Below are 56,834 nucleotides of genomic sequence, written 5' to 3'. Positions count from 1 at the left end.
GGGGATGACGATGATGGTCGTCACCCACGAGATGAGCTTCGCCCGGGAGGTCGCGGACCGGGTCGTGTTCATGGACGGCGGGGTGATCGTGGAGCAGGGCCCTGCGGAGGAGGTCGTCACCCGTCCGCGGCACGAACGCACCCGCAACTTCCTCAACCGCGTCCTGGACCCGGCCGCGGTCGAGGCACCGGCCGACGACGAGACCCCGCCGCCGGCCTGACCCGGATCACCTGCGCGCCCCGCGCAGCAGGTAGGCCCCGGCGGCCGCGACCAGGACCGCCATACAGGCGATGAACACCAGCCCCGCGCCCTCCAGCCCCATCGGTTCCACCAGCACCCCCACCCCGATCACCGGAACCGAGATGCCCGTGTACGCCACCACGAACAGCGTCGAGATCACCGCGGCACGCCGGTCGGCCGGTGACGCCTGCGCCACCACGGACAACGCCCCGCGGAAGGCCAGCCCCTGACCGACCCCGCCGACGAGCGCGCTCAGCACCACCAGCACCAGCAGGTCCCAGTACAGCGCGCCCGCGAGCAGCGCGAGACCGGCGAGCAGGCCCGCGCAGCCCAGCGGCAGCGACCGCCGCGCGCCGGCCCGGCCCACCATCAGCTGCCCGGCGGTGGACGCGAAGAAGGCCAGGGCGACGACGAGCCCGCTCACGGCCCGGTCGTGCACGCCCAGTGACTCGGAGAGGAACGCCGGGCTGACCGAGGTGAACACCCCGAACAGCGCGAACCCCACGAACGCCGCGATCGCCGCCGGCCCGAACACCGGCCGCACCGGCGGCGGCAGTCCCGGCCGCTGCGGCCGTACGGTGGACAGCGGCCGCCGGCCGCGTACGGTCTCCCCGAGCCCCAGCATGACGGCGGCCGACACGGCCACCAGGGCCAGGTGCACGGCGAAGGGCAGGAACAGCGGCCGGGGCGCGTACTGCGACAGCAGCCCCGCCAGCAGCGGGCCGCAGCCCAGGCCGCCCATGTTCGCGGCCGTCGCCACGAACGTCGCCCGGCCGCCCCCGCCCGGCGGCGCCGACTCGATCACGTACGCCGTGGCCGCCCCCGTGAACAGGCCGGCCGACAACCCCGACAGCAGCCGCCCCGCGTACAGCCAGCCCAGCCCGGTGGCGCACAGGAAGCAGACGGCGCTCGCCGCCGCGAAGCCCAGCCCCGCCAGCAGCACCGGCCGCCTGCCCACCGCGTCCGAGGCGTTCCCCGCGAGCAGCAGGACCCCGATGACCCCGAAGGCGTACACGGCGTACACCACGGTCACGATCAGCTCGGAGAAGCCGAACTTCTGCTGGTAGAGGCCGTAGAGGGGGGTGGGCAGGGTGGTGCCCGCCATGCACACGGCGAACACCGCCCCGCCGAGCACGCACTGCCGCCAGCCCCGGCGCATCCGGTCCATGGCGCCGACGGTAACCGGCATCACCCGACGGGGAACCGACCGCCGCGCCGACCGCTGCTCCACCCGGCCGGGGCACCGCCGGGCAGCGCCCCGGGCGCGCCGCCGGCGGCTCGGCGGCCGGTCCCGTCACCCGGAGGGCGGGCCGGGGGCGGGGTGCGGCTCCCGCGGTCCCGACGCCGTGGACGGTACGGCCGGCAGGAGGGGGAGGCAGGCCAGGAGGAGCAGGCCGGCCAGTGCCCAGGGCGCGTCGAGCCCGGTGTGCTGGGCCAGGGCCCCGCCCGCCGCCGCGCCGACCGGCATGGCCCCCCAGGCGGCGAGGCGGTAGCCGCTGGTGACGCGGCCCAGCATCCGCGGCGGCGCGAGGCGTTGGCGCAGGGAGACGGTGCACACGTTCCACAGCACCACCGCGGCACTGTTGAGGGCCAGCATGAGCGCGACCAGCGGCCACCAGGGCAGTACGGCGACGACCAGGTAGCTCAGCGCCGACACCGCCACCGACACCGAAAGGCTCCGCCCGGGCCCCAGCCACCGCGCGGTCCGCGCCGCCGCGCCCGCTCCGGCGAGACTGCCGACCGCGGCCGCCGCCAGCATCAGGCCGTAGCCGTAGGCCGGCAGCCCGAGCCTGCGCTCCACGTACACGACGAGCACCGCGTAGACCGCCTGCTGGCCCACGCCCAGCACCGCGACCACCACCATGAGCCGGCGCAGGACCCCGTCCCGCCCCAGGAACCGCAGTCCGGCCCAGGTGGCGCGCAGCAGGCTGCGCGGGCCCCGCTCACCGGCCCCCTCCCCGCCGGGCGCGGCCCGCGCCGGCAGGCCCGTCAGCAGCATGGCCGACGCCAGGAACGTCAGGCCGTCCAGCAGGAACGCCAACGGGTGCCACACCGCCCACAGCGCGGCCCCGAGCGGCGGCCCGACGAAGCCGGTTCCGGTGATCTGCGCGGCGATGACCCGGGCGTTCGTCCGCTCCAGCTCGTGGTCCGCGGCCAGTGCCGGAACGACGGCCTGCGCGGCGCAGTCGAAGAACACCTCGGCCACGCCCGAGGCGAACGCCAGCAGCACCAGCGCCGCCACCGGCGTCCGCCCCGCCGCCACGAGGGCGAACAGCAGGAGCAGCAGCGCGCAGCGCGCCAGGTCCGCGCCGACCATCGAACGGCGCCCGGGCATCCGGTCCACCAGGGCCCCGATGACGGGTGCGAGCAGCCAGGCCGCCCGCCCCGCCGCGGCGACGACCGCCACCCAGACCACCTCGCCGGTGCTCCAGGCCGCCAGCAGGGGAAGCGCTGCGAACCGCGCGCCGTCCCCCACCGCGCTGAGCGCGTTGGCGGTGACGAGCCGGCGCAGGGCCGGCGTTCGGGCCCCGTCGGCCTGACGGGAAGGGGAGCCGGCGAATGCCATGGGCAGCGGTTTCCTTCGTCGGTGGGACGGCGCGGCGCGCACCCGGACCCACCCGGAGGAGCGGGTGCGCCACAGGGGCTGGAGCAACCACACTTCCACCGCCGCCTGCCCCGTGCACGGCGGACCATTCGCGCCCTGCCGGAAAATTGCCAACTCCTTTTGTCAGCCGCCCTATTGCTTGGAATCGGCTGCCTGTGGCGGTTGACGCGCCTTCCCGATCCGTGGCACGGTCGACGAGTCGCTGAAACGCCGGTTGCGAATTCGGCGCCCACGACTTTGCCGACAGTCTTGTTGACACCATCCCGTCCGCCGCGCCCCCGAACGACGCAATGGGCTCGTACCGCGAACTGAGCTCGCCTCGCGAACCGAGCCGGAATTGCCCACCGAGCGACGGATGTTCCTCGACAGGGACCACTGTATGCAAGAGCCTGCCCTCGTGACCCTCGCCCGCCATCCCGTTTTCGCCGTATCGGACGACATCATCGGCCGCTTATACGAGACCTATGATTTCCTCCTCGACTGCATTGCTCCCGATGAATGGCCGACCGGCCCGGACGAACGCAGGATCCCCGCGGAAACCGCTCTGGAACCCACCGTCCGGCACGGCCTCGACCGGGCGCTGCGCACCCTGCGTGATACACCCGCCTGTAAAGCGGAATTGGCCGCGCTCGCGCAGAGGAGACGCGCCGGCCCGTCGCTCGCGGCGGAGGAGGAGGAAGCCGGAATCGGGCAGGCGGTCGAACTGCCCGGCCATCGGGTGCACCTCCTGACGGACCCCGCCCTTCCCGCCCCCGCCCACCGGGAGTTCGACGGGCTCTTCCGCCGCCACCTCAGCGCGGGCGAAGGCGCCGACACCCTGGCCGGCTGCACCGCCGAAACCGCCGGGACGGTGCGGGCGGCCGTGGACCTGATGCTCGCCACCGCCCCGGACCTCTGCAACGGACTGCTGCGGCACGGCCGTTACATCGTCGCGGTCGACGGCCCGGACGCCTTCGACAGCGCGTCCACCCGGGAGATCCCCGGCGCGGCGTTCGTCGCCGTCCGCTGCATGCGCACCCCCGAGCGGCTGGCCGAGGCACTGGTCCACGAGTTCACGCACCTGCGCCTCTACGACCTCCAGGCCACCCGGTCGATCTTCGCTCCCGACTACGACACGGACACGGCGCCCACCGTGGCGCCGGAGTGGCACAAGGACTCCGCGGTCCCACGGTGGCCCGTCGACCGGGCACTCGCGGCCGCCCACGTCTACGTCCACCTCACCGCGTGGTTCGAGCAGCGCGCCCTCGACTCCGGCGGCCCGCAGGTCCGGGAATCCGCCGTGACGTCCGCGCTGCGCGCCACCAGCCTCCTCGACAAGGTCGCCCGGCACGCCGGGGAATGCCTCGGCCCGGCCGGCAGGACCTTCCTGCGGTGGCTGACCCAGGTGCACCACGACCGGCCCGGCCGGACCCCCCACGCCCACCCCTGACGCCGTCGCGTCGGGCCGCAACCCCCAGCGCAGGTGCCGCACGGTGCCGATCAGGACGGAGACCCATGGACCTGGTACTCAACGAGCCCCTCAAGAGCTGGCTGCAGGTCACGCAGTCGTGCAACCTGAAATGCCGCCAGTGCTACGGCGACTGCGAAGACCGGCCCCGCAGCACCGAGATGCAGCGGAGCGAGTACGCGTCGCTCATCCGGGAGATGGCCGAGTCCGGGGTCATCGAAGTGTTCGTGGAAGGGGGCGAACCCCTCAACCGGCCGGACGCCCTCGACCTCCTCGCGGACCTCACCCCGCACGTGATGACGCGTCTGCGCACCAACGCGACGCTCCTGACCCCCGAGACGGCGGCCCGGCTGAAGGAGATCGGGATCGGCGAGGTCTACGTGGACGTCCTCGGAGCCACCGCGCCCACCCACGACTGGCACGTCCGGGTACCCGGCAGTTTCGACAGGACCCTCCAGGGGCTGGAGAACGCCCGGGCGGCCGGACTTCCCGTCTCCCTGCTGATCATCATGACGCGGCGCAACGTGCACGAACTCCAGGACGTACTGGAGCTGGCCGCCCGGCTCGGCGTCCCCCGCGTCGGCGTCCTGCGCCTGTACCCGCTGGGCCGGGCCCGTACCCAGTGGAAGGACCTGGCACTGCGGCTGGACGAGCAGACGGCGGCACTGGACGCGCTGCGGGTGCCCGACACCGTGCACCTGATGACCTCCTGGCATCCCAAGGACGGCAACTGCTGCTGGCAGAACGCCGGAGTGGACGCCACCGGCCGTTCCGTCGGCTGCGCCTACCTGCGGGACTACGCCGACTACGGCAACGTCCGCGAGGTGGGCTGGCTGGACACCTGGAACGACCCCGCCTACGTGCGCAACCGCGCCGGCCACGTGGACGGAGGCTGCGGATCCTGCGAGGAGACGCAGGGCTCGTCCGGCGGATGCAGGTCGACCGCCTTCGCCTTCACCGGCCGCTGGGACGCCCCCGACCCGTTCTGCACCACGACCAACGGAGGGATCGATGTCTCTCAGCTCCCCGACGACCTCGAAGACCGGCGTGTCCGACCCGCCGTACCGGCAACGAGCCGACTGCTATGAGCAGAGCCCTACCGCCCGGTTCCGGCCCGTCCCCGAGTGGAACTGCATGCTCGCCTACACCCCGTACAAGCCCGCGATCCACTACCTGAACCCCGTGGCATGGGTGGTCGTCGAGCTGTGCGACGGATCGTCCGGTCCACAGATCTACGCCTCGTTCAAGGAGCTCAACAAGGGCCGGATCGGTGAACCGGAACTCCAGGAGGCGTTCGAGTCGGCGATGGGACAGCTCCTCGAAGGGGGACTGGTCTCCACCGCGTAGCCGACCCGTCGCCCCCACGAAGGGAGGTGAAGTGATGACGAAGAAGAAGACGGACCTGGAGCACCTCATGGCAGCGGCCGGCGCGACCGGCGAAGGCCCCGCCGTCGAGGTCGTGCAGCCCGAAGTACGCACGGGTGCGCAGTACGCCCTGCTGCCTTCGATGAAGGCCAAGCGCCCGGACGTGTCCGAGGCGGCGCCGGAGCCGGAGGCGGACGAGCAGCACTGACGCGGGAACGACCCGTGCCGGCCCGACCGGCACCCGGACGGCGGTCCGGGTGCCGGTCCCACCCGAGAGGACCGATGGGGAACACGATGGGCACCAAGACCGTCCTGGTCAATCCGCCGCTGTGGAACGCCTACGCCCCGCACCTGGCGGTGCCCCTGCTCCTGGGCGACCTCCGGGCCCGCGGCCACGAGGCCGCCGGCTACGACCTGAGCATCGAATGCGTCGACCGGATGCTGTCGGCGCCGGCGCTGGAAGAACTGGCGCGCAAGGCGGCCGCCCGCGCGGCCGTCGACCTGGAGGACCAGTGGGCCCGCCAGCGGGCCCTCCTGGCCGCCCCCGCCGCCATCCGCGGCATCGAGGGGGCCAAGGCGCGCCTGAGGTCCCTGGACACGCTGCACGACCCCGACGCCTTCCACCAGGCCCGCCGCACCCTGCGCGACGCGCTGTGGCTGGTCTCCGGAGCGTTCCCCTCCTGCACCTTCGACCTCGTCTCCAACGCCTGCGCCTACTCGGCGGACTCGACCGCCCAGGTCCTGGCCGCCGCCGAAGACCCGGACGGCAACCCCTACCGCTGGGCCTTCGACCGCATGCTCGACCGCGACCTCTTCCTCGACCCCTCCGTCGGGGTCGTCGGCCTGAGCATGTCCGCGGACACCCAGCTGATCGCCGGGGTGACCTTCCTGCACATGCTCCGGGAGATGCGCCCCGACGTCCACGTCGTCCTCGGCGGCAACTACGCGACCCGCCTGGTCGACCGCTGGCAGCGGCGGCACCCCCTGTTCGACTACGTCGACACCGTGGTGACCGGGGAGGGCGAGGGGGCCCTGGCCGCCGTGGTCGACGGACTCGACGCGGGCGGGCGCGCCGGCACCGACTTCCGGGAGGGGATCCCGGGTGCCGTATGGGACGACGGCGGCATCCTGCTGCGCACCCCGCGGCAGAGCGTCGACATCTCGGCGGCGGCCTGCCCCGCCTACGACGCCCTGCCCCTGGACAAGTACCTCGCCCCGGGCCCCATCCTGCCCGTCTTCGCCTCGCGCAGCTGCCCGTGGGAGTGCGCCTTCTGCTCGATCCCCTTCGCGAGCAACTCCTTCCGCCAGCGCCCCGCCGCCGCCGTGGCGCAGGAGGTGGGACGGCTGCGGGCCGAGCACGGAACGGCGTACTTCATGTTCGTGGACGAGATCATGAGCCTGCGGACGCTGCGCAACGTCGGCGAGGCGCTGCTGACGGCCTCCGCCGACGTGCACTGGTACGGCGAGACCCGGTTCGCCGCCGGCCTCGACGGCGAACTCGCCCAGCTGCTGCACGCCTCCGGCTGCCGCCGGATGAACTTCGGCCTGGAATCGGCCAGCCAACGGGTCCTCGACCTCATGCGCAAGGGCACGCGCATCGAAGACGCCTGCGAGAACATCACGGCGATGCTCGGGGCCGGCGTGCCGATCCACCTGTTCGTGATCCACGGCTTCCCCGGCGAGACCCCGGAGGAGGCCGCGCGCACCGTCGCGTTCGCGGAGGCCGTACGGCGCCTCTCCACGCACCGGTACGGCGTCCCCCACACGACCTGGGGCGGTTCGCCCTTCGTGCTGGACGTGCACTCTCCCGTCGGCACGCGGCCCGAGGCCTTCGGCGTCCGCATCGAACCCCCGGCGCCCGAGGACGACCTCAGCCTGAGCCGCGACTACCGCACCGACACCGGGCTGTCCCAGCAGGACAGCCTGCGGGTCGCCGAGGACGCCGCGGGATCGGCGGCCGACACCACCGTCTGGTTCCGCGCGGCGGCCGACCCCATGGCCCGGGAGATCGAGGAGTTCACCTTCCTGCGCGCCTGCGCCGGGGCACCGCAGCCCGAACCGCGCCCCGTCCCGCTGTACGACTGGCCCCCGCCCGAGGAGGACGCGCAGGTCGCGCTCGGCCCCGGGGTGACCTCCACCAGGGTCCCCTGGCCGGCGACGGAGGCAGACACCGGACGGGCCATGGCGCTGTACAACCCCGCCGCGGACCGGTTCCTCCAGCTCAACTGGACGGGCGGCGGGGACCTGCGGCAACTGGACGGCCTGTCCTGGCGCGACCTGGAGGCGTGGCTGGCCGACCGGGACTGCCACTACCTCGGCTCCGCCCCCGGCGCCACCGCCGCGCTGCTGCTCAGGCACGGCTTCCTGGTGCCCTCGCGGCGGCAGGCCCGGCCGCCCGCGGCCCGGTACCGCGCCGAGATCGGCACGGGGACGGAGAACCGCAACGGAACCCGGTACGTGTCCAACCCGGTCACGGGCGTGACCATCCGCCTGCACGGGCCGGCCGCCGCCACCTGGCAGGACTGGCAGGACCGGCAGGACGGCGCGGCGCCCCCGCCGCAGGACGACGCCGTCACCGAGGCGCTCGTCCGCTACGGATTCCTGTACCGCGAACCGGCCGGCGCCGGGCGGGCGCGGCCGGAGCACCTCACCCGACGACAGGCGGTGTAGAGCAGTGGAGCAGTTCCGCGACCCCGACGGGCCCACGCCCACGGTGCGCCCCATGAGGCCGGAGGACGAACCCGACGTGTCCCGGGTGCTGGCGGCGTGCGACGACTACCTCCTCGCGGCCACCGGCTCCCCCGCCCTGCCCGCGGACGTACAGAGCCTGTACTACTCCCTGCCGGACGGCGCGGACTTCGAGCAGAAACACCTGCTGGTGCTGTGCGACGGACCCGCCGTGGTGGGAGTGGTCGACGCCGTGGTGGGGTATCCCGACCCCCTCGGCTGCTCGGTGGGCCTCTTCCTCCTCGACCCGAAGGCGCGCCGCTCGGGCCTCGGCGCGCGGGCGGCCCGCCGGCTGCTGCGGGAGGCCGCGAGGCGCGGAATGCGGTACGCGACCGCCACCTGCCCCCGGGACTGGGCCCCCGGCCTGGCCTTCCTGGAGGCGATGGGCTTCGAGGTGGGCGAACCCGCGAAGGACAGCGGGCCGACGGTCGGCAACCGGCTCCGGTTCCCCGCCGAGCAGGGCCTGTGCACCGCCGTGCGCCGGCTCGACGGGCCACCCGAGGACGCGGGCCACCCGGGTGGGGGCGCGGCATGACGGCGCGGGCCGCGCTGCTGGACGCGGGCCCGGCCGCCGTCGAGCAGGACATCGCGGAGGCGTACGCGCTGGTCCGCGCCTACGACGACCACGTGCTCGCGGCGGGCGGCGATCCGCACGCCGAGTTCGCGGCCCTGCGCCGGCAGGGCGCCGTACACCCGTCGACGCCCGTCCGGATCCTGACCGGAGCCGACGACGCCGGGGAACCGGCCGCTCCCGCCTGGCACGTCGTGTCGTTCGCGGCGGCCGAACAGGTCCTGCGCGACGAGGACGCCTTCTCCTCGTCGGCCTACGACGACAACATGGGCCGGCTGATCGGCAGGTCCTTCCTCCAGATGGACCACCGGGAGCACAGGAGTTGGAGGAACGTCCTCCAGGGCTGCTTCAGCCGGCAGGCGGTCCTCGCCCACGCCGAAGGCGTCCGCTCGACCGCGGCGTCCCGGCTCGCCGCCCTCACCGCCCGGGGCGGCGGCGACCTGGTCGCGGAGGTGGCCTTCCCGGTGGCCCTGACGACGATCGCCCGCGTGACCGGCCTCCCGCCCGGAACCCGGATCGGCACCCTGTACACCTGGGCGGTCGGGCTGCGCGAGGACCCGGACGGCAGGATCGCCGACGCGGCGGGGGAGTTGCTCGACACGTCCGAGGCATGGGCGCCGGGCAGTTTCGTGGACCTGCTCCACCGCGCGGAGGACCCGGCCATCGGCACCGGACGGCACCTGCTGCCCGCCCTCCGGCTGTTGCTGTCCACCGGCACCGAACCGCCGTTCCGCTCCCTCGCCACCTCGATGTACGCGACCCTCACCCACCCCGCCGCCGCAGCCCTGCTGCGCACCGACCCGTCCGCCGTCCTCCAGGAGTGCCGGCGCTGGGAACCACCGCTGACCTGGGCGCTGCGCCGCTGCACGACCGACACCACCCTGTCCGGCCGCACGATCCGGCGCGGAGAAGCGGTCTTCGTCAACCTCGCGTCGGCCAACCGGGACGAAACCCGCTGGAGCCACCCGCACCGGCTCGACGTCACACGGGAGCCGCTGGCGGACCTGGCCATGGGCACGGGCCCCCACACCTGCCTGGGCCGGCACCTGGCCGCCGTGGAAGCACGCGAAGCACTGTCGGAACTCCTCGACGCGGCGGCTTCCGCCTGGCCGCCGGGGTGGACCCTGCACACCGACGGCCCGGCCGGCCGCGGCTTCCGCTCACCCGCCTGCCTCGACGTGCGCCTGGCCGGCCACGGGAGCGGCGGGGTGTCCGCGATCCCGCGCACCACCGGGTACCGCATGTGAGCGCCGTCACTCGGAGCGGTCCGCCGGGCGCCTGCGGGCGGATAGCGCGCAATCGGGTCAGGTGCAGCCGAAAGGGCCGACGGCCCCACGGGTGTGGCGGATCGTCACTTTACCGTCCGGAACAACGCGCTTACCGCGTGTGGCAGTTGACTGAGGCAACATCCGGTTTCAGTAACCGAGACAAACTGCAGAGTAATCAAACCGGACCTGCACTTCTCGTATAGCTTCACCTCGTCGCCGCCGCACCCGGGACACGGGGTCCGCGCGGGGAATCGCGGCGACAGGGATGCGACCACTCCCATGACAACAGCCACTCGAACCAGTGCCTTCCGTGTCGATCCGTACACCTCGCACTGCCAGGTCATCGCCTCTGAAGGGGACCACGCCGTCATAGGCATATCTCCCGGTAACTCCTATTTCTCAGCCCGCCGTGTGCACGAGCTCGCCGAGTGGGCGCTCGACAACTTCGCACAGGCCGACCTTGTCTACACGGACCTGCACGTGGCCGAGATGTACGAGGCGATGGGCTATCCGCCTGATGAAGCCCGTCGCAAGACCGTCAAGAACCTCCGCGGCGTACGCGCCAAGGTGACCAACGCCGTTGCCGACATCGACCCCACCGGTACCCGGCTCCGCGGCCGCCCCATGTCCGCGCTCCAGGGCATCCCCGCTTACGACCGCATGCACGCCGACCTGCTGGACCGGCTGAAGACCGACGCGGCGTTCGCCCAGACCTGCAACGAACTCGTCGACATCTTCCTGTCGTCCAAGGTGCTCGGCGGCCAGCAGCCCACCGAACACCAGCGGGCCGTATGCCTTGACTACGTGTGCGCCGAGGCGCCGCTCTTCCTGGACACCCCCGCGATCCTCGGCGTCCCCTCGTCGCTGAACTGCTACCACCAGGCGCTGCCGATGGCGGACCTGCTCTACTCGCGCGGCGCCGGACTGCGGGCCTCCCGCAACCAGGGCCACGCCATCGTCACCCCCGCCACCGAAGGAGACCAGCTGTGACCACCCACGCGGAGCCGATACTCGAATTCCCCTTCACGTGGGACGGAACGCACCTGCCGACCCAGGTCGACGAACTGCCCCCCGTGGTGAAGGTCCGCACCATCGCCGGGGCCGAGGCCTGGCTCGTCTCCTCGTACGAGCTCGTCAAGCAGGTCCTGGAGGACGACCGCTTCAGCCTGAAGAACACCTCCGACCCGGGTGTGCCCCGCCAGTACGCGCTGACGATCCCCCCGGAGGTCGTCAACAACATGGGCAACATCACCGGCGCCGGTCTGCGCAAGGCCGTGATGAAGGCGATCAACCCCAAGTCCCCCGGCCTGCAGGAGTGGATGGACCGGCACGCCGCCGACCTGGTCGAGCGCATGCTCCAGCACGGCGCCCCGGTGGACGTCCGCGCCATGTTCACCGACCCGTTCTCCGAGGCGATGCACTGCCGGATCCTCGGCATCCCGCAGGAAGCGGCCCCGCTCCTGTCGGAATCGCTGCCGATCGCCTTCATGAACAGCCCCCGCGAGATCCCGGCCGCCCGCCTCAACTGGGACCGCGACATCGCCTACATGAAGGACCGCCTCGACGACACCGAACACGGCCTCATCGGCGACCTCGCCAAGCTGCGCGGCACCGAGGGCTACGAGCACGTCACCGACGAGATGTTCGCGACGGTCGGCGTGACCCTGTTCGGCGCGGGCGTCATCTCCACCGCCGGGTTCCTCGCCATGGCGCTGGTCACCCTGCTCACCCACCCGGCCGAGGCGGACCACCTCGCCGACCACCCCGAGCTGATGCCGCAGGCCGTGGACGAGCTGCTGCGGATCAACCTGTCCATCGGCGACGGCCTGCCCCGCCTGGTCATGGAGGACATGACCCTGGGCGACGTCGAGGTCAAGGCGGGCGAGCTGGTGCTCGTCCTGCCCGAGGGCGCGAACTTCGACCCGTCGGTCTTCCCGGACCCGCACCGCCTCGACTTCACCCGTGCCAACTCCTCCGCGCACTTCTCCTTCGGCGGCGGCTCGCACTACTGCCCGGCCACCGCCCTCGGCAAGAAGCACGCCGAGACCGCGCTGCTCGCCCTCCTCAAGGCCATGCCCCGCATGCGGCTGGCGGTGCCGGTCGAGCAGCTGGTGTGGCGCACCGGCTTCATGAAGCGCCTGCCCGAGCGTCTGCCCGTGATGTGGTGACCGGAGCCTGACCCCGCGCACGCCGGCCCGGTCCTGCCCGGGGACGTCGCCGAAGCTCCGTCGGCGGGCGGAGCTTCGGCGACGGACGGGCCGGCGGGTGCGGCGGCCCCCCCCGCCAGGGGCGTGGGGGCCCTCATACCGGGCAGGGCCGGTATTCCAGGCTCAGTTCGCGGTCGACGGCGTAACTCGTCCGCATCGACGCCGCGGTGACCTTCTGCCAGGAGCCGTACTTGGCGTAGAGCTGGTCGGCGGTCGGGCCGAGCGGGTTGCCGTACTTGGCCGTGTTCCGCTCCTCCAGGATGCGGACCTCCTCCGGGGTCATGCCCGCGCGGGTGATCTCCTTGGCCTGGTTGCGCATGTCGACCAGTTCCCGGGCGATCTCCTCGTCGGAGGCTCCCGACTCCCGCATGGCCGCCTCGGTGCGGTGCATGGCCTCCAGGAGGTCGTGGTAGCGGATCCGGGTCCGCTGGGCCTCGACCTTCTGGTCCATCGGCAGGACGCGGATGCGGCACACCACGGGATCGGCGCTGGGGCAGGGGTCATCGGCGGCCACGGGACGGGTCAGCGGAGCCGTGATGACCGAGCCGCACGCCTCCCCGGCGGTGGCGGCGGACGCGGCGGCCGTGGTGAGGAGCGCGGCCGAGGCGAGGAACGGCAGGACGGCGCGGCGCAGGAACACGGAGGAAGGACGCATGGCCGCCATCCTGGGCGCGCCCGCCACGCCGGTTCACGCAGGCGCACCGTCGGTCACCCCTACGGGGACGCCCGGCGTTCCGGGGCGCGCGGTTCCCCGTGCGGGGGACGGTCCCGGGGCGGCTGCCCGGTCTCGCCGGTGATCCGCTCGAGGTCCGTCAGCAGGGAGTCCAGCCAGAGCACGGCCGCGTAGTACAGCCGCGGCGCGTCCGGCGGTTCGGCGGCGAAGCCGTCGAAGGCCGGGTCCCGCAGCGCGACCGGCGTGTGCGGGGTGTCGCCGCCCGGGTCGAGCCACGCCGACACCAGGAGCATCCGCCCCGCCACCCGGTCCCCGAGCCGGGTCACCGCCGCCGCCGGTTCCCGCTCCAGGGGCGGTACGAGGACCGGCGCGGGCACCGCAAGCAGCCGGTCCGCACCCCACAGGACGTGGTGTCCCGCCAGCAGGGTGGCCTGCCAGTCCTGCCCGTCGGAGTTCCCGTGCCCGCTGCGGCCGCCGGGCGCCGACGGCGGCCCGTGCGGCTCGCTCTGGTACTGCGCGTACGCCGACTCCGCCAGGATCAGCGCGTGCTGCAACGACCGGTGCCCCGGCGCGCCGAGGACCGGTTCCCGGAGCCCGCCCGCCGCGATGCGGGCGGTCGTGGCCACCACGATCTCCGCCGCGCCGCGCAGCAGCACCGCCGCCGACCGCCGCAGCTCGTCCTGCGCCCCCCGGGGCCAGGCCAGCAGCCCGAACACCGCGCCGACGGCGCTGCCGGCCAGCACGTCCAGCAGCCGGAACTCGGCGAGCTGCCAGGTGGCGGGCGCCAGCTGGGCGAACACCATGGCGACGAGCACCGTGAACAGCGCCTGCGCCCACCCCACCCCCTTGACCGGCCCCAGCGTGAACGCGGCCAGCATCAACGGCGGCAGCGCCGCCGCGTACACGGCCGTGTCCGGCCCCGCCAGCGTCAGCAGCCCCGCCGCGACCAAGGCCCCGACCAGGGTCCCGGTCAGCGCGACCCGTACCGTGGCGCGGGTCTCGCGCACCGTCGTCCGGGTCAGCGTCAGCGTCGCCAGCAGGACCCAGAACCCGTGCGGCAGCGAGTCCTCCCCGGCGATCAACCGGGCCGCCGCCAGCGCCAGGGCGAGCCGCGCCGCGTTCTGGAAGAACACCGACCTCCGCTCGGCGTGCCCCGCCAGCCGGTGCCACCACAGCCGCGGCGCGCTCATCCGCGCGTACCAGAACCGCCCGGGCGCCGCCCGCTCCGCACCCGCCCGGCCCCGTACGGCGATCCCGGCGGCCGTCGACATCGCCAGCGCCGCGTCCGCCACCTCCAGCACCGCCGCGTGCCGCCGCAGCACCCCCGGCCGCGCCCCGTCGCCCGCGGCCCCCACCAAGGCGGTGCGGGCCCGCACCAGCGCCGCGTGCGCGTCCCCGTCGGGCGCCCGGCCCCGCAGCAGGCCGGCCGTCTCGTGGGCGCAGTCCCGTACCGCGTCCAGCACCTCCAGCCCCGCCCGCCCCGGCCCGCCGGCGGCCGGCGGCAGCCCCGCCAGCCGGGCCAGCAGGGTGCGGGCCGCCAGACCGGTGTGGGCCAGGGCGCGGTCCCGCAGGCCCGGCCCCGCAGGCCGCTCCGCCTCCGGGACCCGGGAGGGCCGCAGCCCCGTCGCCGCTTCCGCCGCCCGCCGCTCCCGCGCCCGCGACAGCGCGTACGGCGGCACGGCCAGCTCGTCCGCGCACCCCTGCACGCACTCCGCGGCCCGCGCGGCCAGCTCCCGGTAGGGGACGGCCGGCGGGTCGGGCAGCAGGAACGCCTCCGCGAGCACCAGCAGCGCGAGGCCCACCGTCGCACCGGCCAGCCGCTCCCCGAGCGAGCCGGGATCGTAGGGCGGGAAGGACGGCAGGATGTACATCAGCTGCAGCCCGGGCCCCGCCCCCGCCGCCCGCGGCCCACCCACCGCCACGAAGGCCAGCGCGAACCCGGCCGCCAGCATCCCCGCCACCGCGCTCCAGGTCCGCACCGACAGGTAGGTGCCGATCGTGATCAGCACCCAGCAGGCCGGCACCAGCCGCATCAGTACCGCCGCGCGCTGCCGGCCGGTGCCGGGGATGTGCGACAGGCCCGCCAGGGCGACGGCGGCGAACAGCGCGTACGTCGCGGCGACGGTCGAGCCGAACCCGTACAGGAACAGGTAGAACCCCGCGCCGCCCGCCAGCGTGACCCGCATCGAGCGCCGCCCCGCCGCCGCGTAGCCGGCCGGCAGCCGCACCGCGCGAACGCCACCCATGCCACCAGCATCACCCGCGACCACCGGCCCGGCACGCCGCGGCCGAGACTGGAGCGGCCCTCCGCCGGGGCACGAGCCGCAGTCGAGCACCGCATCGGTGTGGGCTGAGACGGTTACGTCCAGGACGCGGGCCGGACCGTCCCGCTCGACGCACCCCGGTGCCCCGGCCGGCACGCCCCGAGGCCCGCGCGGCGGACGGGCAGCGCCCCGGGGGCCCGGAACGCAGGCGTGCGGCTCGACCAGTCGGAGGCCTGCCGACCGGAAGGCTGAGGAGAAGGAGTTCCACCAGTGAAGATCGTTCTGATTTCCGGCAGCACCCGCGGGGACTCGGTGAACACCGCCGTCCTGGCCACCGTGCGCCACATCCTCGACAACCTGCCCGGCGGGCACGAGAGCGTGCTGCTCCCCGTCGGCGGACTGCCCTTCTACGAGGCCGCGCTGGAGCGCGCCGGCGGCTCGGCGGCCGTCCGGGCGGCCAAGGAGCTGGTCACCGGCGCGGACGCGCTGGTCATCAGCACGCCTTCCTACAACGGCGAGATGCCCGGCGCCCTGAAGAACGCGCTGGACTGGCTGTCCCGGGCGCAGGGCGAGGACCCCAGCCCGCTGACCGGCAAGGTGGTCGCGGTGGCCAGCGCCTCTCCCGGAGCGCGCGGCGCCCTCGACGCCCAGGCCGGCCTGATCGGCGTACTCGGCCGCTGCGGCGCGCGCGTCGTGCGGCACGACCCGGTCGCCGTCGCCCGCGCGGGCACGCTCGCCACCGCGGACGGCCGCTACACCGACCCGGAGCTCGTGGGCCGGCTGGAGAGCCTGACCCGGGCCCTGGTCGCCGAGCTCACCCCGATCCAGGACCGGGCGGAGGTGCTGGTCTGATGGCGGCGGCGCAGCCGGGCCTGTTCCGGATCATGAAGGAGGACCTGGAGGTGGTCGTCGCCCGCGACCCCTCCATGCGCAACCGCCGCGAGGCGCTGCTGCACGCGGCCCTGCCCGCCCTGTGGGCCCACCGGATCGCGCACCGGCTGCACCGGCGCGGACACCGCATGATCGCGGGGCTCATCGCCTGGAAGGCCCGCCGCAGCACCTCCGTGGAGATCCACCCCGGTGCGGTGCTCGGCCGCCGGGTGTTCATCGACCACGGAGCGGCCGTGGTGATCGGCGAGACGGCCGTCGTCGGGGACGACGTGACCATCTACCACCAGGTCACGCTGGGAGCGGTCGGCTGGTGGAGCGACAACAACCGCCCCGAGGGGGACCGCAGGCACCCGGTGGTGGGCGCCCACGTCGTACTCGGCACCAACGCGACCGTGCTGGGGCCGGTCACCATCGGCGCGCACGCCGTCATCGGCGCCCAGGCCCTCGTGAACAAGGACGTCCCCGCGGGCGCCAGGGTGCTCGCCGCGACCGCCGTGATCAAGCCGGTCGGCGAGCGGCCGCAGCCCATGGAGGACCTGTACGCGGTGACGGCCTCGGCCGGCTCCTGGTAGCCGCGGCGCCCCGGCCCCGCGTTCCCGTACCACCGGGGACCGCCCCGGCGAACGAACACCCCCCACGAAGGCCGCACCGCCGGACGGCGATCACGCGGCCGTACGTACGACCCGACTTGTGAGGAACCACACGTGGAAAGCCGTGAGACACGCCGCATCGCAGACAGCATCGCGGACCTGGTCGGCTCGACCCCGCTGATCCGCCTGCGCTTCGACGACTCCGCTCCGGGCGCCGAGGTACTGGCCAAACTGGAGTCCGCCAACCCGATGTCCACCAGCAAGGACCGGGCGGCCCTGTACATGCTGCGCGCCGCCGAGGAGCGCGGGGAGCTGACCCCCGGCAGCGGCACCGTCATCGAGGCGACCTCCGGCAACACGGGCATATCCCTGGCCGCCCTCTGCGCGGCCCGCGGCTACCGCTGCGTCATCGTCCTCCCGGACAGCGCCACCGCCGAGCGCGTCGCCCTTCTCCGGGCGCTCGGCGCGGAGGTCGTGCAGACCCCCCGCGACGCCGGCTACCCCGGGGCGATCGCCAAGGCCGAGGAGCTGTACGCGGCGACCCCCGGTTCCTGGTTCGCCTGCCAGCACGAGAACGCCGACAACGTGCGCGCCCACTACGAGACCACCGGCCCCGAGATCTGGGCCGACACGGCGGGCCAGATCGACGTGCTGGTCTGCGGCGTGGGCACCGGCGGCACCCTCAGCGGCGTCGCGCGGTACCTGAAGGAGCAGAACCCGGAGATCCGCGTCGTCGCGGTCGAGCCGGAGAACTCCCCGGTGCTCTCGCAGGGCGAGGGCGGCCTGCACCGGATCCCGGGCCTCAACGGCGGCTTCGTCGCCCCCACCACCGACGTCTCCCTGATCGACAGCGTGGTGACGGTCTCGGACGAGGACGCCATGGCGGGCGCCCGCTCGCTCGCCCGCGAGCAGGGCGTCTTCGTCGGCGTCTCCTCCGGCGCCGTCGCCCACGCCTGCTCCCGGCTGGCCGCGCACCCGGACTACATCGGCGCGTCGATCGTCACGATCCTGCCCGACACCGGCGAGCGCTACCTCAGCCTCTGGAGCGAGGCCGCCGCGCCCGCATCCCGGCCCGCCCGGCAGCCGGTCCCGGCCCCCGCCCCGGCGCCCGAACGCCCGCTCCTGACCGGCGGATTGCCTTCCACCCGGTCGTGAGGGGCCGACCGGACGCCGTCAGCCCGGGGAGCCGGAGAGGAAGGCCCGCAGCCGGCGGTGCTGCCCCTGCGGGATCCCGGCCGGGACCGCGCCGGAGTACACGGCGATCACCCCGCCGGTACGCACGACCGTGAGGGGCACCGTCTCGTCCATCGCGTTGCCCTCCACGGTCCAGTCGAAGGAGACCGCTTCGTCCCCGGCGGCCGGCGCGGGCAGCGCGCCGACGCGGATGCGGGCGTCCTGCCCGCCGTAGGCGAGGGTGTACGCGACGAACGTGCCGCACAGCGGCACGGCCTTCCTGAGCGAGGCCATCACCGCCGACGCCTCCCCGACGGTGTGGCTCGCCAGCGACACGGAGTGGAGCGTGCGGAGGCGCCTCTGCGGGGGTCCGCCGGAAGGGCCCCCGCGTGGCGACACGTCGGCCACGACCCTGGCGGCCGGCCGGTGCCGGAGCCCGTGGTCCAGCTCGAAGTCGACGAGGTCCGCGCACTGCGCGGGACTTCCCGGCGCCAGGGCGTTGGGCACGGCCGCAGGAGAGGGGGCTGGGGCCGGTGGGCGCGGGGTGGCGGCGTAGCCCTGAAGGTCGTGCCCGGAGGGCAGGACGGACATCAGCTCGGCCTCGGTGAGGGGCTGCGCGCGGGGAGCGCCCGGCCGCTCCCCGGACGCACAGGCCGTGCTGACGGTGCCGCAGGCCAGCAGCGCGGCCGCCACCCCCAGGGCGCGCAGCCGGCGCGGCACCATGATCGTCGCCCTCGTCGCCCTCGTCGCCCTCGTCGCCCTCGTCGCCCTCGTCGCCATCACGCCATTGTGGCCCCCCGCCGCAGGCCGTCGCGCGGTGGGTGGGCGTCCGTCGAGGCGGGTGGGCCGCACGGGGAGGGCCGGCCGGAGCCGTGCCCGGGCATGCCGACGGGCCGGCCGTGGGTGTTCGTGCGGACGCCCACGACCGGCCCGCTCAACGGCGGGTGGCCGTTGGTCAGCTGCCCGCGGACAGGTTGCCCGAGAGGACCGGGATGTTGCTCAGGATGTGGGAGAGCGGCTCGTCGCCCTTGGCCTGGGTGGAGTTCTCGGTGCACTGCTGGTTCTGCGGGTTGGACAGGACGTTGATGTCCTGGACACCGACGTTGACCAGGGCGAGGATCGACTGCGCGTTGACCTTGACCGGCAGGCCGATGCAGGGCTTGTTCAGGGTGCCCTGGACCAGGCCGAGCTGGGGGCTGAGTTCACCTTCGGTCTTCTGGTTGCCGTAGATCTGCTCAGCACCATTGCCGTTGACGGTGTTGATCCCGTTGTCGTTGCCGACGGCCATGGCCGGTGCGGCGACGGCGGCACCCGCGCCGACGGCGGCGGCGGTGGCTGCTGCGGTGATCATCATCTTCTTCAGCATTCGAGAACTTTCCTTCGCTGTAGCCGAAACGAGCCCCGGATCGGGGAAGTCGTGCTGGTAACGGGCCCGGGGGCGCAGACGTGGCGGTGCGTCACCCGAACGGCAGAGCCCCGGCCGGCCGACAGGGACACGGATGCCTCCTTCAGAACCAGTTGACGGTGAGCGGGAACGCGGCGGTGACGGTGGTGCCCGCGGCATCGGTGGCCGTCGCGGTGATCTGGACGGTGCCGCTGCCCCAGGGCTTGCCGCTGATCCGTCCGGTGCCGGCGTCGACGCTCAGACCCCAGGGCAGGCCGGTGGCCGCGTACCGGACCGGGGCCTTGCCGCCGGTGGCGGTGAGCTGGACGGTGCAGGACTGGTTGAACTTGCAGGTCTGTGGGCCCGGGTTGGCCAGCTTCAGATCACCCGGGGTGGGGGTGGGGGTGGGTGTGGGGGTGGGCGTCGGGGTCGGGGTCGGGGTGGGCGTCGTGGATCCGGAGAACACCTCCGTGATCGGCTGGACGCCGGCCGCGTTGCCGGCGTGCGTGGCCGTGCCGAACAGGTCCTCGAAGGTCCGCAGCAGGTGGTGGTGGTTGAAGGCGCCCGCGTACGTGCCCGTCTTCACGTTCGCCCCGTAGAAGACGGTGGCGATCTGGTTCGATCCCAGGTAGTTGTCCTCGTCCCAGGTCAGCACGAGGAGGCTGTTGTGGGCCTTCGCCCACTGCGCGTAGGCGTCGATGTTGTTCTTCGTCCAGGTGTCACCCGTACCGACCGAGCACGAGTGCATGTCGTTGCACTGGTTGGGGACGACGAACGACAGGTCCGGCAGGGCCCCGAAGTCGTTCTGCGGGAACTGCGCCCATGTCTTGCCGGTGTTCAGCGGCACGTTCTTGAAGGCGAACCACGGATTGTGCTTCTGCGCGTACTGGCCGCTCGTGCAGGCCGTGGAACCCTCCGCCGGCAGGTCCTCGTTGTAGGTGGCGAAGGTCCTGCCGGCCGCGATCAGCTCCTGGCCGAGGTTCGCCGCGGTCATCGACTGCGGGGTGTAGCAGCCGTCGCCGGTGATGCCCTGGGTGGAGCCGGAGAAGAGGTTGAAGTAGTTCGGCTGGCTCGGGTGGGTCAGCGCCTTCATGCCGGTCAGGCTCGCGCCGCCGCCGGCCAGCTGGTTGATGTACGGGGCGTTCGCGCTGCCGATGATCTCCCCGTACTGCTTGTTCTCGTACACGACGACCACCACGTGGTCGTACGAGGGCAGCGCGGCGGCCGCCACCGGGGCCGCAGAACCGCTCTCTGCCGCCTGGGAGTTGGCGACGGTGAAGGCGCCCAGCAGGCCGAGCGCGCTGCACGCGGCCAGTGCGGCCACGGTGACGGGGCGCCGGGCGGTCCGGCGTCTGGGGCGGGCTTCGGGCGAGGGAAGGGGCATGGGGTGTTCCTCCTCGGTGAAGGGTGAAGGGTGAAGGTGAAGGTGAGGGCGAAGGGGAGGGGGCGGGGCCGGACGGTCACTCCTCGCGCCGGGCGGCCCCCGCCACCGCGATGTTCAGGAACCGCGGCACGGGCCGCCCTCGGCCGCGGAAGTCCTCCGCGACCGCCGACCGCACCGCCGCCAGCCGGGCCTCGGGCAGCAGCACCAGTACGCTCCGCTCCGGCCGCCCCCCGGGCGGCCAGGCGCTCAGGGCCCCCGCCCGGCGGGCGAGGGCGACGGCCCGGGCCAAATCCCGCGGCCGGTCCGCCGGTTCGCCGCGCACGGCGACGAGCACCAGTCGGGCCCCCGACGCGGCGGGGTCGAAGGCGACGTACCGCCGCCGCGGCCCGGGCTCCGCGCCGGGCAGCAGGGCCTCCCCGGGCCGGGCGAAGAGCACCGCCCGGCGCAGCGCGTCGTCCCCGTCCGGCAGCGCCCCGGCCAGCAGCCGGGCCAGCCCTTCCCGGTCGGGCCCGGCACCCGGCGCCGCGCCCGGCTGCGGGTGGACGTCGGCCACGGCGAGCGCCACCGCGCAGTCGGCCGGTTCCGCCGTGGCGAGCCCGGCGGCCGCCGTCAGCGAGCCCTGGACGTGCAGGTCCGTCCCGCCGCGGCCGTAGCCCGCATCGGCCAGCGCCCGCAGCACCGCGTACGGCCGCGCGGCCCAGGCGGGTGCGTCGGGCGGCGGCCCGGACGGGGTCAGCGGCAGGTCGCAGCTGTCGGCGGGGTGCCCGAGGGAGCTGAGCCGGACCAGGCCGTCGGTACGCGGGGCCGCGGCGGCCGCCGTCGGCCAGCCGGCCGCCGCGACGAGCCCGGGGGAGCCCAGGTGGAAGGCGTGGGGAGCGCTCCAGACGGCGGCCGGGGGCCGGCCGTGTGCGGCTTCGAGGGCGTAGGCGACGAGCCGGAACAGCGGGTCGGCGGTGGCCCGTCGGGCCAGGTCACCCCCGGCGGGGCCGGAGGCCGGGGGAGCGGAGGCCGGGGGAGCGGAGGCCGGGGGAGCGGAGGCCGCGGGCGGTGTGCCCGCCCGGCCGGCGGCCGTCACGGGGCGTCCTTGCGGGCCAGCATCCGGTAGGCGTTGCCGCCGTCGGTGTGGCGGGCCGCCACCGTGCGCAGGGCGTCGAGCACCGCCGCCGCGGCGAAGCACGGCACGGCCGCCACCCGTACGGCCCGGGCCAGCGCCCGCGCCCGCGCGGTCGGCGGCGGCCCCCACGGCCGGTCCGGATCGGGGGCCAGCCGCGTCACGGTCAGCGCCACCGCCCCGAAGAAGTCGTTGCCCTGGTGGGCCGGGCCGTGCTCCTCGGCCAGCACGGTGAACCCCCGGTCGGCCAGCGCCTCCCGCAGGTTCGCGGCCGGGATCAGGTGCTGGTGCTGCGGCTGGAACCAGGGCAGCCACGCCGGACCCAGCAGCCGGGACATCCGCGACTCCGGGTCGGGGACCTCGACGGCCAGGTGGCCGCCGGGTGCGAGGACGGTGGCCGCCGCGTCGAGTTCCGCGAGCGGATCCCGGGTGTGCTCCAGGTAGTGGTACATGCTGACCACCTCGTACCGGCCCGCCAGCTTCGAGGCGAACTCGGGGAACTGCCCCTGGTAGCCCGTCTCCACCCAGCCGCGCCGCTCCGCACCGCAGACCCCCTCGCCCCTGTCCAGGCCGTCGAAGCGGGTCCGCGGCCAGACCTCGCGCGCCGCGTTGCAGAAGTGGCCGTGCCCGGTGCCGACGTCGAGCCAGGACGCCGGGTCGGCGTGGGGCCGCAGCATCTCGGCCCGGCGCCGGTAGGAGCCGCCGAGGCGCCCGAAGACCGTGCCGGCGCCCTCACCGCCGCGCCCGTCGTAGAAGTCGCGGTAGTAGAACCCCAGCCCCTCGACGGACAGCCGGGGGTTCTGGAAGACGTGCCCGCAGGCCGCGCACCGCTCCAGCGCGAAAACGCCCGGCTTGCCCTGGAGCAGGTCCGGCACCCGCACCCGGACCGCGAGCGGCCCCGAGCCGCACCAGGGGCAGTCGGGGCGCCGTGCCTCGAAGAACCGGTCGGTGCCCCCCGCCAGTTCGGCCCGGTACGCGGCGGCCGTCCCCGCGGCGGTGCCCGCACCCCCGGACCGGCCGCGCCCCGCCGCCACGACGGTACGCAGGCCGGCGCCGAGGGAGCGTACCGGCCGGGCGGCGGTGGCCCGGCCCAGATCGGCGGGACGCAGCGGGGAGCCTGGCCCGCCGAGGGCCAGGTACGGCTGGAGCCAGTACAGCCCGGCCGCGGCCGCCCCCCACCGGCCCTGGCGTACCGCGACGGCGGCGAGCAGCGCCAGCCCCGACAGCTGGGCGGCGGCCAGCGCCCCCGCCGGCAGCCCCTGCGCCCGCAGCTCGGCGGCCCGCCCGGCGCTCCCGGGCGGCGTGCCGCAGCTCAGTCCCGGGGCGATGGCCAGCCCCGTGGCCCCGGCGGCATACTCCTTCACACGCCGGGTCAGCGCCAGGAGTTCCGCCGGCTCCGGTGCCCGGCCGCCGGCTTCCACCCCGGCCCGCTCCAGCACCTCCTCGGCGACGAGCACCGCGAACCCGGCCCCGCGCCCCTCCCCGAGCCGGTCCCCCCGGTACCGGGCGGGGTCCACCAGCCGCAGCAGCCCCAGCACCCGCTCGGCCGGCAGGTCCGCGGGCAGCAGGTCCAGCACCCGCAGCCCCTCCCGGTCCGCGTACGCGCAGGCCGCGAGGAAGACGGCCGCGCCCGGCTCCACCCCGCGGGCGGTCAGCAGCCGCCACCCGGCGGCGCCGGGCACCCCGGCCGAGACGGGCGGGGCGGCCGGCAGCACCGGGATCGCCCGCAGCCTGCGGCCGGCCCGTACGGTGCCGGCGCCGAGCGCGGCCAGCAGCACCGCGGAGGTCCAGCGGACCCGGGTGAGCGGAGGTGGCGTCATAGCAGCTTCTCCAACCGGTCGGCCGCGGCGGCGGCCCCGCCGGCCGCGGCGAATGAGGCCTGGATCCGCCGGGCGGCCCGGCGGGGTCCGGGATCGTCCAGCACGGCCGTGAGCGCGTCGCGCAGTTCCTCGGCCCCGGTCCGGCCGAACCGCACCCGGACCCCGGCCCCGGCCGCGGCCACCTGCCGGGCCACGATCGGCTGGTCGTCGCGGATCGGGGCGACCACGAGCGGCAGCCCGTACGCGAGGGCCTCGCAGACGGTGTTGTGGCCGCCGTGGCAGACCACCGCGTCCAGGTGCGGCAGCAGCTCCAGCTGGGGGACCCTCGGCTGGAGCAGGACGTGACCGGGTACCTCACCGACCAGCTCCGCGGGCGCGGCCAGGACCAGCTGCACCTCGTCGGCGAGCCGCTCGGCCGCTCCCAGCACCGCCCGGTAGAAGCGGGCGCCCGCCTCCTGGTTGAGGGTGCCCAGGGAGACCAGCACCCGCCGCCGCCGCGGGTCCAGCCGCCGCCAGGGGAAGCCGGGCGCGGCCGGACGCGCCCCGAAGGCCGGGCCGACGAAGGCGTACTGCGGGCCGGAGCGGGAGCCGGAGCCAAGCAGCTCCAGGGTCGAGAAGACCAGCACCAGCAGCTCCGAGAAGCGGGGGTCCCAGCCCTCGCCGCCCTCCCCGAACTCGGCGAGCAGCCCCGCGACCCGGTCGGCCACCCACTCCCCGACCTTCGGGAAGTCCGCGAAGGGCCCGGTGAGTTCGGCCGAGGTGGTGGCCGACGTCACCCACGGCACACCGAGCCGCCGGGCGACCAGCGGCCCGGCCAGGGCCTGCTGGTCGCAGACCATGACGTCCGGCGCGAAGGCCTCCACTGCCCGGGCCACCCCGGGCACCATCGCCCGGGCCAGCGGCACCAGGGCCTCCTCCCACAGGAACCGCAGCGCGCCCACCCCGCGCAGATCGCGCCACCGCTCGTGCAGCGCGGCGTAGCCGCCGCCGTCCGCCCGCTCCCCGGCGGACAGGATCCGGGCCGACGGGGGCAGCAGACCGGCCAGCGCCCCGGCCGGCCCGGTCCAGGCGACCTCGTGGCCCCGGGAGGCCAGTTCGGCCCCGACGGCCACCGTCGGATTGACGTGCCCCGCCAGCGGCGGCACCGTGAACAGCACCCTCATCGGACCAGCGCTCCCGTCCGGCGCCGGGCCGTCGCCGCGGCCGCCGCGGCGACGGCCGTCGCGTCGAGGTGGGCCAGTACGGATTCCCGCAGCACCCCGCTGCTCTCCTTCAGGACGTCGTGCCCCAGGCCCGGCAGGACGCGCAGGGCCGCCCGCGGGGCGTGGCGGGCCAGCTCCCGGGCCCCCGGCACCAGTTCGGAGTGCTCGCCGCAGACGATCAGGACCGGGCAGCGCAGCCGGGCGTAGTCGGCCGGGGTGAAGGTGCGGCTCGCGGCGATGTCGTCGACCAGGGTGGTGCGGTTGAGCAGGTCGTCGGCGATGGCGGTGAGGCGGGCGGCCTTGCGCAGCCGCAGCCCGAGCAGCTCCGCGGGCACCGGACTGTCCTCCAGGCTGAGCGCGGCCGCCGACAGGGTGTCCACCATGTTCTCCACCCACGCCCCGCTGAGCGGCGGTTCGAGGAGGGTGAGGCCGGTGACGAGGTCGGGCCGGGCCAGGGCGGCGTGCAGCGCCAGCGTCGCGCCGTAGCTGTTGCCGACCAGGTGGACGGGACGCCGGCCGAGGCCGAGCGCGCCGAGGACCGCCAGGAGGTCCCGTACGGCGGTGCGGCTGTCGTAGCCGTCGGCCGGGCGCTCGGTGAGGCCGTGGCCCCGCAGGTCGTAGAGCAGCACCTCGTGGCCGGCCCGGGCGACGGGAAGGGCCACCGGGCAGTAGAAGGAGGACAGGTTGTCGACGACGAGGCCGTGGAGGAACACCACCAGGGGCCGGCCGCGGCCGGCCGTGGCGGCGGCCGGCAGCCGCTGGACGTGGAAGCGCAGGGAACCCGCGCGGACGAAGGCCATGGCCGGCTCAGCCGGCCGCGGTCGCCGCGGAGGAGCTGCTCCCCGAGGCGCTGCGGGCGAGGGAGGCGTGCGTGACCTGCCCGATGTGGGTGACGAGTTCACCGACGGACATGGCGAGGATGGCGTCCATGTCCTTCTCCGCCAGGAACCCCATCAGGTCCACCCCCGCGCCGTAGCGGTGGTGCAGCGCCTCGGCGAGGGCGACGAACTCGATGCTCTCCAGGGCGAGGTCCTCGTTGAAGGTCGTCTTCATCGTGACCTCGTCCGCGAGGAGGTGGTCGTCGCCGACGATCTCCACCAGCATGCCGGTGATCTCGGTCAGGATGTCATTTCCCATGGCGGGTCTCCGTGAGGGGGAAGGGGACGGCGGGGGAGGTGCCGTGGTCGGTCCAGGCGACCACGTGGTCGGGGGTCGAAGTGTCGGCCAGGGTGGTGCGTACGGCGTACGGGTGTCCGTCCGGGGACCGCACCAGCAGGCCGGCGCCGTCCGGGTCACCGGTCACCCGCCAGTCGCGCGGCCGGCCGCCGAGCCCGGAGCCCTCCGCCTTGGCGGCGGCCTCCTTGGCGCACCACAGGGCGGTGAGGGCGGTCGGCAGGCCGGTTCCCCGGGTACCCGCCAGCGCTTCGGCGAGGGCGAGTTCACCGGGTGCCAGGGCGATGCGGGCCAGCGCGTCCGGGTCGCCGGTCACCGGCTCCACGTCGATCCCGACCGCCCGGGTGCGATGGGCGAGGGCGACGGCGATCCGGTCCTTGTGGGCGATCGTCAGCCGGAACCCGGCGGCGAGGGGGCCCCGCGCCAGCGGGCGGCCCGCCGGGTCGTTGCCGACCGGCACCTCCGCCGGGAACACCGGCCCGGCGCCGCCGTCCCACAGCAGCTGCCGCAGCGCGTCCTTGGCCGCGATCCGGCCGAGCAACCAGGGCGCCCGGGCACGCGGCGACAGCCGCTCGTAGGCGGCCCGTTCGGCGGCGCCCAGGTAGCGGCGCATGACCAGTTCCTGCGAGGCGGGATCCCTCCAGCGCCGGCGGGCCAGGCACCAGCCCCCGGGCTGCGGCTCGCCGATGCCGCAGACCTCCGGGGTGAACTTCATCGGCCAGACCCGTTCGTCGGCACCGAACCGGCGGTACGTCCACCCTTCGATCCGGGCCCACACCGTCCCGTCCGGCCGGCGCAGCTCGATGTCACCGCGCACGGTGACGTCGCGGACCTCGCGGATCCGGGCCGTGGCCCCGACGAGCTCGTGCGGGGCCGGCGGCGGGCCGCAGAACCGGACGCGGTCCACGGTCGCCGGGAAGACCAGCCGGTCCACCGGCAGGCTCAGCTGCATCCAGTGCCCGAACAGCTGGCCCGCCGCGTCGAGCAGGGCCCCCGGGTCGGGGAGCGCCCGCAGGACCCCCTCGATCCCGTCCGCGCCGACGGTCCGCACCTCGTGCACGGCGGCGAAGCGCGGGCCGTGGAACATCCACCGGTCCCGGTAGAGGGCGGCGGCGCTGACGGGAGCGGGCCCCGGCTCGCGCAGTGCGGCGGTGTCGGGGGCGGGCGGCGGCGGGTACCGGTCGCCGAGCAGCACGACCACCGAGGCGTACTCCCCGAGGGTGACACGGAACCGGCCCGGGCCCTCCTCCCGGACCAGCACCTCCACGTCCAGGGCCGGTTCGACGGGCAGCCACCGCAGGGCCCGTACGTCCTCGTACCCGGTGACCGCCAGGCCGGCGGGCGCGTACCGCCGGGCCGCGTCGGCCGCCAGCTCCAGCATGGTGGTCATGGGCACGACGGGGAACCGGTCGGAGTCCTCGGGCCAGTCGTCCGGCTGGAGGTACACGCAGTGGTCCCGTACGAAGGGCAGTGCGGCCAGCGACAGCCGCAGGGAGTGCCGGCCCGTGACCCCGTCCCCGGGGGCGGCCCGCCGTCCGGCCGCCCACGCCTCGGCGACGCTGCGGGCCGCCGCGCCGGTGTCGCCGAGGACCGCGTCCAGGGCGGACAGCAGGACCGGCCGCCCGGCGTCCTCGGCGGGGCCCGCGGGGGCGGGGGCAGGGGCCGGGGTGAGGAGGCCGCCCCATGCCGTGCGGGCCGCCTCGCCGAGCCGGACCAGCGGCGAGCCGAGGTCGAGGGTGACACCGCGGGGCTCCGGCCCGGCGGGCACCGGCCGGCCGGCACCGGTTCCGGACCCGGCACCCACACCGCCACCGCTCGCGGCCACGGCTCGGGCGCCGGGCGCGGCGACGACACCGGTGCCGGTCGCGGCCACGGCTCCGGCGTCGGCCAGGGGCCCGGTCAGCAGGTCCCAGCGCGGCGCGTGGCCCTCCGCCCAGAGCGCGGCGCACATGCGGGTCAGCGACGCCAGGCCGGGCAGGCGCGGGGAGGAGGTGGACACCGCGAGGTGGGGCCGGCCGCGCAGGGTGTCCTCGACGAAGCCCGTGAGGCTCCCGGGGCCCAGCGCCACGAAGCTGCGGACGCCCTGCTCCTCGTACAGGCGCAGGGTCAGCTCGCGGAAGCGCACCGGCTCCAGCAGATGGCGCACCACCAGCTCCCGTACGTCCCCTGCGGCGCCGGGGAACGGCGCGCAGGTGGTGGCCGACCAGACCGGGAGGACGGCCGGCTCCAGCGGCAGCCGCCCGAAGGCGGCCCGGACCTGGCCGAGGTAGGGCTCCCACATCGGGGTGTGGAAGCCGGAGCGGAACGGCAGCTCCTGCCCGAGCACCCCCTCGCCGCGCAGCCGCGCGACGGCCTCCGCCACCTGTTCGGGGCCGCCGCAGATCACCGACTGGTGGGGGCAGTTGTCGTGGCTGACCACCACCCCGTCCAGTCCGTGCAGGGCCCCCCGTGCCCGCCCGGCACCGCAGCCCAGCGCCGCGTACACCAGGTCGGGGACCTTCAGCGAACCGGGCCGCAGCGAGTCGAGGAAGGCGTCGGCCGCCTGCTCGGGATACATGCCGGCGGCCACCATCGCCGCCCACTCGCCCAGGCTGTGGCCCGCCAGTACGTCGGCCCCGACGCCGAGGCGGGGCAGGGCCCGGGCGAAGAAGCGGCCCGTGGCGATCGCGTCCAGCGCCCGTTCGATCAGCGAGCCGCCCCGGCTCAGGCGCGGCCGGGCCAGCCCCAGCCGGTCGGCGACGTCGTCCACCACCGGTGCGAACTCCGGCTCCAGACCCGGGAACAGGAACGCCACCCGCCCGCCGAGCGGCTCGGGGGTGAACCACACGTCACCCCGGCCCCGCCAGGGCCGGCCCCGCGCCACCGCCTTCGCGGCCAGCGCGAGCCGCTGAGGCGTCGGGCCGGCCACCGCGACCCGGCAGGGCCCCTCCCCGCCGGACACCGGCGAGGGCGCCGCCAGCAGGGCGGACAGCTCCGCCACACTCCCCGCCGCCAGCAGCAGGACACCCCCGGGCGCCCCCGCTCCCGCAGGCACCCCCTGCCCCTCTGCCGCACCCGCCCCCGCAGGCATCCCCCGGCCCCCTGCACCACCCGCCCCCGCCGTCCCGCCCGCCCCCGTGAGCGCATCCGCCACCGCGGCACCCGCCCCCGCAGGCACGCCCGTACTGCCCAGCGGCAGGAACCGGCGCACCGGCGGCGCCGCCCGGACGGCGGCCGGAGCCTCCTCCAGCACCACGTGCGCGTTGATCCCGCCGAAGCCGAACGCGTTGACCCCGGCCCGCCGCGGGCCCGGCCCCCGCTCCCACGGCGCGGCGGCCGTCACCGGCCGCATCCGGGTCCGGGCCAGGCCGGGGTGGGGGTCCTCCAGGTGCAGCGTCGGCGGCAGGACCCCGTCGTGCACCGCCAGCGCCGCCTTGATCAGGCCGGCCACACCGGAGGCCTGCATGGTGTGCCCGAGCATCGACTTGACCGACCCGAAGCCGATCTCCGGCCCGCCCGCCGGCGGCGGCCCGAACACCCGGGCCAGCGTGTCCAGTTCGGCGGCGTCCCCGACCGGGGTCCCCGTACCGTGCGCCTCCAGCAGCCCCAGCGCGCCCGGCGCCCGCGGATCCAGCCCCGCCTCACGCCAGGCCCGCTCCAGCGCCCGCACCTGGCCCGCGACCAGCGGGCTCATCAGGCTCGCCGCCCGGCCGTCCCCGGCCACCCCCGTCCCGCGGACCACCGCGTACACCCGGTCCCCGTCCCGCTGCGCGTCCGCCAGCCGCTTCAGCAGCACCACCCCGGTGCCCTCGGACAGCAGCGTCCCGTCCGCCCCCCGGTCGAAGGGCCGGATCCGCTCGGTCGGACTGAGCGCCCGCAGCTGCGTGAACACGCTCCACAGCGTGGCGATGTGGCAGTGGTGCACGGCCCCCGCGACCACCGCGTCGCAGCGCCCGGCCGCCAGCAGCCCGACCGCCTGGTCCACGGCCAGCAGTGAGGAGGCGCAGGCCGCGTCCAGGGTGTAGGCGGGGCCGCGGAAGTCCAGCCGGTTCGCGGTCCGGGCGGCGGTGAAACTCGGCACCAGCCCGATCGACGCCTCCGGCCGCTCCGGGCCCAGCGCGTCCTGGAACGCCGACCGCACCTCGGCGATCCGCCGCTCGCCGAGCTCCGGAGCCAGCTCCCGCAGGGTCTGCGCCAACTGGTGGGCCGTGCGCACCCGCTGGTCCAGCCGGGCGGTGGCCACCCCCATGAACCCGCCGCGCCCCAGCACCACCCCGATCCGGGACCGGTCGGCCGGAAGCCGCTCCTCACCGCCCGCGTCCGCGATCGCCTCGGCCGTCGCCCGCAGCGCCAGCATCTGGTCCGGCTCGGCCCCCTCCACGGCGGCCGGCATGATCCCGAACCGCGTCGGGTCGAAGCCGGCCAGGCCGTCGACGAAGCCGCCGCGCCGGCAGTAGAACCGGTCGCCGGCCGCCGGGCCGGCAGCGGCGTCCGGGTCGTAGTACACCTCGGGATCCCAGCGCTCCGGCGGGACCTCACCGATGCAGTCGGCCCCCGCGTACAGGTTGCGCCGGTACGCCGCCAGATCGCCCGAACCGGGGAACACCGCGCCCATCCCGACGATCGCCGCGTCGGTCGGGCGCGGGCCGCGCCGCAGCCGCTCACTCATCGCCGCGCCCCTCCTGCGGGGCGGCCGTCAGGACCACCTGTACGTCGTCCCCGTGCGCGAGTTCGGCGAGGAACGCGGCGGTACCCGCCTCCGGCGCGATCAGCGGGATGCCGCGCCGGGCGTACGCGCGCTCCAGCTCGGGAGTGACCATCCCGCCCGCCTCCGCCGCCCAGGGGCCCCAGTCGACGGACAGCACCCGGCCCGGGAAGGACTCCGCCCAGGTGCGCGCGAGGACGTCCAGGGCGTCGTTGGCGGCGGCGTAGTCGCTCTGGCCGCGGTTGCCGTACACCCCGGCGACACTGCCGAACAGGGCCAGGAACCGGGGAGCCGGGTACGCCCCGTGCTCGGCGGCGGCGGCCGCGAGGTGGCGGGCTCCGGTCACCTTGGCGGCGAACACCGCGGCGAAGTCCGCCGGTTGCTTCTCGTGCAGCAGCCCGTCCCGCAGCACCCCTGCCCCGTGCACGATCCCGTCGAGCCGGCCGTGACGGGCCCGTACGTCCGCCACGACGGCCCGTACGGCCGCCCCGTCCGTGACGTCGGCGCGGTGGTAGCGCACGGAGGCCGCCGCGCCGGTGAGACCGGCCAGCGCGGCCCGTACCTCCCGCTCGGCGAGGATCCCCGACGCGGCCGCCTCGATCTCGGCCGGCGTCCGCAGCCCCGAGGCGATCAGCGCGGCCCGCAGCGCCACCCGGTCCCGGGCCTGCCCGAACGCGTCCTCCTCGGCGGGCGGTTCGGGCGTACGGCCGACCAGCTCGACGTGGCAGCCGGTGGCGCGGGCCAGCGCGAGGGCCGTGCGGGCCGTGATCCCGCGGGCCCCGCCGGTGAGCAGGACCACGGAGTCCGGGCCCAGGGGCACGGACCCTCCGGCCGCGCCCAGCGGGGCGGCGGGCACCGGCAGGCGTGCGAACCGGGTGCCGTCCGGGGCGTACCCGACCGAGGCGGCCCCGTGCGATGCCGCGCCCGGCCCGTCGGCCAGCTCGGCGAGGAGCAGCAGGGCCGTCTGCTCGGGGTCCTCCTTGGGGTGGACCTCCACGGCGCGGAGCAGCGTGCCGGGGAACTCCAGCGCCGCGCTGCGGGCGAAGCCGTGCAGCCCGGCCCCGGCCGTGCCGGGCGCGGGCGCCGTGACCAGGAGCAGCCGGCCCACCCCGCCGGCCAGTGCCTGTCGCAGCCCCGCGAAGGCCCTGGGCAGCACCGGTTCGGTCCCGCCCCGCAACGCCGACAGGTCGACGATCCCGTCGCACCCGGCCTCCGCCGCCGCGAGGGGACGCACCTCGGCGCCCCGTTCCCGCAGCGCACCGGCAAGCGCCCGTGCCAGGCCCTGGCCGTCCCCGACGATCCCGATCCGCAGGCCCCGCAGGGCCTTCGGGTCCCCGGCGGCCGCCGCCACGGGGACCGCCTCGACCCGCAGCCGCTGCAAGGGGGCCGGTGCCGGACCGCCGGCCGCGGCGGGCCCCGGTCCGGAAGCGGTGGCGGGCGCGCGGGAGACGATCCAGTCCACGATCCCGCTCAGGGTCTTGATCCGGGACAGTTCCTCGACGGCGGATCCGGTGGAGCCGCCCGGCTCCCGGGGGAGTCCGATCCGGTCGGCCAGGGCGCCGATGATCTCCACCCGTTTGATGGAGTCGATGGACAGGTCCGCCTCCAGGTCGAGCCCGGGATCGAGCATGTCCCTGGGGTAGCCGGTCCGGGTGTGGACGATCTCCAGGACCGTGTCCATCACCTCCTCGGCCGTGCGCGGTGCGCCCGGACCGGCCGCCCGGACCGCTTCGGGCCCGTCCGCGGCCGGCGGTACGGGTACGGGGGCGGCCGGGATCCCGCCGCCGAGTCGGGCGAACGGTTCGACCGGCGCACCGGACCCGGTGCCCGGCGCGGGCTGCGGGGGTTCCCCCGCCCCCAGGTACCCCAGCAGGACGGCCCGCTGGGCCTCCACCAGTTCGCGCGTCCCGCGCAGGTACTCCAGCACCGCCTCCTCACGGCGGTCGCCGTCCGCACCGGCGGCCGGGGCCCAGGCCATCACGGAATCCGCACCGGTGGCCGGGACCCCGGCCACCGCCCCGGCCCCGGCCACCGCCGCGGCGCCGCCCTCCGCGCCCGCCGGCAGCGCCACCCGCCGGGCGGGCCGCAGCCCCCCGGCGACCGGCTCACCGTCGGCCGTACGCACCAGGTGCCCGTCCACCAGCCAGCCCGGACGGCCCGGCGCCCGCTCCGGCAGCCGCCGCGTCCGCCCCCGGAACAGCGCCTCCGGCTCCAGCGGCACGCCCGCAGCCGCCAGTTCCGCCAGCGCGCCGACCAGCCGGACCAGGCCGTGCTCGCCCGGCACGTCCAGCGGGACCGCCGTGTGCGGCCGGTCCTGGAGGATCCGGCCGACCAGACCCGACAGCACCCGCCCCGGGCCGGCCTCCACGAAGGTCCGGACGCCGGCCGCGTACATGGCCTCCACCTGCTCCACGAACCGGACCGGCTCCGCGACCTGCCGCGCCAGGAGACCCCGTACGGCATCGGCGCCGGCCGGGTACGGGCCGGCCGTGGTGTTCGACCAGACCGGTACGCAGGCGTCGGCCATCTCCGTACCGGCCAGCTCCTCGGCCAGCGCCCCGGCCGCACCCGCGACCACCCCGCTGTGGAACGCGCAGGCCACCGGGATCGGTTCCGCCGTCAGGCCCGCCTCCCGCAGCGCGTCGACCGCCGCGGAGACCGCCTCCGTGGGCCCCGAGATGACGCACTGCCGGGGCGCGTTGTGGTTCGCGACCACGCACCCTGCGCGCTCCGCGATCTCCCGTACCTCCCGCGGAGCCGCCGACACCGCCGCCATCGACCCCGGATCCGCCCCGGCGGCGGCCAGGATCGCCCCGGCCCGGCGCGTGCTCAGCCGCAGCAGGCCGGGCGTGTCGTACACGCCGGCCGCCCACAGCGCGGTGAGTTCGCCGTACGAGTGCCCGGCCACGCAGTCGGGCCGTACGCCGAGCCGCCCGAGCAGCGTGTGCCCCGCCGCCCCCGCCAGTCCCAGGGCCGGCTGGGCCACCCGCGTGTCGGTGACCGCGGCCCGCTGCGCGGCCCGGCCCTCCCCGTCGAAGGCCGCCGGCGGGAACATCGCCGACACCACCGCGCCGGGGGCGTCGTCCAGCAGCCCGCGCAGCGCGGGGAACGCCGTGAACAGCTCGCCCAGCATGCCGGGCCGCTGACTGCCCTGCCCGGGGAACAGGAACGCCACCAGCCCCGGGTCCGCCGCCTCCTCCCGTACGTGGACCCCCGCGCCGGGGGTGAAGGCCCGGGCCCGCTCCAGCCGGGCGGCCAGCTCGTCCGCGTCGGCCGCCACGACCGCGACCCGCACCGGGCCCGTCCCCGAGGAAGCGGCCTCCGCCGCCAGGTCGCGCAGGGCCCAGGGCCGCCCGGCCGCGTCGTTCTCCTCGAGCCGGGCCGCGAGCCGCGCCATCGCCCGCCCCGCGGCCCGCCGGTCCTCGCCCCGGAAGCAGAACAGCTCGGCCGGCCACTCCTCCAGCCCGTGCCGCGGCTCGTCCGCCCCGGCGTAACCGGCCAGCACGGCGTGGTAGTTGGTGCCGCCGAAGCCGAAGGCGCTCACCCCGGCGATCCGCCGCCGCGCGGGCGCGGACCAGGGCCGGGCCCGCGCGTCGAAGAAGAACGGGCTGCTCCCCGCCCGCCAGGCCGGGTTGGGGGTGTCGACGTGCAGGGTCGGCGGCCGCACACCCGCGTGCACCGCCCGGGCCGCCTTGATCAGCCCGGCCAGCCCGGCCGCGCACTTGGTGTGCCCGAGCTGCGACTTCACCGAGCCCAGCGCGCAGGACCCCGGCGCGGCGCCGGATGCGGTGAACAGCTCGGTCAGGACCGCCAGTTCGGTACTGTCGCCGACGACCGTGCCCGTGCCGTGCGCCTCGACCAGCCCCACCTCGGCCGGGGAGATCCCGGCCCGGGCGTAGGCCCGCTCCAGCGCCCGGCGCTGGCCTTCGGGCCGGGGCGCGGTCAGGCCGAGCGAGCGGCCGTCGCTGGCGGAGCCGACCGCCTTGACGACGGCGTACACCCGGTCGCCGTCCCGCTCGGCGTCCGCGAGCCGCTTGAGCACCAGGACGCCCACGCCCTCACCGAGCGCGATCCCGTCGGCGGCCGCGTCGAAGGGCCGGCAGCGGCCGCCGGGCGACAGGGCGCGGACCGAGGAGAACATCAGGTAGTCGTTGATGCCGTTGTGCACGTCGGCGCCCCCGCACAGCACCATGTCGCTGTCGCCGTCGCGCAGTTGGCGGCAGGCCAGGTCCAGGGCGGCCAGGGAGGAGGCGCAGGCGGCGTCGACCGTGCAGTTCGCCCCGCCCAGGTCGAGCCGGTTGGCGACCCGGCCCGCTATGACGTTGGCGAGGACGCCGGGGAAGGAGTCCTCGGTGAGCCGCGGCAGCTGCTCGTCCAGGCCGGCGGGTACCGCCCCCAGGTAGGAGGGGAGCAGGGCGCGCAGCCCGTACGCCCCCGCGAGGTCCGTACCGGCCTCGGCCCCGAACACCACGGAGGTCCGCGAGCGGTCGAACTCCCGCTCCCGGCCGTAGCCGGCGTCCCCCAGGGCCCGGGCGGAGATCTCCAGGGCGAGCAGCTGGACCGGTTCGATCCCGGCCAGCGACGCGGGCGGGATCCCGTAGTCGAGGGCGTCGAAGGGCACCGCGCCGAGGAAGCCGCCCCAGCGGGAGGGGGTGCGCTCGCCAGCCCGGGCCGGGTCGGCGTCGTAGTAGAGCGCCGGGTCCCAGCGGTCGGCCGGCACCTCGGTCACCGCGTCCGTGCCGTCCAGGATCCGTGCCCAGTAGCCGGCCAGGTCGGGGGAGCCGGGGTAGGCGCAGGCCATGCCGACGATGGCGACGTCGAGCGGATCCGCCGGGCCTTCCGCCGGCCCGCGCGGCGCGGCGATCTCCTCGGCCCGCCGCTCCAGGAGCCGGGTCGCCCCCTCGGTGACCTGCGCGTGCAGCGCGGCCACCGTCGTGGCCCGCGAGCGCAGCGTGGCCGCCTGCCCGAGCATGAACAGCCCCTCCGCGTACTGCCGCTCCTCGCCGACCGGCTCCAGGACGCGCTCGTCGGGGGCGTCCGGCGACCGGCGCAGGCCCTTGCTGGCGATCCGCAGCCGGCCCAGGTTGAGCCGCTCCAGCTCCTCCCACACCTTCCGCGGCGGCGTGCCGTCCCGTTCGAGCCGCCGCCGCGCGGCCTCGAAGGCCTCGGCGAACGGCGTCGCCGCGCAGCGCGTGGCGTGCCCGGGGGCGGTACGCAGCAGCACGGTGTCCGCGCACTCCAGGGCCGTCCGCTGGAAGACCGGGAGCACCGCGCCGCAGGCCACGGCCTCCCGGGTGAACAGGTAGGCCGTGCCCATCAGTACGCCGATCCGCGCGCCCCGCTCGGCCAGCGGCGCGGCGGCCGCGACCGCCATGGCGGCGGAGCGCTCGTCGTGGATGCCGCCTGCGAACAGCACGTCAAGCGACTGCGGTTCGGCGCAGGACAGCAGCCGCTCGATCTGCTCCTCCCACAGCGGGAACGAGGCGCGCGGCCCGACGTGCCCGCCGCACTCCATCCCCTCGAAGACGAACCGCCGCGCGCCCTCGGCGAGGTACCGCTCCAGCAGCCCGGGCGACGGCACGTGCAGGTGCGTCCGGATCCCGGCCGCCTCCAGCGGGGCCGCCTGGGCGGGGGTGCCGCCGGCGATGACCGCCCACGGGGGCCGGGCCCCGGCCACGGCCGCCAGCTGCTCGCGCCGCAGCTCCTGCGGTGCGAAGCCCAGCAGGCCCACGCCCCAGGGCCGGTCCCCGAGCCGCTCGGCGGTCTCGGCGAGGAGCCGGCGCACGTCCGGGCCCTCCATCACCGCGAGCGCCAAGTAGGGCACCCCGCCCTCGGCGGCCACCGCCTCGGCGAAGCCGGCCTGATCGCTCACCCGGGTCATCGGCCCCTGCGCGACGGGCAGCGCGCCCTTCAGCGGCCGGGCCCGTACCGCGGCCTCCAGGTGCCCGGTGACGGCCGCCCGCACGGCCCGGACCACCCCGCCGGTGCTCCGGTGGCGGGCCGCCAGCCGGGCCGCCGAAGCCCCGTCCTGGCCGACGGGCAGCAGCTGCGTCCGCAGGTCCCGGGCGCCCAGCAGGGTCGGCACCGGCCCGTCGGGGGCCGGCAGGCCGGGTCGGGCGAACACCCGGTGCCCGTCCAGCAGCCGGGTCTCCGAGCCGTCCATGGCCCGGACGGCCGCTGCGACGTCGGCGGGCAGCGCCTCCTCGCCCTCGGCGGTCAGGGCGAGTTGCGCGTCGAGCACCACCCCGGCGGCCCCGCCCGCGACGGCCGCGGCCGCCGTGTGCGGCCCGATCCCGCCCATGGCGAGTACGGGCACCCCGGGCCCGGAGCCCGCGAGGAGCTGCTGGAGGAGGACGAAGGTGGTGGTTCCGCCGACCCGGCCCCCGGCTTCGTGGCCCTTGGCGACCAGCGCGGCCGCCCCGGCGGACACCGCCGCCCCGGCTTCGGCCCGGCTGGTGACCTCGGCCCAGACCCGGGGGCGGCCGGCCGCCGCGGCCCATGCGGCCATCCGCTCGCGGGTGTGGTCGCCCGGGTCGGCCAGCAGCACCGTGTCCACCTCGGGCGGAAGGTCACCGGGCCCGGCCGGGCACCCGGCGGGCACCCGCACCCCGTACCGATGGCCGCTTCCCTCACCGCCGCCGCCCCCGTCCCCGCCGACCTCGCCGAGCCGGCGGGCCAGCTCGGCGAAGGCGCGCCGGGCGGCGTCCGGGTCCCGGCCGAGATCGAGCAGGCCGAGGGACCCGGCGCGTTCGGCCGCGGTCACGAGCCGCGGGTTCGGCTCCTCGAACGGGCTGACCGCGACGACCAGTTCACGCGTGGTGGGGGACTGCGGGGGCGGGAGGGTCACGGGCGCTCCTCTTCCAGTGCTGTGGGGCATGACGCAGTGCAGGGCGGAAGAACGGGGGAGAGCGATGAGGTGTGCGGTGCTCGCGCAGCGGCGCCGGGCGCCCGTCGAGCGGCGCGGCGGGCTTGAACCAGGTCAAACGTCCTGGCGCCGCGATGCATCGTGCGGGGGGCACCGCACACTGTCAACAGCCATACGGAATACGGTGCTTCGCCCGGCCGGAACCGGTGCCCCGGGCGGCGGCCGGCCCCGCCGGACCCCTCGCCGGCCCCCGCCGCGCCGCTGGCCTGGGGCTTTCCCGGCCGGGCGGGCGGCGCCCGCGCACGGGCCGGCGTACGGCGTGCGCCGGTGGTCATGCCGTCCCGGCATGCGATGCCGCCGAGCCGGTATGAGCCGCCCCGTGACCCGCCGGCAGTTGTTCACCCACCGGCCCTTACAGGTCCATGCTCACGCCGTTACCGTCCGCCCATGACCCCCACCCTCGCGCAACTCCGCTACCTCGTCGCCGTCGCCGACTGCCGGTCCATCACCGGTGCGGCCGCCTCGGTCTTCGTCGCGCAGTCCGCCCTGTCCCGGGCGGTCCAGGCCATGGAACGCGACCTCGGCGTCGAACTCCTGGCCCGCCGGGGAAGGGGGGTGGACCTCACGCCGGAGGGGGCCCGGGTCGTCCGGCTGGCCCGCACCGTGCTCAACGCGGTCGAGGCCATCGACGACATCGGGACCCCGCACGGCAAGGACTCCCGGGCGGCGTTCACCCTCGTCACCACCCCCACCCTCGCGCTCGACCTGGCCACCGACCTGATCTCGGGCTTCACCGCACGCCACCCGGCCGTGGACATCCGGCTCCAGCAGTACGGCAGCCGCGAGGCCCTCGTCGAGGAACTCACCCGGGGACGGGCCGAACTGGCCCTGGTGGACCTGCCCGTCGACAAGGAACTGTCCACCCACTTCATCCAGGAGCGCGAGGTCGTGCTGATCTCCCCCCTCGGCACCCGGCTGCCGCATCCGGTCCCGCTGCGCATGCTCGACGGACTCCCCATGGTGCTGCCCACCCCGGGCACCGGCCGGCGCACCGAGATGGAGGCCATGTTCAGCTGCATGGGCGTCCGCCCCGTGCCCTCCCTGGAGGTCGACGAACGCCTCGCCTGGGTGACCGGCGTCACCGACGGCCGCGGCTCCCTCATCTGGTACCGGGACGTGGTCTCCAGGGCCTTCGGCAGCAGGGCGGAGATCCGCTCCTTCACGCCGGCCCTGCTGCGCCCGGTCGGCATCGCCCACGCCCGGCGTCCCCTGAGCCGCGCGGCCCGCGCCTTCCTCGCACACGCCGGTCACAAGGCACCCGTACGTGAGCCGGAGCGCTGAACCGCCGCCACCGCGACGGGTATGCCGGGACGGCATCGAACGATGCTCCAACGGGGGGCGTACGGGTCTGGCGTTGCCCGCCGCCCCCGCCTCACATGGTCCGCATGTCCAGACTCCTGACACCTCCCCGGGCCGCCGCCCTCGCGACCGCGGCCCTCGCCGCGCTGCTGCCCGCCGTCGCCTGGATGGCGGACGCCACCGCCTCCTCGGCGCCGCCCACCCGCAGCGCCGCCCCGGCCCCCGAGAAGAGGTGCACCCTGCCCGGCGGCATGACCGAGATCAGCGGCCTCGCCATGAGCCGCAGGCACCCGGGCGTCTTCTACGCCGTCAACGACAGCGGCAACACCAACCAGGTCTTCGCGATCGACTGCACCGGCCCCACCGGTGTGCTCAAGGCCACCCTGACGGTCGCGGGCGTCGGCAACACCGACTGGGAGGGCCTGGCGATCGGCAAGGACGCCACGGGCGGCCCGGCCGTCCTGGTCGGCGACATCGGGGACAACTTCAGCGGCCGCGCGGAGATCACCGTGCACAGCTTCGCCGAGCCGGAGCAGCTCGCCAATGCCACGGTCACCCCACTGACGTACCGTTTCTCCTACGCGGACGGCAGGCACGACGCCGAATCCCTGCTCGCCGACCCGGCCACCGGCCGGATCTTCGTCGCCAGCAAGCTCATCGGAGCGGCGGGCCGGCTCTACCAGGCCCCGCTGCCCCCGGTGACCGGACAGGTCAACACCCTGACCGCGGTCGGGCCCGGCCCGGTCTTCACCACGGACGGGGCCTTCTCCCCGACGGGCGCCTCGTACACGCTGCGCAGCGGAGGGCCGCTGGGGGCCGACACCGCCTCCGTGTACGACACCGCGGGGACCAAGCTCGCCGATGTCGCCCTGCCCGCGCAGTCCCAGGGCGAGACGGTGACGTACGCCGACTGCGCGCACCTGCTGGTCGGCTCGGAGAACGATCCCCAGATCTGGCAGGTCCCCCTGCCCCCGGAAGCCACCCCGGGCTGCGGCACGACCCCGACGCCGACCCCGACTCCCACGCCCACCCCGACGCCGACCCCGACTCCCACTCCCGGTGACCTGAAGCTCACCAACCCCGGGCCCCGGACGTGCAGGTTCAACCAGTCCTGCACCATCCAGCTCACCACCACCGGCGGAAAGCCGCCCGTCCGCTTCGCCGCCACCGGACTGCCCTGGGGGCTGTCCCTCGACGGCGCCTCGGGCCGCATCACCGGCAAGCCCTGGAGCAGCGGCACGACGCAGGTCACCGCCACCGCGACCGACTCCGCCGGCGCGAGCGCGGGCACGGCCTTCGCCCTCACCGTCAACTGGTTCTGAGCCGCGCGACGCGCCGGTGGCCGGGCTGTTCGTACCGGCCGCCCGCGTGCCGTATAGTTGATCTCGAGCTCGCCGCCGCGGAACACGGTGGTGGGACCGGCGTTGGTGGTCCAAGGAAAGACACCCCACTTCCCGTGGGGGGATGCAGGTGCAAGGCCTGCCCAGCGCTCGATCAAGGCCCCGGCCTCCTCACGGAGACCGGGGCCTTCTGCGTCGCCCGCCCGCCCGCCCGCTCGCCCGTCCTCCGGCGCGGCGCGGCGTTCCGCTACGCGTCCTGGAGCACGGAGAACACGTTGCCGGCCGGGTCCGTGAACCAGGCGATCTTCGGGCCTCCCTCGGCGCGGACGATGCCCTTGTCGTCGTGCTCGAACCCCGGGTACCGCTCGAAGCGGACACCGCGGCCGGCCAGCTCCTCGACCGCCGCGTCGATGTCGTCGACGGGGAAGTTGAGCACGGTGAAGCCGGCCGGGGTGTGGTCCTCCTTGGGGTAGACGAGGATCTCCGTGCCGCCCGCGATGTGCAGGGTCAGCATCCCGTTCTGCTCCTCGGTGACCCGCAGACCGAGGGTCTCGCTGTAGAACTCCCGCGCCCGCTGGAGGTCGTTCACGGCGAATCCGCTGAATGCCTTGGTGTTGGTGAACACGCGCCGTCCTCTCCGGTGCCCCCGTGTCGGGGCGCTACGAGTGTTCACCAGGGCGGGCGCGGAGGCCGGCCGCGAACCGGCTCGGCGCCCCGGATTCACCCCGATGGGAGCAGCGGCCCGCCTGGCCGGTGTCGCCGTCAGCGGACGGCGGCCCCCGCGCCTTGCAGCATCGCAAGCCGGCTCGCCGTGCGGTCCAGGTCGCGCATGAGGGCGGAGCTCTGGGGAAGCCCGGCCAGGGGGTCGTCGCCGATCAGGAACAGCCGGACATCGCGGTCGCAGCACACGTCCACGAGGTTGGCGAACCGCCGGCGGCCGTCGGCCGTGCAGGAGGCGAGCGGCGGCACGCCGTCGAGGACGACGGTGCCGAAGCGCTCGGCGAGGGCGAGACAGTCGGCGACCGAGGTGGTGCCCTCGCACAGCGCCCCGAAGCCGAGCCACACGAGGTCGCCGCGGACCGCCCGGACCGGCAGCTCGCGCTGGTGTCCGGGCACGGCGTTCGCCTCTTCGGGCCGCGGCTCGGCCAGCCCGAGGCGCTGGAGGGCGGTGGCGTCCACGGCTCTGAGGGCGGCCCCCTGCGCGAACCGGCTCGCACCGGCGTCCATGTGCCGCAGCTGACGGAAGTCCTTGGCACCCGTCACGTCCAGCACGTCCATGCGTGCCTCGATCAGCGCGATCGTCGGCTCGAAAAGGTGGTGGTAGAGCGGGTCCGGCATCAGTCCGGACGGCGGGTAGTTGGAGGTCGTCACGAGCGCGATCCGCCGCTCCAGCAGCGTATGGAAGAGCCGTGCGACGAGCATCGCGTCACCCGCGTCGTGCGCGTGGAACTCGTCGAAGACCAGGACCCGGCAGTTCCCGAGAAGTTCATCGACGGCGCGCTCGACAGCGCTGTGCCGGTGGGGCCCGCGATCCGGCTCCTGACCGGCATGGGAGACACCGTCATGCAGTTGCCGGAAGAAGTCGTGGAAGTGCAGCCGTCGCTTGTGCGGGGTGTCCAGCCCTTCGAAAAAGGTGTCCACGAGCCAGCTCTTGCCCCGCCCGACGGGCCCCCAGACGTACACGTTGCGCGGTGGTGCGGGGCGACGGAAGAACCCGCCCCCTCCGGCCAGCTCGCCCGCCAGCACCGACAACCGCTCCACCGCGGTCTGCTGGGACGCAGAGATCGTGAAACCCCTTTGTGCGGCAGCCTGTTGGAAATGACCCCGCATCGATTCGTATGGCCTGCGCATCCTGTCGCCCACGCGCGCGACGCTAGCACCAGCCGGCCTGCCACCATGATCGGGGGGCTGGGGTTGCCGACCGCCGACTGACCTTGCGGACGCCCCTCGGTCACCGCCCAGGTCCGCAGCGGAGTCACTTCGGTGAGACTCCGCTGAAGGCGGCGTCGGCGAGGGCCACGATGTAGTCGGTGTACTCCTTCCGGGTCCCCGTCCCGTTGGGGTTGAGGGAGTACACCAGGCGGCGCTTGAGGTCGGGGGTGGTGAAGAACCCGTTGTCCCATCCGGGGCGGGAGCCCGTCTTGCCCCATACGGTCACGCCGTTGCCGAGGGTCAGGCGCATCAGGCCGCCGGGGGCGAAGCAGGCCTTGCCGTTGAGGCAGTGCTTGTTCTCGGGCCCGTTGGCGACGTCCGGGACGGAGAAGGCCAGTGCCTGTACGGCGGGCGGCAGGAGCCGGCCGCCGAAGAGGGCGGTCATGAAGCGGTCGAGGTCGGCGGCCGTCGAGATCATCCCGCCCTCGGCCCACGGGTAGGGGCTCTGCTCGGTGACGTCGTCCTTCCCGGCGTACACGCGCGTGTGGGGGCTGGGGATCGTGACGTCGTCGGCGGCCGGGAGGCTGGTGTCCCGCAGCTGCAAGGGGCGCAGGATCCGGTGCTCCAGCTCGTGCCGGAAGGAGTTGCCGGTGACCTTCTCGACCAGGAGTCCGACGACCACTGTGTTGATCCCGTTGTACTGCTGGACGGTGCCCGGGGCGGGCCGGTGCTGCTGCCACGCCTCGTCGCCGGCGGCCCGCGCGAAGGTCTCCCGTACCCCGTCGACCGGTGTGACGCCCTTGAGCCACCAACCCGGCCCGTCCTGCGGCCCGGGAGTCGGAGCGGGTGCCGGGAAACCGCTCGTGTGGTCGAGGATCTGGCGCACCGTCACCGTGTCGTAGTCGGCGGGGACCAGGTCCGGAAGAAGGCGCCGTACCGGGGTGTCGATCCCGATCCTGTGCTCGGCGACGAGTTGCAGCGCGACGGTGTGGGTGAAGGCCTTGGAGACGCTGCCGATGCGGAAGTGGTCGTCGGCCGACACGGGGCCCGCGGTGCCGGTCCACAAGGGGCCGCGCCCCGGCCCGTCGACTCTGACCAGTGCACCGGCCTCGAACCCGGGCAGCGGGCTGATCAGCTTCCGCAGTCGTGCGCCGTCGACCGCGGGGGAGCCGGCGGTGGCGAGAGAGGCGACGGAGGGGGCGGGGGAGGCCTGGGCGGTGGCAGCGGGGGCACCGGCGCCGATCGCGAGGGCGGCAGTGGCTGTGCAGGCCACGACGAGGCGTCGAACTGCGGTCGGACGGTTACGCATGGGCATGCTCCGGAAATGGTCGCTGCGAGGCTCGATCCGTGCCTCCGAACAGCCCCAACTCTGCTGCCTCCAGGGGATGTCGACCATCGGTGACCACCCCGACTCCGTCCCCGAAGCGACCCCGGGGCGACCCTGAGCCGCCGGGCCCGTCAGCGCCCTCCGGCTCTAGGGGGCGCGGACCGCGAGGCTGAGGTCGATCGTGTAGTGCTCCCGGAGCCAGCCGTCCGGGAAGAGGGCGGCCAGTTCGGCGCGCTCGGCGGTGAGGAAGGCGTCCGTGCCCGGTTCGCCCACCAGGAAGAGCGAGTGGGTGGACAGCTTGGCGAGGTGCGCCTCGACGGGGATCCGGCGCGACCAGCGCAGCCGGCGCGTGGCGAAGTCCAGGCCGGGCTGCGACCGGGGGCCCTTGTTGGCGTACCAGCCCGGGCCGAAGCGCTTCTCGATGCGCGCCTCCTGCTCGGCGATCCACTCGACGCCGGTGTCCGGGTCGTTGGACCAGACCGCCAGCGCACCCCCCGGCCGCAGGACGCGCAGCGCCTCCGGACCCGACCGGGCGGGGTCCGTCCAGTGCCAGGACTGCGCGTACGTGAGGAGATCGACGCTCGCCGCGGCCAGCGGGAGCCGGTCGCCGTCGCCGCGGACCAGAGCGATCCCCGGGTTGCGGCGGCGGAACTCGGCGGCCATGCCCTCTCCCCGCTCGACCGCCACCACCCGGGCCCCGCGGCCGTGCAGGAGGGCGCTCGCTATCCCCGTCCCCGCGCCGACGTCGGCGACGCGGGCGCCGGCCAGCGGGAAGCCCGCCATCTCCTCGACGGCGTCGAAGAGCGCGGCCGGATAGGAGGGACGGTGGTCGGCGTACCGCGCCGCCGCGGAGCTGAACGAACGCGCACGGGATCCGGTCGTCATACGTCCATGATGGACGGCCGGTCAAGAGACCCGGGCGGCCCGGGTCAGTCGATCTGGAGCTCGCCCATCCTGCTCCAGCCCGTGGCCCCCTCGATGGTGGTGCTGACGATCTCGGGCGTACGGGCGACCAGGGGGCGCATGGTCTCCAGCGCGGCGGCGAAGTGGGCGGAGGTGACGTGCGCTTCGGCCGCGTCGTCCTGGAACGCCTCGACCAGGACGTAGGTGTCCGGCTCCTCCAGGCTGCGGGACCACTCGAACCACAGGTTCCCGGGCTCGGCCCGGGTGGCGCGGGTGAACTCGGCGACCTTCTCCGGCCACTGGTCCACGTATGCGGGTTTGACGGCGAATTTCACCACAATGAAGATCATCCGGCCATTGTAGGCACGTCTCCTGGCCCGGCCCCGGTCGCCGCCCGCGTGAGGCGGGCGGCCGCACCGCGCACGGCGGCGCGGCCCCCGCTCCCGTCGACGTCTGCGGGCCGATGCCCTTGTAGCGGGGCGCGGGGCTGGCTACAGTCTCTAGTTACACGTGTAACTGGGCGTCTGCACCGGCCCCCCCGACCGTCGGATCCCCGCCGTCCCCGCTCCGCTCCCACCCCGCGCGAAAGGGCCGCACATGACGCAATCGCTCCCGGCCGAGCTCGACACGACCTGGCCGCCCCCTCCCTTCCGGACGCCCGTGCCGCCCGTGATCGCCGAGGACGGCGTACGCCGCTTCGACGGAGTCACCTACGCGACCCGGCCGGGCTTCCGCCCCCGGCTGCTGGACGTCCACGTGCCCGCCGCGCAGGGCCCCGTGCCGGCCGTGGTCTGGATCCACGGCGGCGGCTGGCTGGAGGGCGACCGGCGCTACCCGCCGCCGACCGTCCCCGCCGGGCTGCTGCACGGCACGGTGCTGGCGGCCGGCCTCGCCCTGGTCTCGATCGACTACCGGCACAGCCTCGAAGCGCCGTTCCCGGCGCAGCTGCACGACGTCAAGGCCGCCATCCGCTACGTCCGCGCGTTCGCCGCCGCCTTCGGCATCGACCCCGGCCGGATGGCCGTCTGGGGCGAGTCCGCGGGCGGCCACCTGGCCGCTCTCGCCGGCCTGACCGGCCCGGACACCCCCGGGGCCGAAACCCTGGAGGGCGCCGAGGGCGTCGGCGCGGGCGACACCTCGGTACGGGCCGTCGTCGACTGGTACGGCGTGTCCGACCTGGTCTCCCTGCGGGAGCACCCCATGCCCCCGATGCCGCCGGGGGCGGGGGAGTACCCCGATCCGTACGACGCACTGCTGGGCGGCACCGAGGAGGAGCGGCTCGCGCTGGCCCGGGCGGCGAGCCCGGTGACGTACGCCGCCGGCGCCGTCGGCGCGCCCCCGTTCCTGCTGGTCCACGGCACCCGGGACGGCCTGGTCCCGTACAGCCAGAGCGAGGCCCTGGACGCGGCGCTGCGGGCGGCCGGTGCCGAGTGCCGGCTCGAGCCGGTGGAGGGCGCCGACCACATCTTCCTCGGCGCCCCTGACGTCACGCCGATCGTGGCCCGCAGCGTGGCCTTCCTGGCCCACCACCTCGGCGCCTGAGGCCGCGGTGACGGGGGCGTGCTGCCGCTCGGCCTGCTGCTGACCGGGTGGCCCTGCTGGCGGCCGTCGTCCGCGCCGACGCCGCCGACCCGCCGTTCCAGGGCCTGGACGACGGCCGGCGCGACCGGATGGGGGACCCGCACCGGGCCGTGCCGGCCGCCGCGGCGGCGTTCCTCGACTGGTTCGGCGGGCCGGCGGGTGCCGTACCGCTGGTCCTGCTGGCCTTCCTGCTGCTGGTGCCGGCGGCCCGCAGGCAGCGCTGGTGGTGCGCCCGGCTCCAGGCGCACCGGCTCAGCGACACCGCCGCGAGCGCCGCGGCCGGGGCGGGGGCCGTGCTGCTGGTGTGGCACACCTTCCTGTCCGTGCTCGCGCGGGAGCAGGGCCGGCTCGCGACACGGCAGCCCGGCCGCTGGGCTCACGACCCCTGAACGGGTGGTGCAGGCGCTTCGTCCCAGACGTTGCCGCCGTCTGTCCAGGTCCACAGCCACTGGCGCAGCGATGGCGCCGCATATCGCAGGCCATCGTGAGGGTCCTGACCCCAGTCCGGTTCCCAGCCGTCGGCATCCCAGAGCAGCACCGGGTGGTCAACCGCTATCAGCGAGACGTACCACTCCATCGTGCAGCCGCCGCCCGTCAAGAAGAGCCACGATGCCGACGGCCCCATCCCCGCTCGCTCGGCGTGGATGGTCGTCGCGCAATGCCAGTCAGGCAGATGCCAATGTGGAACACGGCGCGGCGTCAGCGACGCAAGGCCGCCTTCCGGCCCGAATCCCCCGTCGCCGATCTCCGTGTAGATGCGGCGGAGCAATCCGGGCAGGGGATACCCGATGCTGCGTTCAGCAAGGTCCACTTCCGTGTTCGTGAGAGGCGGGAACGGCTGATCCGGGAGACACCCGCGAGAGGTGGGCGCACTCTCCGAGCCCCACGCGAGTGCATGCAGCCTCTCCAGGAGCACGTCGTCGTCCGCAGCGGTGCGGTGAGCGCCTTTCAGGCCGGCTCCCGACACGCAGACCTGGCGCACCTGTACGGGCCTACCTCCCCGGGCCCCACGGCCTCAGGAGGACTGCCGGGGCACCAGGACCGGCGAGATGCCCCGGACCTGCGGGGCCGTACGCCCCTCGATGAGCGCGTGCAGGGCGTCCGCGACGGAGGCGGCGGTGGGCAGCTCCAGGGCGACGCTGGTCAGCGCGGGCCGTTGCAGCGCCGACAGCACGAGGTCGTCGCAGCCCACGACGGCCACCTCGTCCGGTACGGAGATCCCCTCGGCCATCAGCGCGTGCATCAGCAGGGCGGCGTACTCGTCGTTGTAGGCGAAGACGGCGTCCAGGCCCAGCTCCCGCCACCGCCGGGCCAGCGCCGTGGCCGACTCCCGCGTGTACGCCAGCTCTACCGGCGTGACGGCGACCGGATGGCGCGCGGCGACCTGCTCCACGCCGGCCAGCCGCGGCCTGGCGAGCGTGTCGAGCCCGCGCTCCCGGGGGATGACCACCCCGATGCCGGACCGGCCCCGGGCGACGAGGTGTTCGGCGGCGGTGGCGCCGACGGAGGTCTGGTCGAAGGCGATGGTGGTCACCCCGGCCACGGGCTGCGACGCGAAGGCGAGCATCCCGCGCACACCGGCCCGGCGCAGCACCTCGGCCGCCCGGGCCGTGAGGCGGTCGCCGTCGAGGCAGAGCACCGCCGCCGGCCGCAGCTCGGCCCAGGCGCGGGCGGCTTCCAGCGGATCGGCGAAACGGCCGGCGTGCATGACGGCGGTGTAGCCGTGCCGCTCGAGCTCGCTGAGCAGATCGTCCACCCACTCGCTCACCAGCCGCCCGACGGCCGAGACGGAGGCGGGCATCAGCACCAGATTGCTGCGCCCCGCCCGCAGCGAGCGGGCGGCGGCGTTCGGCACGTAGCCGAGCTGCGCGGCAGCGGCCAGCACCCGGGTCCGGGTGGCCTCGCTGACGCGGTGGCCCTGGGTGTCGTTGAGCACGAAGGAGACGGTGGCGCGGGACACCCCGGCCAGCCGGGCGACATCCGTGCTGGTGGCCGATGCGGGGACCGATGCCTCGTTGGCCATGAAGTGCTCATCGCTCTCGGTAGCCGGGTGGTGCGCGCGTTCCACGTTACACGAGTTAAAGATCAAGCCCCGGGTTCGCCTTGTGCTGATGGTCGGGACAGTTAGCCCCTGGTCCACGTCGCGACGAGGTCAGGCAGATGGTGGTCATCCGCTCCGACCGTGGGGATGGACTGGACCTCCAGGTGCCTCACACACCGCGTGCCGGAGAAGTCGGGCAGTGCCGGGGTGTACCCACACGGGCGGGCGGCGGCATGTCTGCTGGTGGCGTGGTGCCCAGGGGTCGGTCTGGCCGGGTGCCCAGGTGGCCGGAAGGGCCTGCGGGCGCGGGGTGGGATCTGCCACCTCATGCTGCGGCATCAGGTTTCGCCCGGGCCGGGAGGCGGGCGCGGGCGGCCCGGCGCAGGTCGGCTCCGCCGGCCCGCCGGCCGGTGGGGGCGGTCCAGTAGGGGTGGGTGTACAGGAGGCCCGTGAGGGTGATCAGACGGCGCCGCAGCGCGGTCACGCCAGCGCCGGCGGGCGCCTGCGCGAGTTCGGCGTAGGTCTGCTGCCACGCCTGTTGCAGGGTGATCAGGTCCTCGGGGAAGCGGAACGGTGGTCTCACCCTCCTAGGGAAACACATGTTCGATTTCCGAGGCGAACGGCCCGCCGAGGCGCCCGGCCTCGCTGCGATTCGGCGTCTTGGTCGGCAAGTCGGCGGGCCGGGTAGCCGGTGTCAGCGTCGAAGCTTCGGCCGCTCCCGCCGCCCCCTATCTCGGAATCCCCCCGGGGTTGCTGCACTCCATCACCGTCAGCATCCGCCCCTGGCAGAAGGAACCGGGCAAGGCCATGGCGTACCAGAACGCCCTTCACCGCGTTGGCGAGATCGCTATCGCCGAAGGCCAAGGTGATCCGCGAGGTGCCTCAGCCAAGGAACGGGGGCCCCCGTGACGGGGCGCTGCTGCCGCAGCCAGCCCCGGCTGTGAGGATCGAAGTTGGCTCCGAAGCATTCCAGTTGGCCGAGAAGGCGTGCAGAGGGCCCAACCGCTGCGGACGGAGGCATGCGGGAAGATGCGGCGCATGACCCTCTCATCGCGCTTCACCCTGCCGGGCCAGGTCCGAGCTGTGGCCACGTCCGATCCCTCCGGCCCGCTGACCGTGACCGGCTACGGTGCGAATCCCCTGGTGACCGTGATCACAAGGGTCGACCTCTCAGGCAAGGTGGTGTGGCAGCGGACCTACCGCGGGACGGGCATGCCGCAATCCCGTCTGTCCACGGAGGGCACGCTATGGATCGCCTACCCGAATGGCGACGGCCGGCTCCTGGAAGGTGTTCTGCCGAACGGATCCACTGGGCCCACCGCCCGTCCGGAGTGCCGCCCCGACGAGGAGATCGGGGCGTTCGTCCTCCTCGACGACGGGTTCGTCATTTCCTGGGTCAGCGCTTCCCGCCTGGTCCGTGGAGAACGAAGCCGGCCCACGCCTGCACCGGAGCCTCGCGTGGCCAGGTACACGCGAGAGGGCGAATGCCTCTGGACCAGGCCGATCGTGCTCGGTGCGGTGTCGTTCCCGGGCGTGCTGGAAATGGGAGACCGGACCGGATGGGAGCCCCGGCCGCGCAGACCTTGGATCCCGGAGGAGATCGGCGTAGACCACTGGGAGCCACTGCTCGTGTCGGCCGACCGGATCGCGGCCAGCTTCACCGACACCCGGGGCGGCATCGGACGGACGTTCTTCCTCGACCTGGACAGCGGCGAGACCGTGTCGGCCACCTCTCCCGCTCCCAGAGGCCGAAAGGCGATAGCAGGTCCTGGCCAGTTCCTGATCGGATCCCAGGGCTATGGCGCGTTCACGACGGGCCGCTATGGCCGAGACGGCGCCGAAACCGCACGCTGGGCCAGCCACGGAGCCATGCTCGTCGACAAGAACGGCACCCCCGGCGGCCCCGAGCTCGAAAATCACCTGCCTTCGAGATCACGCTTCCGGCGGCTCGCACCGGACAACAGCCTCGTGGACGGACCAGCGCTGACGGGCTACTACACGTCCTACCCCGCGATGGACTACGAGGGAACCGCAGTGTTCTGGCGAGACGGCAAGCTACTCGCCGTGGACACGGACCTCGCCGGACACGAGCTGTTCGCCATGGACGACAGCCGAGCCGTCATCGGACGTACGCTGCTTCTGGACGAAGGCAGCGTTGTCGTCTCCCTTGACAACGAGGTCCTGGTCTTCCGTACACCCCTCGGCCCCCTGGCCGACGGCCCCTGGCCGTGCGGGGAAGCGAACCTTCAGGGGAATCCTCTGCTGAGCTGAAAAGTGGTGTAACGGGGGCGCCGTCTGCGGCTGAGCATGTAGTGGCAACGTACGCAGGCGCGCGAAAAGGAGATGCTGGCTCCTGGCCAGCCCAGGCAGGATCGCTCCATGTCGACCGACGTGAGCGGAATGATCGAGTGCCGGCCGGGGGCCCGCCTGTGGGGCCCCGACGACGAGGACTCCGTATGGGAGGTCGGCATCGATCTCTTCCTCCTCAACAGGGGCAACGCCTACGACGGCCTGGCCTGCCTCTTCGGAGTCCGGAACTCCTTCGGTTTCCGTCCTTTGGCGGAGGATCGTGGCTTCCCGGACGACGCCTCGGACGGGCTGCGAGGTGCGTTCGCTGGGTACGGCGGCCCCCACGATGTGCACGGGACCACCTGGCTGACCTGGGCCGAGCTGGACACCACGGACTGGCAGAAGACCGACGCCTCAGGCACACGGACCCGCGCCTCAGCCGCAGGGATCGACACCGACTGGGGCCGGGTCTGGAGCGTCATGCGCATCCTCAGCGAGGTCCACGGGGCCGAGAACGTACGCCTTGTCGTTTGGTTCCACTAGTCGTGGCTGCGCACCTGGCGGGCCAGACTGGCCAACTACGACGCCCAGTCACACCTGGCCCGGAGGGGCGAGGAGGCGGACGGGGACGACGACGGGAGCGGGCGGACAGGGCTCGGAAGCGGCCTACGATCCCCGGGCCCGTCGGCATGCGTCCCCGGCCTCGGGGCCAGGAGCGACGCCCCCCTGCCCTTCCGCGCCCGTCGCGGCGGCGGGCCGGGTCCGTTCGTCAAACCGCTGCAGACGGGTTGGCGATTGGTATCGGACAGCGTGCCTGCATAGCCCGCCCACCCCCCTCCAGGGGTCGGCGGTGCGGTTGCGTCCCGTCCGGGTCATCGACCCCGACGGGTCGATGACCCGGGCTGCCGCCCAGCGTCAGCCGAGGGGCTTGACCTCGCGGTCGTCGACGTGGACGGACCACCCCTGGCGGCCGGACTTGTCGTAGGTGAAGCGGTACTGGACGTGGTCCTCGGCGACGGGGTGGTGGAGGTAGACCCACTGGAACCCGTCGGTCACTCCCGCCTCGTCCCGCAGGATCTTGTACGCCTCAACGGGTGACATGGCGACCACGTCCGTCAGGGGCGCGTTCTCCAGGAACGGCTCCTCGTGAAAGACGACATCGCCGAGCTCCCCCGTGTCTGTGCGGTCCGTGACCTCGAAGGACCCCAGGTCAGGCTCCTCGCTGCGGGGACGGTCGGGGACGGGAGCGATGTCCTCGTTGAAGACGACCCTCCAGTGAGTGATTTCGTCCATGTTCTCCGTCGGCCCCGAAGGGCACTCGCCGGCGAACATCACCAGCACCTTCTTGCGGGCCGGGGATTCCGCGTCCACCTTTGCCCGGGCCCGTACACCCAGCTCCCACAACTCCACCGTCGTCATGGAGACCTCCGTTCGTCGTCGCGACGGTCCTTGACGCCAGCCCGACCGCGTGGAGGTACGGCCTGGACCTGACGCCCGTTGTGTTCGAGGCACTCGCCCACCTCGGCCAGGGGACGATCAACGTCACCTGGCGGTTCGCGGAGCAGCCGGCCCGCAGCCGGAGTCCCTGAGACGAGTACGGCCACGGCCGCTTCCGCCCTCGCCGCCGGGGCGTACGTATCGAGCCCGGGATCCGTGGGCTATAGTTGATCTCGAGCTCGCCGCCGCGGAACGCGGAGGTGGGACCGGCGTTGGTGGTCCAAGGAAAGACACCCCACTTCCCGTGGGGGGATGCAGGTGCAAGGCCTGCCCAGCGCTCGATCAAGGCCCCGGCCTCCTCACGGAGACCGGGGCCTTCTTGCTGTGCCGGTGCGGTCCCGCGGTTGACATGGAGCGCACTCCAACACCTAGCGTCCCGGGCAGATGATGTTCCGCGAGCAGGAGGCAGCAGCATGAGTGACGTTTCCCCCCGGCACCTGGGAGCCCTGGAGGTTTCCGCGCAGGGTCTCGGTTGCATGGGCATGAGCCACGGCTACGGCACCTCGGACGACGCACAGTCGATCGAGACCCTGCACCGCGCGCTCGACCTCGGGGTGACCCTCCTGGACACCGCCGACTTCTACGGATTCGGCCACAACGAGGAGTTGATCGGCCGGGCCGTCGCGGGGCGCCGCGACGAGGTGGTGCTGGCGACGAAGTTCGGCTTCGCCAACCGCTTGGGCGAGCCCACCCTGATCCGCGGTGACGCCGCCTACGTGCGCCAGGCGTGCGAGGCGTCGCTGCGCCGGCTGGGGGTCGACCACATCGACCTCTACTACCAGCACCGGGTCGACCCGCGGGTGCCGATCGAGGAGACCGTCGGCGCCATGGCCGAACTCGTTCAGGCCGGAATGGTCCGCCACCTCGGCCTGTCCGAGGCCGGCGCCGACACCATCCGGCGGGCGCACGCGGTCCACCCGATTGCCGCGCTGCAGAGCGAGTGGTCGCTGTGGACCCGCGACCTGGAGGCGCGGACCGTCCCGGTCTGCCGTGAACTGGGCATCGGCCTGGTGCCGTTCTCCCCGCTGGGCCGCGGCTTCCTGACGGGCCGGTACAGCTCGGTGGAGGGTCTGGCCGAGACCGACATCCGGCGCACCCAGCCGCGTTTCGCCGACGGCAACCTCGAACGGAACCTGGCGATCGTGGCCGAACTGGACAAGCTGGCCGCGGCGAAGGGCATCACCACCGGCCAGCTCGCGCTGGCCTGGGTCCAGCACCGGGGCGCCGACGTCGTGCCGATCCCCGGGACGCGCCGCCTGCGCTACCTGGAGGAGAACCTCGGGGCCCTGGCCGTCGAGCTGTCCCCCGAGGACCTCGCCGCCATCGAGGCCGCCGCCCCGGCGGAGCAGGTCGCGGGCACCCGGTACGACGCGGCCAGCCTCACGTTCGTCGACAAGTGAGTCGGCCGCCGGGGCACCGGCGCGCCGAAGCGGGGCCGGACGGCGCGTCGGCGAGCCCCCGACGGGCTGTCAGCCGTTCCGGTCCCGGCCGCCGGCCGGGAGGCTCAGGGACCGGACGGACGAGGTCGTCGAGCTCCTCGCGGACGAGCTGGTCCGGGCTGGCGGTCCGGGTGCGCAGGTGCCCGTAGATCTCCAGGGTCACCAGGCCGTGCAGCCGCCCCCAGAGGCGCATGGCGAGTGCCACGGCCGCGGGGGGAGGGCCGGGGAACGCGGGACGGACCGTGCCCAGGAGCGGGGCTTCGTCCACGGCGTCCGCCTGCGGACACCGTGCGGCGGTCCGTCGCCGACCCCACCGTGTACGCCACCGCCGCGCGGGCGCTGCTCGCCGGCAGCATGGAGGTCGAGCCCGGCATCGTGGTGGCGGACTCCGACCAGCACCTGTTCGGCACCCTGGATCCGCTCGGCCTGCCGAGGGAGTACGCGGCCGCCGTGCGCGGCGCCGGGGACGCCCTGAACGTCCTGCGCACCTCGAACCGGCTCTGACCTACTTCAGCCCCGCGATGGACATCGCCCCCGGAGAGCGCACCGGCCGCTTCCGGACCGGCGCCTCGTCGACGACGCGGAGCTGCGCCGCTTCGTCCAGCGCCGCTTCACGGTCGGCTACTGAGGACCGGGCGGTCAGCCCGCCTCCTGCCGGGGGTCCCCGAGGCGGCCGGTCACCGTCAGGTTGCCGTCCGGGGTGCGCCGTGCCCGGTAGCCGGTGCGGAAGTAGCCGTCGGCGGTGAAGGAGCGCGCGTTGTCCTCGGGCGCCCGGTAGTAGCCCCGGACGGTGTGCGGACCGCGGGCGAGGAGTTCGCCGGACTCCCCGGCGGGCACGTCCCGGCCGTCGGCTCCGACGATGCGGATCTCGTCGTCGGGGGACAGCGGGCGGCCCTGCGTGGTGAGCACGGTCTCGTCCGGATCGGCGGGCCGGGTCAGGGTGAGCAGTCCCTCGGGCATGCCGAAAACCCGCTGCACGCGGCCGCCCCACGCGGCGCGCATCCGCTCGGCGGTCGCCCGGTCCTGGGACGCGCCGCAGAGCTGGACGAGACGCAGACTGCCCGCGTCGGCCCGGCCCGTGGCGAGTGCGTCGAGCCAGAGCTCGGCGGCAGCGGGCATCAGCGACGCCACGGTGACCCGCTCCCGCTCGATCAGCGGCAGGCATGCGGAAGGGTCCGGGCCGTCGGCCAGGACGACGGTCCCGCCGACGGAGAGGGTCCCGATGATCCCAGGGCAGCCGAGGGCGAAGTCGGAGCCGGCGGGCAGCGCGGCCAGGTACACGTCGTCCTCGGTGAGCGACACCAGCTCGGCGGCGGCCCGCACCTGGCAGGCGTAGTCGTCGTGGGTGCGCGGGACGAGCCCCGGCCCCTCGGTCGCACCGCCGGAGAGCAGGAAGAAGGCCACCTGGCCGGAGCTCGGCGCCGGCCCCGGCTCGGGCGCGGCGTCGATGGAACCCAGCGGCGCGTACTGGCAGTTCGACGGGTCGGTCGTCATACCGCCGTACGGGGAGGAGGTGCCCGGCGCCTCGAAGGTGAACACCCGCCGCAGGAAGGGCCATCGGGCCGCGATGTCCGCGGCCATGGCCGTGTGGTCGAAGCCCCCGTACACCGCGGGAGCGACGTAGCCGACGGCCTGGGTCACCCTTACGAGCTCCGGCACCTCGGACGCGGGGTGCGTGATCGGGCAGAACGCGGGTACCACCCCGGCGCGCATCAGCGCGAACGAGGTGGTCACGAACTCGGGGACGTTCGGCAACTGGACGACGGCCCGCATCCCGGGCCGCAGGCCGCGCAGCCGGAATCCGGCGGCCATACGGTCCACGCGCCGGTTCAGCTGCGCGTACGTGATACGGGTGCCGCCGTGGACGAGCGCGGTCCGCGGCCCGTACTGCAGGGCCCAGCCGCGCAGCAGGTTGTCCAGGGTGTAGCCGCTCCAGTGCCCGGCCGCCCAGTAGCGGTCGACGAAGGCCTCGGGCCAGGGCGTGCAGCCGTCGAGCATCGATGCCATGCGGTTCCTTCCGTGCAGGCTCCCGGGCCGGAAGCCGTGCGGGTCGTGGTGCGCGGTGACGGCCCTGACCTCGGCATTCCATTCCGTCAGCACACCGGTACGCAATGCGCTTTCCCCACCACCGGGCCTGCGGGCCCTCGGCGGAAGATCCAATGCGCGCCACCGGCCGGCAGCACCCGCAGGCCCGGGACCTACGGGTCGCCCGGCCCCTCGCCCGGCCCCTCGCCCGGCAGCCGGGCGGACCGGCGTACCGGTTCCGCCGCCACCCGGCGTACCAGCTCGTCATGGACCAGGCGGCCGGCGAGCGCGCCGGCGAACACCACCACGCCGACGCCCAGCAGCCAGGACTGGATCACCAGCACCGTCCCGAACGGGCCGTACGAGACGGCACTGGAGGCGATCAGCGGTGAGAAGACGAACCGGGAGAAGACCCGCAGCCCGAGCAGGCCCACCATGGTGGCCAGCGCTCCCGGGAGCAGCGCGGGCCAGGAGACCCGGCCGGCGAGCAGCAGCCGCTGGGACCACCAGAAGAACAGCGTGCCGGTCACGAACGTGACGAAGCCGCGCACCGGGGAGTCGTGCCACGGAGGCGGGAACGCCCACAGGTACAGGACCCCGATCAGCGCGCCGAGCCACAGGACGTGCCGCCACTTGGCGGACCAGCGGGCCGGGCTCAGGTCCCAGATCCTCTCGTACCCGCTCTGCAGCACGGTGCCGAAGGACAGGCCGAACACCGCGAGCAGCGCCAGGCCGAACGCCGTCGTGGTCCGCCATGCCTGGCCGGGCAGGGCGAAGAGCCGCTCGATCTCCAGCCGGGCGCTCGCCGAGACGCCCAGCCCGTCCCCCAGCCACTGGGCGAACCCCTGCCCGCCGACGGCACCCGCCGCGGACACCACGACCAGCAGCGGCACCAGCGTCAGGAACCCGAGGGCCGCGAAGCCGAGCGAGCGCTGCCACAGGTCCAGTCCGCGAACACGGGCCCAGAGGCCGCCGGCCCGCGCCCGGCGGTACGCGCTCGCCATCCGCCCGGCGACCGACAGCCGCCGGGGCTCCCGGGGCCGGGTCATCCCGCCGGGGCGCATTCGCTCGCCGGGCGGGACCGGGCCGCGGGGAGTGGTGTGAGGCGCATGGCCGCTCCAGCCGCTGTTCCTCCCACCGTAGAACGTCCCGGACGGGGGCTCCACCGCCGCGCGCCCCGGCGGGGGTCAGGCCCTGCGCTTCCAGGCGGAGACCGCGAGGGAGAGGGCGCCGGTCACCAGCAGGCTCCCGACCGTGACCATGCCCACGCCGATCACGTAGAGTCCGCTCCCGTCGTCCGACCAGTCCAGCAGGGAGGCCGCGCCCAGCCCGGCGCTGGTGCCGAGCACCGCGGCCATGACGTACTGCCGCGAAGCCGCCCAGTACACCGGTGCCAGCAGGGTCAGCCCGAGCCCGATCACCTGCCATGCCTGGTAGGGGCCGGTCGTGGACCCGTCGGGCTGCACGTCACGGTGCTGGTCCCAGCCCAGCCAGGCGGCCCAGGCGCCCATCGCCAC

At 74.8% G+C, this 56,834-nt stretch carries 48 protein-coding genes (2 of these 48 only partly in view); 21 read left to right on the top strand and 27 right to left on the bottom strand.

Going from position 1 to position 56,834, the window contains the following annotated elements; genetic code table 11:
* Positions 1–220, top strand: the final stretch of a protein-coding gene (locus tag ACZ501_RS12370) for an amino acid ABC transporter ATP-binding protein (RefSeq protein WP_361606919.1). The gene continues 602 nt to the left of window position 1, outside the view; the window shows 220 of its 822 coding nt (coding positions 603–822); its start codon lies off the left edge, out of view; it ends in the stop codon at positions 218–220.
* Between the two features lie 6 nt (positions 221–226).
* On the opposite strand, the gene ACZ501_RS12365 is transcribed toward ACZ501_RS12370, so the two are convergent.
* The gene (locus ACZ501_RS12365) at positions 227–1,408 is read right to left on the bottom strand and encodes an MFS transporter (RefSeq protein WP_361606916.1); all 1,182 of its coding nucleotides are present in this window, start codon (positions 1,406–1,408) and stop codon (positions 227–229) included.
* 126 nt (positions 1,409–1,534) lie between these two features.
* The gene (locus ACZ501_RS12360) at positions 1,535–2,806 is read right to left on the bottom strand and encodes an MFS transporter (RefSeq protein WP_362464263.1); all 1,272 of its coding nucleotides are present in this window, start codon (positions 2,804–2,806) and stop codon (positions 1,535–1,537) included.
* 418 nt (positions 2,807–3,224) lie between these two features.
* On the opposite strand from ACZ501_RS12360, the gene ACZ501_RS12355 reads away from it, so the two are divergent.
* From ACZ501_RS12355 to ACZ501_RS12315, 9 genes are all read left to right on the top strand, one after another.
* A complete protein-coding gene (locus tag ACZ501_RS12355; protein WP_361606911.1) occupies positions 3,225–4,274 on the top strand; it encodes an aKG-HExxH-type peptide beta-hydroxylase in 1,050 nt (349 codons plus the stop codon).
* A gap of 65 nt (positions 4,275–4,339) precedes the next feature.
* A complete protein-coding gene (locus ACZ501_RS12350; protein ID WP_362464269.1) occupies positions 4,340–5,380 on the top strand; it encodes a radical SAM protein in 1,041 nt (346 codons plus the stop codon).
* A 46-nt stretch (positions 5,381–5,426) separates the two neighbouring features.
* Complete coding sequence (locus ACZ501_RS12345) at positions 5,427–5,639, top strand: hypothetical protein (RefSeq protein WP_362464271.1); 213 nt, start codon at positions 5,427–5,429, stop codon at positions 5,637–5,639.
* Positions 5,640–5,673: 34 nt separating this feature from the next.
* Positions 5,674–5,865, top strand: coding sequence for a hypothetical protein (locus ACZ501_RS12340; RefSeq protein ID WP_361606902.1), 192 nt, complete (start codon positions 5,674–5,676; stop codon positions 5,863–5,865).
* 74 nt (positions 5,866–5,939) lie between these two features.
* Positions 5,940–8,327: a B12-binding domain-containing radical SAM protein gene (locus tag ACZ501_RS12335; RefSeq protein WP_468794609.1), complete on the top strand. Its 2,388-nt coding sequence runs from the start codon at positions 5,940–5,942 to the stop codon at positions 8,325–8,327.
* Between the two features lie 52 nt (positions 8,328–8,379).
* Complete coding sequence (locus ACZ501_RS12330; protein ID WP_468794606.1) at positions 8,380–8,919, top strand: GNAT family N-acetyltransferase; 540 nt, start codon at positions 8,380–8,382, stop codon at positions 8,917–8,919.
* A complete protein-coding gene (locus ACZ501_RS12325; RefSeq protein ID WP_468794603.1) occupies positions 8,916–10,202 on the top strand; it encodes a cytochrome P450 in 1,287 nt (428 codons plus the stop codon). The genes ACZ501_RS12330 and ACZ501_RS12325 overlap by 4 nt, the downstream gene beginning before the upstream one ends.
* Before the next feature lie 300 nt (positions 10,203–10,502).
* On the top strand, positions 10,503–11,213 hold the full coding sequence (locus tag ACZ501_RS12320) for a cyclodityrosine synthase (protein ID WP_361606890.1): 711 nt from the start codon (positions 10,503–10,505) through the stop codon (positions 11,211–11,213).
* Positions 11,210–12,391 (top strand): cytochrome P450, encoded by a 1,182-nt coding sequence (locus ACZ501_RS12315; RefSeq protein WP_468794600.1) that lies wholly within the window; start codon positions 11,210–11,212, stop codon positions 12,389–12,391. The genes ACZ501_RS12320 and ACZ501_RS12315 overlap by 4 nt, the downstream gene beginning before the upstream one ends.
* A 133-nt stretch (positions 12,392–12,524) precedes the next feature.
* Here ACZ501_RS12315 and ACZ501_RS12310 read toward each other — a convergent pair whose 3' ends face one another.
* The gene (locus ACZ501_RS12310; RefSeq protein ID WP_361611489.1) at positions 12,525–13,085 is read right to left on the bottom strand and encodes a hypothetical protein; all 561 of its coding nucleotides are present in this window, start codon (positions 13,083–13,085) and stop codon (positions 12,525–12,527) included.
* A 59-nt stretch (positions 13,086–13,144) separates the two neighbouring features.
* A complete protein-coding gene (locus tag ACZ501_RS12305; RefSeq protein ID WP_468794597.1) occupies positions 13,145–15,349 on the bottom strand; it encodes an FUSC family protein in 2,205 nt (734 codons plus the stop codon).
* Positions 15,350–15,637: 288 nt separating this feature from the next.
* Here ACZ501_RS12305 and ACZ501_RS12300 point away from each other — a divergent pair, with 288 nt between their 5' ends.
* The 3 genes from ACZ501_RS12300 (at position 15,638) to ACZ501_RS12290 (ending at position 18,003) form a co-directional block, all read left to right on the top strand.
* A complete protein-coding gene (locus ACZ501_RS12300) occupies positions 15,638–16,219 on the top strand; it encodes an NADPH-dependent FMN reductase (RefSeq protein ID WP_361607536.1) in 582 nt (193 codons plus the stop codon).
* Positions 16,219–16,830, top strand: a complete 612-nt coding sequence (gene epsC / locus ACZ501_RS12295; RefSeq protein ID WP_361607539.1) for a serine O-acetyltransferase EpsC — start codon at positions 16,219–16,221, stop codon at positions 16,828–16,830. Before ACZ501_RS12300 ends, epsC begins: the two co-directional genes overlap by 1 nt.
* A gap of 132 nt (positions 16,831–16,962) precedes the next feature.
* Entirely contained in the window at positions 16,963–18,003 is a 1,041-nt protein-coding gene (locus ACZ501_RS12290) for a PLP-dependent cysteine synthase family protein (RefSeq protein WP_361607542.1), read from the top strand.
* A gap of 18 nt (positions 18,004–18,021) precedes the next feature.
* Here the strand turns inward: ACZ501_RS12290 and ACZ501_RS12285 are convergent, their stop codons facing one another.
* From ACZ501_RS12285 to ACZ501_RS12240, 10 genes are all read right to left on the bottom strand, one after another.
* Positions 18,022–18,801: a hypothetical protein gene (locus ACZ501_RS12285; RefSeq protein WP_468794594.1), complete on the bottom strand. Its 780-nt coding sequence runs from the start codon at positions 18,799–18,801 to the stop codon at positions 18,022–18,024.
* Between the two features lie 175 nt (positions 18,802–18,976).
* Complete coding sequence (locus ACZ501_RS12280; protein WP_362464299.1) at positions 18,977–19,387, bottom strand: rodlin; 411 nt, start codon at positions 19,385–19,387, stop codon at positions 18,977–18,979.
* A 142-nt stretch (positions 19,388–19,529) separates the two neighbouring features.
* On the bottom strand, positions 19,530–20,789 hold the full coding sequence (locus ACZ501_RS12275; protein ID WP_468794592.1) for an alkaline phosphatase family protein: 1,260 nt from the start codon (positions 20,787–20,789) through the stop codon (positions 19,530–19,532).
* A 76-nt stretch (positions 20,790–20,865) separates the two neighbouring features.
* Entirely contained in the window at positions 20,866–21,864 is a 999-nt protein-coding gene (locus ACZ501_RS12270; RefSeq protein ID WP_468794589.1) for a galactokinase, read from the bottom strand.
* The gene (locus tag ACZ501_RS12265) at positions 21,861–23,720 is read right to left on the bottom strand and encodes a class I SAM-dependent methyltransferase (RefSeq protein ID WP_468794586.1); all 1,860 of its coding nucleotides are present in this window, start codon (positions 23,718–23,720) and stop codon (positions 21,861–21,863) included. The genes ACZ501_RS12270 and ACZ501_RS12265 overlap by 4 nt, the downstream gene beginning before the upstream one ends.
* Positions 23,717–24,883, bottom strand: a complete 1,167-nt coding sequence (locus ACZ501_RS12260) for a glycosyltransferase (protein ID WP_468794583.1) — start codon at positions 24,881–24,883, stop codon at positions 23,717–23,719. Before ACZ501_RS12260 ends, ACZ501_RS12265 begins: the two co-directional genes overlap by 4 nt.
* On the bottom strand, positions 24,880–25,722 hold the full coding sequence (locus ACZ501_RS12255; protein WP_468794580.1) for an alpha/beta fold hydrolase: 843 nt from the start codon (positions 25,720–25,722) through the stop codon (positions 24,880–24,882). Before ACZ501_RS12255 ends, ACZ501_RS12260 begins: the two co-directional genes overlap by 4 nt.
* A gap of 7 nt (positions 25,723–25,729) precedes the next feature.
* Positions 25,730–26,059 carry an acyl carrier protein gene (locus ACZ501_RS12250; RefSeq protein WP_361610729.1) on the bottom strand — a complete coding sequence of 110 codons (330 nt, stop codon included), beginning with the start codon at positions 26,057–26,059 and terminating at the stop codon, positions 25,730–25,732.
* Entirely contained in the window at positions 26,049–30,743 is a 4,695-nt protein-coding gene (locus tag ACZ501_RS12245) for a beta-ketoacyl synthase N-terminal-like domain-containing protein (RefSeq protein WP_468794577.1), read from the bottom strand. Before ACZ501_RS12245 ends, ACZ501_RS12250 begins: the two co-directional genes overlap by 11 nt.
* Positions 30,736–37,656, bottom strand: coding sequence for an SDR family NAD(P)-dependent oxidoreductase (locus ACZ501_RS12240; protein ID WP_468794574.1), 6,921 nt, complete (start codon positions 37,654–37,656; stop codon positions 30,736–30,738). The genes ACZ501_RS12245 and ACZ501_RS12240 overlap by 8 nt, the downstream gene beginning before the upstream one ends.
* 435 nt (positions 37,657–38,091) lie before the next feature.
* Between ACZ501_RS12240 and ACZ501_RS12235 the strand changes: the two genes are divergently transcribed.
* The gene (locus tag ACZ501_RS12235; protein ID WP_361611170.1) at positions 38,092–38,985 is read left to right on the top strand and encodes a LysR family transcriptional regulator; all 894 of its coding nucleotides are present in this window, start codon (positions 38,092–38,094) and stop codon (positions 38,983–38,985) included.
* Between the two features lie 104 nt (positions 38,986–39,089).
* The gene (locus ACZ501_RS12230) at positions 39,090–40,325 is read left to right on the top strand and encodes a putative Ig domain-containing protein (RefSeq protein ID WP_468794571.1); all 1,236 of its coding nucleotides are present in this window, start codon (positions 39,090–39,092) and stop codon (positions 40,323–40,325) included.
* Between the two features lie 265 nt (positions 40,326–40,590).
* On the opposite strand, the gene ACZ501_RS12225 is transcribed toward ACZ501_RS12230, so the two are convergent.
* The 5 genes from ACZ501_RS12225 to ACZ501_RS12205 all read right to left on the bottom strand — a co-directional run bounded on the left by ACZ501_RS12225 (position 40,591) and on the right by ACZ501_RS12205 (position 44,795).
* Positions 40,591–40,968 (bottom strand): VOC family protein, encoded by a 378-nt coding sequence (locus ACZ501_RS12225; protein WP_468794568.1) that lies wholly within the window; start codon positions 40,966–40,968, stop codon positions 40,591–40,593.
* A gap of 137 nt (positions 40,969–41,105) precedes the next feature.
* Positions 41,106–42,173 carry a cell division protein ZapE gene (gene zapE / locus ACZ501_RS12220; RefSeq protein WP_468794565.1) on the bottom strand — a complete coding sequence of 356 codons (1,068 nt, stop codon included), beginning with the start codon at positions 42,171–42,173 and terminating at the stop codon, positions 41,106–41,108.
* A 145-nt stretch (positions 42,174–42,318) separates the two neighbouring features.
* On the bottom strand, positions 42,319–43,524 hold the full coding sequence (locus ACZ501_RS12215; protein WP_468794562.1) for a serine hydrolase domain-containing protein: 1,206 nt from the start codon (positions 43,522–43,524) through the stop codon (positions 42,319–42,321).
* A gap of 165 nt (positions 43,525–43,689) precedes the next feature.
* The gene (locus tag ACZ501_RS12210; RefSeq protein WP_468794559.1) at positions 43,690–44,427 is read right to left on the bottom strand and encodes a class I SAM-dependent methyltransferase; all 738 of its coding nucleotides are present in this window, start codon (positions 44,425–44,427) and stop codon (positions 43,690–43,692) included.
* Between the two features lie 44 nt (positions 44,428–44,471).
* Positions 44,472–44,795: a putative quinol monooxygenase gene (locus ACZ501_RS12205; protein ID WP_361610627.1), complete on the bottom strand. Its 324-nt coding sequence runs from the start codon at positions 44,793–44,795 to the stop codon at positions 44,472–44,474.
* 247 nt (positions 44,796–45,042) lie between these two features.
* Between ACZ501_RS12205 and ACZ501_RS12200 the strand changes: the two genes are divergently transcribed.
* Positions 45,043–45,987, top strand: coding sequence for an alpha/beta hydrolase fold domain-containing protein (locus tag ACZ501_RS12200; RefSeq protein ID WP_468794556.1), 945 nt, complete (start codon positions 45,043–45,045; stop codon positions 45,985–45,987).
* Between the two features lie 47 nt (positions 45,988–46,034).
* Positions 46,035–46,415 (top strand): hypothetical protein, encoded by a 381-nt coding sequence (locus tag ACZ501_RS12195; protein WP_468794553.1) that lies wholly within the window; start codon positions 46,035–46,037, stop codon positions 46,413–46,415.
* Here the strand turns inward: ACZ501_RS12195 and ACZ501_RS12190 are convergent.
* The 3 genes from ACZ501_RS12190 to ACZ501_RS12180 all read right to left on the bottom strand — a co-directional run bounded on the left by ACZ501_RS12190 (position 46,403) and on the right by ACZ501_RS12180 (position 48,650).
* Positions 46,403–46,837 carry a hypothetical protein gene (locus ACZ501_RS12190; protein ID WP_468794550.1) on the bottom strand — a complete coding sequence of 145 codons (435 nt, stop codon included), beginning with the start codon at positions 46,835–46,837 and terminating at the stop codon, positions 46,403–46,405. The two genes, ACZ501_RS12195 and ACZ501_RS12190, sit on opposite strands and share 13 nt — an antisense overlap.
* Positions 46,838–47,041: 204 nt before the next feature.
* Entirely contained in the window at positions 47,042–48,049 is a 1,008-nt protein-coding gene (locus ACZ501_RS12185) for a LacI family DNA-binding transcriptional regulator (RefSeq protein ID WP_468794547.1), read from the bottom strand.
* Between the two features lie 343 nt (positions 48,050–48,392).
* Positions 48,393–48,650 (bottom strand): hypothetical protein, encoded by a 258-nt coding sequence (locus tag ACZ501_RS12180; protein WP_468794544.1) that lies wholly within the window; start codon positions 48,648–48,650, stop codon positions 48,393–48,395.
* 455 nt (positions 48,651–49,105) lie between these two features.
* Between ACZ501_RS12180 and ACZ501_RS12175 the strand changes: the two genes are divergently transcribed.
* Positions 49,106–50,338, top strand: a complete 1,233-nt coding sequence (locus tag ACZ501_RS12175) for a hypothetical protein (RefSeq protein WP_468794541.1) — start codon at positions 49,106–49,108, stop codon at positions 50,336–50,338.
* A gap of 108 nt (positions 50,339–50,446) precedes the next feature.
* Positions 50,447–50,899 (top strand): hypothetical protein, encoded by a 453-nt coding sequence (locus ACZ501_RS12170; protein WP_468794538.1) that lies wholly within the window; start codon positions 50,447–50,449, stop codon positions 50,897–50,899.
* 372 nt (positions 50,900–51,271) lie between these two features.
* On the opposite strand, the gene ACZ501_RS12165 is transcribed toward ACZ501_RS12170, so the two are convergent.
* Positions 51,272–51,775, bottom strand: coding sequence for a hypothetical protein (locus ACZ501_RS12165; RefSeq protein ID WP_468794535.1), 504 nt, complete (start codon positions 51,773–51,775; stop codon positions 51,272–51,274).
* A 491-nt stretch (positions 51,776–52,266) separates the two neighbouring features.
* On the opposite strand from ACZ501_RS12165, the gene ACZ501_RS12160 reads away from it, so the two are divergent.
* Entirely contained in the window at positions 52,267–53,253 is a 987-nt protein-coding gene (locus ACZ501_RS12160; RefSeq protein WP_361609904.1) for an aldo/keto reductase, read from the top strand.
* Here ACZ501_RS12160 and ACZ501_RS12155 read toward each other — a convergent pair.
* Positions 53,234–53,485, bottom strand: a complete 252-nt coding sequence (locus ACZ501_RS12155) for a TetR-like C-terminal domain-containing protein (protein ID WP_468795487.1) — start codon at positions 53,483–53,485, stop codon at positions 53,234–53,236. The two genes, ACZ501_RS12160 and ACZ501_RS12155, sit on opposite strands and share 20 nt — an antisense overlap.
* 95 nt (positions 53,486–53,580) lie before the next feature.
* On the opposite strand from ACZ501_RS12155, the gene ACZ501_RS12150 reads away from it, so the two are divergent.
* Positions 53,581–53,796 (top strand): hypothetical protein, encoded by a 216-nt coding sequence (locus tag ACZ501_RS12150; protein ID WP_468794532.1) that lies wholly within the window; start codon positions 53,581–53,583, stop codon positions 53,794–53,796.
* 135 nt (positions 53,797–53,931) lie between these two features.
* On the opposite strand, the gene ACZ501_RS12145 is transcribed toward ACZ501_RS12150, so the two are convergent.
* From ACZ501_RS12145 to ACZ501_RS12135, 3 genes are all read right to left on the bottom strand, one after another.
* Complete coding sequence (locus ACZ501_RS12145; protein ID WP_468794529.1) at positions 53,932–55,299, bottom strand: (2,3-dihydroxybenzoyl)adenylate synthase; 1,368 nt, start codon at positions 55,297–55,299, stop codon at positions 53,932–53,934.
* A gap of 191 nt (positions 55,300–55,490) precedes the next feature.
* Entirely contained in the window at positions 55,491–56,321 is an 831-nt protein-coding gene (locus tag ACZ501_RS12140) for a ribonuclease BN (protein ID WP_468795484.1), read from the bottom strand.
* Between the two features lie 183 nt (positions 56,322–56,504).
* Positions 56,505–56,834, bottom strand: partial view of a hypothetical protein gene (locus ACZ501_RS12135; RefSeq protein WP_468794526.1) — the 3' portion only. 60 nt of this gene lie beyond the right edge of the window; the window shows 330 of its 390 coding nt (coding positions 61–390); its start codon lies off the right edge, out of view; the stop codon is at positions 56,505–56,507.

The organism is Streptomyces sp. NPDC034085, assembly GCF_055575555.1.
The sequence above is the reverse complement of the archived record's forward strand: the minus strand, read 5'-3'. Positions and strand labels throughout refer to the sequence as shown.

Bases quoted from the DNA above. Each gene is read 5' to 3' on its own strand.
- ACZ501_RS12365 (WP_361606916.1), bottom strand. From the start codon at position 1,408: ATGGACCGGATGCGCCGGGGCTGGCGGCAGTGCGTGCTCGGCGGGGCG.
- ACZ501_RS12360 (WP_362464263.1), bottom strand. From the start codon at position 2,806: ATGGCATTCGCCGGCTCCCCTTCCCGTCAGGCCGACGGGGCCCGAACG.
- ACZ501_RS12355 (WP_361606911.1), top strand. From the start codon at position 3,225: ATGCAAGAGCCTGCCCTCGTGACCCTCGCCCGCCATCCCGTTTTCGCC.
- ACZ501_RS12350 (WP_362464269.1), top strand. From the start codon at position 4,340: ATGGACCTGGTACTCAACGAGCCCCTCAAGAGCTGGCTGCAGGTCACG.
- ACZ501_RS12345 (WP_362464271.1), top strand. From the start codon at position 5,427: ATGCTCGCCTACACCCCGTACAAGCCCGCGATCCACTACCTGAACCCC.
- ACZ501_RS12340 (WP_361606902.1), top strand. From the start codon at position 5,674: ATGACGAAGAAGAAGACGGACCTGGAGCACCTCATGGCAGCGGCCGGC.
- ACZ501_RS12335 (WP_468794609.1), top strand. From the start codon at position 5,940: ATGGGGAACACGATGGGCACCAAGACCGTCCTGGTCAATCCGCCGCTG.
- ACZ501_RS12330 (WP_468794606.1), top strand. From the start codon at position 8,380: ATGAGGCCGGAGGACGAACCCGACGTGTCCCGGGTGCTGGCGGCGTGC.
- ACZ501_RS12325 (WP_468794603.1), top strand. From the start codon at position 8,916: ATGACGGCGCGGGCCGCGCTGCTGGACGCGGGCCCGGCCGCCGTCGAG.
- ACZ501_RS12320 (WP_361606890.1), top strand. From the start codon at position 10,503: ATGACAACAGCCACTCGAACCAGTGCCTTCCGTGTCGATCCGTACACC.
- ACZ501_RS12310 (WP_361611489.1), bottom strand. From the start codon at position 13,085: ATGCGTCCTTCCTCCGTGTTCCTGCGCCGCGCCGTCCTGCCGTTCCTC.
- ACZ501_RS12305 (WP_468794597.1), bottom strand. From the start codon at position 15,349: ATGGGTGGCGTTCGCGCGGTGCGGCTGCCGGCCGGCTACGCGGCGGCG.
- epsC (WP_361607539.1), top strand. From the start codon at position 16,219: ATGGCGGCGGCGCAGCCGGGCCTGTTCCGGATCATGAAGGAGGACCTG.
- ACZ501_RS12285 (WP_468794594.1), bottom strand. From the start codon at position 18,801: ATGGCGACGAGGGCGACGAGGGCGACGAGGGCGACGAGGGCGACGAGG.
- ACZ501_RS12280 (WP_362464299.1), bottom strand. From the start codon at position 19,387: ATGCTGAAGAAGATGATGATCACCGCAGCAGCCACCGCCGCCGCCGTC.
- ACZ501_RS12275 (WP_468794592.1), bottom strand. From the start codon at position 20,789: ATGCCCCTTCCCTCGCCCGAAGCCCGCCCCAGACGCCGGACCGCCCGG.
- ACZ501_RS12265 (WP_468794586.1), bottom strand. From the start codon at position 23,720: ATGACGCCACCTCCGCTCACCCGGGTCCGCTGGACCTCCGCGGTGCTG.
- ACZ501_RS12260 (WP_468794583.1), bottom strand. From the start codon at position 24,883: ATGAGGGTGCTGTTCACGGTGCCGCCGCTGGCGGGGCACGTCAATCCG.
- ACZ501_RS12255 (WP_468794580.1), bottom strand. From the start codon at position 25,722: ATGGCCTTCGTCCGCGCGGGTTCCCTGCGCTTCCACGTCCAGCGGCTG.
- ACZ501_RS12250 (WP_361610729.1), bottom strand. From the start codon at position 26,059: ATGGGAAATGACATCCTGACCGAGATCACCGGCATGCTGGTGGAGATC.
- ACZ501_RS12245 (WP_468794577.1), bottom strand. From the start codon at position 30,743: ATGAGTGAGCGGCTGCGGCGCGGCCCGCGCCCGACCGACGCGGCGATC.
- ACZ501_RS12240 (WP_468794574.1), bottom strand. From the start codon at position 37,656: ATGCCCCACAGCACTGGAAGAGGAGCGCCCGTGACCCTCCCGCCCCCG.
- ACZ501_RS12235 (WP_361611170.1), top strand. From the start codon at position 38,092: ATGACCCCCACCCTCGCGCAACTCCGCTACCTCGTCGCCGTCGCCGAC.
- ACZ501_RS12230 (WP_468794571.1), top strand. From the start codon at position 39,090: ATGTCCAGACTCCTGACACCTCCCCGGGCCGCCGCCCTCGCGACCGCG.
- zapE (WP_468794565.1), bottom strand. From the start codon at position 42,173: ATGCGGGGTCATTTCCAACAGGCTGCCGCACAAAGGGGTTTCACGATC.
- ACZ501_RS12215 (WP_468794562.1), bottom strand. From the start codon at position 43,524: ATGCGTAACCGTCCGACCGCAGTTCGACGCCTCGTCGTGGCCTGCACA.
- ACZ501_RS12210 (WP_468794559.1), bottom strand. From the start codon at position 44,427: ATGACGACCGGATCCCGTGCGCGTTCGTTCAGCTCCGCGGCGGCGCGG.
- ACZ501_RS12205 (WP_361610627.1), bottom strand. From the start codon at position 44,795: ATGATCTTCATTGTGGTGAAATTCGCCGTCAAACCCGCATACGTGGAC.
- ACZ501_RS12200 (WP_468794556.1), top strand. From the start codon at position 45,043: ATGACGCAATCGCTCCCGGCCGAGCTCGACACGACCTGGCCGCCCCCT.
- ACZ501_RS12185 (WP_468794547.1), bottom strand. From the start codon at position 48,049: ATGGCCAACGAGGCATCGGTCCCCGCATCGGCCACCAGCACGGATGTC.
- ACZ501_RS12175 (WP_468794541.1), top strand. From the start codon at position 49,106: ATGACCCTCTCATCGCGCTTCACCCTGCCGGGCCAGGTCCGAGCTGTG.
- ACZ501_RS12170 (WP_468794538.1), top strand. From the start codon at position 50,447: ATGTCGACCGACGTGAGCGGAATGATCGAGTGCCGGCCGGGGGCCCGC.
- ACZ501_RS12165 (WP_468794535.1), bottom strand. From the start codon at position 51,775: ATGACGACGGTGGAGTTGTGGGAGCTGGGTGTACGGGCCCGGGCAAAG.
- ACZ501_RS12160 (WP_361609904.1), top strand. From the start codon at position 52,267: ATGAGTGACGTTTCCCCCCGGCACCTGGGAGCCCTGGAGGTTTCCGCG.
- ACZ501_RS12155 (WP_468795487.1), bottom strand. From the start codon at position 53,485: ATGCGCCTCTGGGGGCGGCTGCACGGCCTGGTGACCCTGGAGATCTAC.
- ACZ501_RS12145 (WP_468794529.1), bottom strand. From the start codon at position 55,299: ATGGCATCGATGCTCGACGGCTGCACGCCCTGGCCCGAGGCCTTCGTC.
- ACZ501_RS12140 (WP_468795484.1), bottom strand. From the start codon at position 56,321: ATGGCGAGCGCGTACCGCCGGGCGCGGGCCGGCGGCCTCTGGGCCCGT.